This is a genomic window from Carboxylicivirga sp. M1479, from assembly GCF_007097485.1.
In the GTDB taxonomy this organism is placed as follows: Bacteria; Bacteroidota; Bacteroidia; order Bacteroidales; family Marinilabiliaceae; genus Carboxylicivirga.
On record NZ_VKDE01000025.1, the window covers coordinates 1 to 57,671 of the forward strand.

The following is a 57,671-nucleotide window of genomic DNA, read 5'->3' on the forward strand; positions in this document are numbered from 1 at the left end:
CGAATAATAGCCTCCATATCTAGCTTTAAAACAAAATACCAGCTCAACTACAGCCTCTCAGCGGTATAGCATATTAACAAACGCGATTCAATTTTAAAACATAAAAAAAGAGGATGCCGTAATTTTGGACACCCTCTTTTCATTTATATCTGAATATTCTTTAAGCTCTCTTTTTCATTTCACAACAAACCTTGTGATCATTGTAATTAGAGCACAACTCATGCATTGGGCAGTATTGTGGTAAGTAATCACACATTTCCACATCTACAATTTCATTCTCCACTGGATAAACCTGATAGTTAAGAAAGTGACGCAAATGACCATACATTACTCGATCAGTAACACACTTTTCAAAAATCGGATTTAATCCGTACGCGTGGTATACAGCAATAAATCCTTTTATAACTACCTCAGCTTCTAAATCCGTTAAGTAATCAACGTTTGGAAAAACATATTTTTCCATGCCAATCAACTCCGCCACTTTTATACCCGTATGCTCTTCATCATGATATAAATCAAAATCGTGTGGCACAGGCACATTAAAATACATAGCTAAATTTTTTGCTGCTTTTAATCTGGCCTCCTCAATATCCTCAATCAAGTGCTCGATATACCTTTTCATCCATCCAATATTTTCACCCATCTGCTATAACGAAAAAAAAACAATTCAGTTACAAAAAGGTGTGGTTAATATTTGATTAATATTCAGAGGATTAAACGAATACTATGCCAAAGTGTATAATTTACAATTAATTGCCAATTGTTAACATCCGTTAATGTGGTAAACCCTGTCTTTCATTCTATGCTTGTTGAAATATCAAAAATGTTAACTCCATAACTTTTGGGGTTAATTTGTTAATTTTTCAACTACCTTCAAAGAACACTAATACAAATATGCCATGGAAATAAGTATTGGATCGTGAATACGACAATCCAAAACAAATGAGTTGTTAAAACAATTCACTCATTTAGCACGAGAAGAAAAGGCTGATATTAGAAAGCAAGAGCATTAAGCGTTACGCTTTACAATGCATTCGCTTAACATCTGATAGATATCTCGTAACTCCTGCTTAGACTCTAAAGAATTCAGATGTTTTTCAATAATAGTCCTATCATTTCGAGATGCAGGACCTGTTTGAGTCATACCGGGCGATGCATTTAATACTTTATTGGCTGTTTCGGTAATTAAGGGATGTAACAAGTCGAAAGACAAACCACTTTCTTGCAGAGTTTCTTCCGCAACACGGTACATATGATTCACAAAGTTACAAGCAAACACAGCTGCGATGTGCAAATCTCCCCTCTGCTTAGAACTAGCCTCTTGAACATTATTACTTAAAGACTTTGCCAGATTTAAAAGTATTGCAGTGTTTTCATTGGAATTAGCTTCAATCAATAGTGGTACCTTTTTAAACTCAACTGGCGTTTCTTTTGAGAAGGTCTGAAATGGATAAAAAACACCATAGTTTTCAAAACGCTGCAACACATTAATAGAAACACTCCCTGCCGTATGAACCACTACTCCGTTGACATGAGGAAATTGCTCAATTAGACTTACTAAAGCATCATCATTAATCGAAATAACATACAAATCAGCATGCTCATCCACATCCTCAATTTGGTTGATTGGATCTGCATTCACTTTCTGTGCTAAAGCGTTAGCATTGTCAATATTTCGACTAAATACTTGTGCTATATCATGATTAACTTGCTTAAATTGAACAGCAAGGTGCGTTGCCACATTCCCCGAACCAATAATGACGATTTTCATAGCTATAAATTTGTTCTAGTTCTTAAAATCATATTAGTAATGAAAGAAATTACACTCACAACAACTGGAAAAGATAAGGTGAAAGAGCTATACCTAACGAACCATGTAAAAGCTTCATCACTACCTCTAAAACCAATAGCAGAACCATCAAAAGTAAAATTCCAATTTCCAGCAAGTAGGTAGCTTAACACTCCCCAGGCGAAAGCATTGATGATAGCCATTTTTGATAAGTTAGTAAGCCAAGTATACTTGTGCTGTTTTAAAGGATAGCAAGCCATTGCAAGAAACACAAAACCCAACCAAGCAACCATGGTTCCTAACGGAAATGTCTCCAAACCAAGAACAGGTTTTAATAAAAGATCTGCCCCTTTAATCATCATCACTATCGTGATAACAAAGCCAATCCAACAAGCCACATTAAAAAAAATTCTAAACTTTTTACTAAGCATTATGTTTACAGAATTTCAAAATCACAATTAATTGATACAACGAGAAAATGAGCTTTAAACATTTCCGACCAATTTTTCTTAACTTATCAATGCTTAAAATTAACTAAAAACACGAATACTACCAGCCATGCCAAAATATATACTCTTTGCCTTACTTTTTTCGGCTTGCATAATAGTACAAGCTCAAGAAAAAGACAGTTTAGAACAGCTTCGCTATCGTCAAACCAGATCGCTTATTGACTCATTAAAAACAGAACATGCTGTTTATCCTGTAATGATTCAAAACGATACCGTATTTAATATTTATGAAAAGATAGATTCCAAATCAATGCGCGAGAGAGCGAATTTATGCGCCGTACGCATTAAACAACTTCTTAAACGCGATATTTTTTCTCAAGACTCCTTAGTTCATGCAGATAGTCTCGATTTCATTTTGATAAAATACGGTGATCTAACCATTACTGAGTTTGGACAAGTAACTGCCAATAAACTAAATGCAACTAACGCTGAAATAACAAAAGCGTATAAGCGGAAAGTAAGAACATATCTTCGTAAAGTACAACCAAATATATTAAAAGGTAAAATATACAAAGCTGTAATCTATTTAGCTTTGTTTGTCGCATTAATTGCTGTTGTGCGCTTCATATTTTCATTTTTGAAAAAACTAATCATCAGAAACGATCAACTCATTTACCGTTTAACTAAGGTATTTAAAGCATACCGCCTTAAAGAAGAAGACAAACAATTGGCTGTTAATGGGTTTCTTAAAGTAACAAAGTGGATACAAGTTATAACAATCGTAATTGTCGTCTATTTTATGCTGCCAGCAACCCTACGTATTTTTTACTACACAAAAAAAACTGGCGATAAACTGTTTAGTTATTTTCTCGATCCATTTCTTGAGTTTCTACATTCTTTCATTTCTTATTTGCCCTCGCTCATTAAAATCATCATTATTTTACTCATTTTCCGCTTATTCATGAAGCTGGTTAACTTCTTTTTCAATGAGGTAAAACAAGGCAACATAAAGCTATCAGGATTTTATCAAGAATGGGCGACACCAACGGGTAACATCGTTAAATTTTTGCTGTACGCCTTTTTGCTAACAATTCTATTCCCTCTCTTACCAGGTGCCGATTCACAAATATTTAAGGGTGTAACCATGTTTTTAGGTCTTCTTTTATCCTTAGGCTCAACATCGGTAATTGCCAATGGCTTAAGTGGCATAATTATGACATACATGAGACCATTCAAAATTGGTGATCGAATTGAGGTTGATACAATAACAGGTATTGTAGTGCAAAAAAACCTTCTGATAACGCGTGTTAGAACACCAAAAAACGTTGTGGTCACTATCCCTAATTCCAAGATACTTTCAGGTCATAGTCAAAATTATACCACAGCGGCGGAACGCTCCAACCTCATTATTCATTCTACCATTACCATTGGTTATGATGTTGATTGGCGTATTGTGCACAAACTTTTACTGCAAGCCAGCAACAATACGGAAGGCATAATCAAACAAATGGGCAAAGAAGCTTTTGTTCTGCAAAAAAGCCTTGATGATTATTACGTGGCTTACGAAGTGAATGCCTATACGGCGCAAGCGGACAAATACCAGCTGATACAATCAGAATTACACAAAAACATATTGGAAGAGTTCAACAAAGCAGGAGTCGAAATCATGTCTCCCCACTATCGCGCTAATCGCAATGGCGATGCCTTAACAATACCGGAATTGCCAGAGGACAAGTAAAATTAAAACTCAATCATTAAACCCACAGTTGGCAAAATTGTACCTGAGGTAGAATTAAGCTCCTTTAATGCATAGCGCTGTTCTTCAATTGGTGCCTCAGGGTTTATTATTATTGGTTGATTATTGCCATCTAACTCTTGAATTAATTGCGGGGGTTGTTCAGCCTGTTGGTTGTATAAATTTTGAATATCGATATAAAAACCGAGCGTCATCTTTTTAAAATACCAGGTTTTGTCAACACGTAAATCTAACTGATGAAAACTGGCTAAACGTTGTGTATTAAACTGTGAATAATCTAAATATTGTCGATTTTGAGCATCCCAGGCTAACACCAATGATGATTGATCGTAGTCGTAAGGCGTATAAGGCAATCCGCCTACGAATCGCCATTTCACACCCAAATCCCAATTCTTACCCAAGCCTTTATTTCCTGTAAAAGTAAATAAATGACGACTATCCCAGGACGATGGCACCAACTTATCTTCCCAATCGCTAAACTCGCTTCTCACATAGGTATATGCAGCTATCAGATTGAGTCCATTTATTGTTCGTGTACGAATAAGTAGTTCGGCCCCATATGCTTTACCGCGTGATGTCGAAGTAACTTCTTCATCTCCAAAAATACCAAAATCGCCACCTTTACTAGCCATCGAAACGGAATCACTGACTGAAAACGGATAATCATCATACACCTTGTAAAAACCCTCCAATGTTACCTTGGTTCGTTGGTTAGGTCTAAACTCCAAACCTCCCACCAAATGATCGGATTGTAAATACTTTAAGCCATTATTTTTATTAACCAAATCGCCATTATTATTTCGGTATCCCATGGTTGTGTATGCCGGCGTTTGATAATATCGTCCTACGTTCATGTTAAAATAAAAATCAGGAACTATCATATAAGATGCTGCTATGCGAGGACTAAACTGATCCAACAACTTATTCATTTTATCGGAATAACTATTCGCATCCAACCTTAATCCGGCAGAAAGTGTTAGGCGATTATTAATAAAGGGATGTGAAACAGATCCAAACATTGACCATTTGACAAAATCTAAATCCGATGAGTAGTTTATTTCGTTGGGTTCGCCATCTTCAAAAATCTTATTATACGTTTGGTTAAAATATTGCACGTATTGCGCTCCCATACCAACATTAATGGTAAAATCATTAGGCCGTGCAGTATACTCAACCCTTAGTTTATTTTCAATCTCATCAGAGTTGTAATCTGTTAATAGGTTTTCTGGGGTTTCAATGTTATCCTGATACTTAAAAACTTCATTATTCAAATGGTTTCGACTAACAAAAACGGACAAATAACTACGCTCTAAATAATGCTTATAAGCCGCTCCAATTGTATAGTTCCATTGGTTATTAACAGGTAAATAGTTTAATATGTAATTATTCTCTTCTGTAGGCTCTGCATTTTTGTTAAGCTTAAATTTATCGATTGCCCCCACTCCCAAAAAAGTAATTTCGTTTTTCGTATCTATACGAGTCTTGGTTTTAAATTGAAAATCGGTAAAGGTTGGCAAAAATGGTAAACCTAAACCGTCAAATAAAAATTGCAGATACGATTGTCGAACAGATGCTATTAATCCTGTTTTATCACTTAAAGGCGCTGTTGTTGTTAAGGAAACTTCAGATGCCCCCAGTGTACCTTTAAAATGTGGTTTATCATTCTGCACATCAACCTGCTTAAATTCAAACACTGAACTCAAAGCATTACCTTTCGACACTGGAAAAGCACTGGAATAAAAGTCAACTTCACGTATGAAATCAACATTTAAAATACCAACTGGCCCTCCCGATGCTCCTTGTGTTGTAAAATGATTAAGATTGGGTATTTCAATTCCATCAATAAAAAAGCGATTTTCAGAGGGTCCACCTCCCCTAACAAATAGGTCGTTACGAAAGGTACTGGCACTTCCCACTCCTGGGAAAGACTGCAATACTTTTGAAATATCGCGATTGGCCCCTGCACTCTTTTCTATTTGATCAATACCAATACGCCTTAGCGAAACTGGTGCTTCTGGTTTTACCACATAAGGAGAAGCTGTTACCTGCACTTCTTCTAAGGATTCACTTGATGACTCTAGTTTTATTTCAAAATAGTTATTTCGTATTTGAGAGATATTAAGCTCTTCAGTAATTAATGGTTTATAGCCAAGTGATGATAGTTGCAAGCGAATAAAGCCAGCCTTCACACCTTTTAGGTCGAACTGACCAAGTGTATCAGTTATAGTTCCTTGTGTTGATTGATAAACAATGATATTAACAAAAGGGACTGGCTGATTAGTATAAGCATCTGACACCAAACCTTTCACACTGGCTTTTTGAGCAAAAATACCTGAAGTGGCACTAAGTATAATAATAAGAAAAAATAGATGCTTCATTTTGTTTATTATTTTAAACTACAACCTAAACAATGTATGATGTTAAAAGTTTAGTCATCCCGCAAAAACATTCACTCAAAGCTATAAATAAAACATCAACCTATAGCAATAATAAGCACTAGTACGTTACAAAATTTAATAGGCCAAGCTTAACTAAGCAATTTTTATTAACTTGGCTTAACAATTCAATCAAATGAACCGAAAATCGCTCTTCCGACAGTTTCTTGTTTGGCGCCTTAGACATGTCAGCAACCGACAATTTATGATGATACTTAGCATTCTGGTAGGTATAGGTGCGGGTTTGGCAGCGGTTACAATTAAAAACTCTGTTCATTTAATTACCGATTTAGTACATCACTTAACGGAAAGTAGCAAAGGATATTTATACCTGATAACACCATCCGTTGGCATATTACTATCGGTTTTATTTATCAAATATGTTATTAAGCGACCTGTGCGCCATGGTATTCCAAATGTTTTATACAGCATTTCGAAGAACCAAGGACAGATGAATCGCCATAACATGTTTTCATCAATTGTAACCAGTGCATTAACGGTTGGCTTTGGTGGCAGTGTTGGATTAGAGGGGCCTACAGTATCAACCGGAGCAGCAATTGGCAGCAATATAGGTCAGTTATTTCGACTTAATTATCGACAGATTAAGTTGCTATTAGGCTGTGCTTGTGCTGGAGCAATGGCTGCAATTTTTAAAGCTCCCATAGCAGCAATTGTTTTTGCCCTGGAAGTAATTATGCTGGATTTAACCCTGGCCTCTTTAGTTCCCATATTAATGGCTTCCATTTCGGCTGTTGTCACCTCTTATTTATTTATGGGACAAGAGGTTGTTTATCCCTTTGACTTGACGCAAACCTATGAAATGAAAGATTTAGGGTACTATGTAATACTAGGTATTATCGCTGGCTTTGTAGCTACCTACTTTACACGCATTTACATCAAAATCGAACATTGGTTTGAAAGTTTTAAAACAAGTAAAATGCGCTTATTAGTTGGTTCCTTGCTACTCGGAACCATCTTATTTTTCTTTCCGTCACTTTATGGAGAAGGTTACGAATATATTAACATGGCTTTGAATGGAGATGTTAGTCATGTATTTGATGGATCGATACTAGCATTTCTTACTGATAATTTTGCAGCTATGGCATCTTTGCTTAGCATTATTATACTTTTAAAGGTAGTGGCTGCTTCACTCACTTTTGGTAGCGGAGGTGTTGGTGGTATTTTTGCCCCTACTTTATTTATGGGGGCCAACACAGGCTTGTTGTTTGCAACTATTGTTAATAAATTAGGTTTTCATCAACTGCACACTCCTAACTTTGCCTTAATTGGTATGGCTGGATTAATAGCAGGAGTCTTACACGCACCTTTAACAGGCATCTTTCTTATTGCAGATTTATCTGGCGGTTACGAAATGTTTTTACCCTTAATGATTACCGCTACCGCATCATTTGCGACAACCAAAACATTTGAGAAGCATTCGGTTTATACCCACCAACTAGCCAAACGTCGTGAGTTAATTACGCATGATAAAGACCATGCTGTATTGACCATGATGGAAGTGAAAAACCTTATCGAAACAGATTTTGCTAAAGTTAAACCCGATGCCACTTTAGGTAACTTGGTTGATATTATATCAGAAGCTCACCGAAACCTCTTCCCTGTGGTAGATGAAGATGGACAGTTACACGGCATGATTAAGATGGATGATATCCGCAAAATAATCTTTAAACCTGAATTGTACGAGTCTACATTAGTGAAAGATCTCATGTACATGCCTGCTTATTATATAAGTCCAGACGATACAATGGAAGACTTGGTGGAGATGTTCAGGAAATCTAATCGCTTTAACATTGCGGTTATCGATAAGGGCAAATACCTTGGTTTCATATCACGAGCCAATGCATTTACCGCTTATCGTAATCAGTTAAAAATGTTTTCAGAGTAAAAGAATTAAACGTCAGCCTCATCAGCAATTCGACGCTCTTCCTGTTCTTTCAAGAAGTTGTCTAAAATTATTTTCACTTCGTCAAAACCGCTAGTTTCCATTAATTGAGCACGCAGTTGCACTGCTCCTGGAAAACTATTGGTATATATTTTAAAGAAACGTTTAAGTATGGACCAAGGTTTCACATCTTTCCAGCTATCTGCATATAAAGAAGAATGTAAGCGAAGTGCTTCAATTCGTTCTGGCATCGTTGGCTGATACGCTGGATTATAGAACCATGGGTTATGAAAAATACCACGACCAACCATCACTCCATCAACGCCATATTCAATAACTTTATCTAATGATTCCTCTATTGACATCACATCACCATTACCCAACAATTTCATGGCGGGATTAATTTGGTCTCGAAGCTGAACCGACTTAGCAATCTCATTCCAATCCGCTTCTCCTTCCGACATCATCTTTTGAATGCGTCCGTGAACTATTAATGCATCGGCCTCTGATTCTAATAAATTGGAAATCCACTCTTCAGTTACCACCGATTTAAAGCCAACTCTTGTTTTAACGCTTAATGGTAGGTCTGATGCTTCATGCACTGCCGTAATGATCTCACGCGCCAACTGTGGTGTATTAATTAAAGCTGAACAGGCGCCTTTTTTAATAATGTTTTTCATAGGGCAGCCCATGTTAATGTCAATTCCATCAAAATCAGTTTCCTCAGCAATATACTTGGCTGTTTGGTAAAACTTTTCCGGATCTGTCCCCCAAATCTGGGCAACTAACTTAACATTATCCTTACGCACAAGCCTTAACTCACTATCGTTAATATGAAAACGATGAACCACCTTTTCTTTTCCTACTGGATGACAAAAACCATCTGTTGACAAAAACTCACTAAACAATAAATGCAGATTACCTGGTTTCGACAGGCGCATTACCACTTCTCGAAAAACGGTATCCGTGACGTCTTCCATTGGAGCTAAAGCCCATAAAGGCTTGTCAGCTTGTTTCCAGTAATTTGTTTTACCTGTCAATATCTTGTGCATAAAACCACTCCTTCTCTTTATTAAATCAACTTTTCACTACACTATTCACACAACACTTACAAGTTATCTGTAGGCAAATGTTAAGCTTTACTTAATCAACTCGCACGTTAATGTGTATTTTCTGTTCAAAACTGCATGCAAAGATATTACTTTGAAAAAAAAATAAGACAATGTATTACGCACAATCTCGCTCTAGCACTTACTTTTGCAATGCTTAACTTTTTTTAACAGCACTAATACGCACTTAGTTATTGAATTGAAAGAACCTTTTTCATACTTTTGCTGTTACATTTTGACAGTTAGTAGTATTTCCCTACCATACTCTCACAAAAAGAATTTATTATAAGTGTATTGGGTCATTCATCTAATATTGTACAACCTTTAACCTAAAAGAACAATGAAACCAAATATGAATGAACGTAAGCTTCGGAAAATTGACAATGAACAATGGAAAGAACTCACGTTTACAGATAAAAAGTACGAAATCAGCAATTACGGCCGAATCAAAAGCTATTGTTACGACAAAGTGAATGGGAAAATTGTAAAGCTTGGTAATATCAAGGGTTTTTTCAATGTGAGCTTGCGTGTACAAGGACAGAAAAAATCTTTTCTAGTGCATAAGTTAACGGCTGAGTATTTTATTGATAAAACTGCAGAGGATCAGGATGTGGTTATACATCTCGATTGGAACAAGCAAAACAACTTTGTAGATAACCTTCAATGGGTTACTAAAGCCGATAGTTACAAGCGCATGCATAAAGTTCTGCAGGAAGCTCGTAAAAAGGCAGGTAAAGTTGTTACAAGCTCGAAGTTATCGAAAAATGATGTGGCAGTTATTAAAGGTATGCTTGAGAAAGGTGTTAAGCAAAACCTTATTGCAAAACTATTTTGTGTTAGTGAAATGCAAGTTAGCCGCATTGCTCGTAAAGAAAACTGGGCCGAAATAGAACCAAAAATGTAAACGACCATACCGTTTAGAAAATATATTGAGAGGAGGCAATTGCTTCCTCTTTTTTGTGCCATTAAATCAACGTTTATTATGGGCTCCTTACGCAAAAAGCAATCAGACTCTTAAGATTAGTTAAAAATAAATAGTGCTTAAAACATTGTAGTCTTATTTGTATTACTTTTGCGCCACTATGAACAAATTCAATCGGATAATCGGAAAAGTACTTATTTGGCGTGTTAAAAACATTAGTCAGAAGCACTTTATTCTATTATTAAGCCTTCTGGTAGGTATTTTTAGTGGACTTGCTGCCGTTACTCTCAAAAACACCATCCATTTTACTCATCACCTACTGACTGAGAACTTCAACCTGGAGAACCGCAACTACCTATACCTTGCCTACCCAATGATTGGTATATTAATTACGGTGCTCATCATAAAATACTTTGTTAAAGATAGTTTGGGACATGGGGTTAGTAAAATACTCTATGCCATATCAAAAAGGGGTGGTCATATAAAAGGCCACAATAACTACTCGTCTATTATAACCAGTACTTTTACCATTGGATTTGGAGGTTCAGTTGGAGCCGAGGCCCCTATTGTACTAACGGGCGCTTCAATTGGCTCATCGTTGGGCCGATTATTTAGGATGAATACCAAAATAATTATTTTATTAATGGGTTGTGGTGCCGCCGGAGCCATTGCTGGTATCTTTAAAGCACCAATTGCTGGATTAGTTTTCACCTTGGAAGTAATGATGCTTGATTTGACCATGGCATCCATCATCCCTCTGCTCATTTCTGCCATTACAGCATCTACTATTGCCTATTTCTTTTTGGGTAAAGGAGCAGAATTTGCCTTTGTTTTGGAAGCTCCATTTCATTTGAACAACATCCCATACTACGTTTTACTAGGCATCCTGGCAGGTTTTATTTCCCTGTATTTTACACGGGGTATTATGAATACCGAAAAACAATTCGGTAAAATGAAAAGTCCATTCAGTAAGTGGATTGTGGGTGGATTATCACTAAGTTTACTTATTTTCATTTTTCCTCCTCTTTACGGTGAAGGCTATCAAACCATCATATCATTACTTAACGGCAATAGCCAAGAGGTAATGGGAGGCAGCTTCTTTTATGGCTGGCACGATAATGCATGGGCTCTAGTTGGCTTTTTAGTGCTGCTAATTGTTTTTAAAGTATTTGCCACAGCTGCCACAACCGGCAGTGGAGGTATTGGTGGAATTTTCGCCCCTACCCTTTTTATGGGTGGAGTAACGGGATATTTATTTGCCAAAGTAATTAATACACTCGGCTTTTCAGAAGTTCCCTCGTCCCATTTTACGCTTGTTGGAATGGCTGGTATGATGGCTGGTGTAATGCATGCACCATTAACGGCTATCTTTTTAATTGCGGAGATAACCAATGGATATGGTTTATTCATTCCACTGATGATAACAGCCACCATTGCCTACTTAACAATTATGTATTTTGAGCCCCATTCATTATACACAAAACGTTTGGCCGCTAAAGGAGAGCTAATTACCCATCATAAAGACAAAACGGTACTGACACTTATGCGATTGGACAAAGTTTTGGAAACTGACTTCAAATGCATTAAGCCAGATATGACACTTGGCGAACTGGTTAAAGTTATATCAACTTCTAAACGTAACATATTCCCCGTATTAAATCATCATGAAGAATTACAAGGCATTGTTTTACTGGATGATATTCGTGAAATAATGTTTAACCACGAAATGTACAGTGAAACCAAGGTGGAAGAACTCATGTCGCTACCTCCTGCCATGATAGAGTGTGATGAAAACATGGATAAAGTAATGCGTAAATTTGAAGAAACTGGCGCATGGAATCTCCCTGTAGTAAAAGGTGGTAAGTACTTAGGCTTTGTTTCTAAGTCAAAAATATTCTCCGTGTATCGTAGGGTATTAATTCATTACTCCGACGATTAATCGAATAAGAATAAGTCAACAAAATTTTTCTCCCCAATAACTAAAATATGAGCTTTGATAGGCAAAAAGATGAATAATATCAACACTGTCTAAAATCATTTTTGAATCTCATAAAAAGTTATAAACTGCATTGTTTTTTTTATCGACTGGTTAACGTAAATTTGTTGACCAATTATTAAACTAAAACTCTGATGATTAATCAGAAACAGATTAATCATCAATACCCCATTTGCAACGGCAAATGCAGAAATGAGAAATATTTTACTAATAAACAGGTTTCAACCGCAGATTAAAGGCAAACTAAACACATGAGCGTCATCAATCTTTAAGTTAATGCCTGAACAATGAATATTATTTTACGATGAAAAGAGATACTGTAATTTTCGACCTTATTGAAAAGGAGTATGCCCGTCAGAAAGAAGGCATCGAGCTAATCGCATCTGAGAACTTTGTGAGTGAGCAAGTAATGGAAGCTCAAGGTTCATGTTTAACTAATAAATATGCCGAAGGATACCCTGGAAAGCGTTATTATGGTGGTTGTCAGGTAGTAGATCAAACTGAGCAATTGGCCATTGATCGTGCTTGTGAGTTATTTGGTGCAGAGTATGCCAACGTACAGCCTCACTCTGGTGCTCAGGCTAACGCAGCTGTATTTTTCGCAGTATTAAAGCCAGGTGATACCTTTATGGGCTTAGACTTAGCGCATGGTGGTCACCTTACTCATGGTTCTCCAGTTAACTTCTCTGGTGTAACCTACAACGCTATCTCATACCACGTTCAGGAAGAAACTGGTTTGGTTGATTATGATGAGATGGAAGCAATGGCTCGTGAGCACAAGCCAAAAATGCTTATTGCTGGTGCATCGGCTTATTCTCGTGAGTGGGATTACGCGCGCATGCGTCGTTTGGCTGATGAGATTGGCGCATTGTTACTTTGCGACATGGCTCACCCAGCGGGTTGTATTGCAAAAGGTCGTTTGAACAATCCTGTTGAACACTGTCATATTGTAACAACTACTACTCATAAAACATTACGTGGCCCACGTGGTGGCATGATTTTAATGGGTAAAGATTACGAAAACCCATTTGGTTATAAAACACCAAAAGGCGAAACAAAGATGATGAGTGCAGTACTTGACTTTGCTGTATTCCCAGGTCAGCAAGGTGGTCCTTTAGAGCACGTTATTGCAGCAAAAGCAGTAGCTTTTGGCGAGGCATTATCTGATGACTTCGGAACTTATGTTGATCAAGTACGTTCAAACGCTCAGGCTATGGCCGATGAGTTTATTAAACTAGGTTATAAAATTATTTCTGGCGGTACTGACAACCACCTAATGTTAATTGATCTTCGTACTAAATTCCCTGATATCTCAGGTAAAAAAGTTGAGAATACATTAGTAAAAGCAGATATCACCATTAACAAAAACATGGTTCCTTTCGATACACGTTCACCTTTTACAACATCAGGTTTCCGTGTAGGTACTTCAGCTATCACATCTCGTGGTTTAAAAGAAGACGAAATGCGTACCATTGTTGGTTTAATTGATGAAGTAATTTCTAACATCGATAACGAAGAAGCAATTGCTGAAACTCGTAAAAAAGTTAATGCAATGATGGCTAACAAACCAATGTTTGCTTGGTAATATAGCATAGCATCCTGTTAATGGCAGTTAACAAGATGACAAAATAACAAAGCCGCTTTCGAAAGAGAGCGGCTTTTGTATTTTAATACTGACAAAATTATAAGTTATTTATGTACTGGACTATTAGGTTCCTTAGCCATATGATCAAAAGCTAGTTTCTCTAGTAATCTAGGAGCAATCTTCTTAAGAAAAACGGTGAACTTCCCCTCAAGGAAAGTTAGAATAAGTGTTCGCTTACGCTTAAGAATAGCATGGGCTAAATGCACAGCTACCTCCTCGGCACTCATCATTTTTTCTTCTTTTCTTGGGGTTACCCCCTGATTGCTACCGTCGGCTGTTAAGGCTACTTTACGCACATTAGAAGCTGTAAATCCGGGTGCAGCTATCAAAACATGTAAATCTTTCTTAAGGTTTTCAATCCGTATAGTTTCTAAAAACCCTTGCATAGCAAATTTCGAAGCAGAATAGCCCGAACGACCAGGTAAACCTACATAACCTGCAATGGATGAAATACCAACAACAGAACCTTTGTTTTCAAGAATTGATGGTAAGGCATATTTGGTGCAATAAACGGTCCCCCAGAAATTAACATCCATTAATTGCTTTAACACATTCAAATCAGCGTCTTCAAAACGAGCACGCATAGATATACCGGCATTATTAACCAAAATATCGATACGCCCATATGCTTTTAAGGTCTCGCTTACCAAATGCTTACAATCTGCTTCAATGCTCACATCTGTACCAACAGCAATCACTTCATGACCATTGGATTTCAATTCCTGTTCTATTTCAGCTAATTTATCAACACTACGAGCGGCGATGGCCAGTTTAGCTCCTCGCTGCGCAAACTCGCGCGCACAAGCTAACCCAATACCTGATGAGGCGCCAGTAATAATGATGACTTTATCTTGCATATCAAACTGAGTTAATAAATCGTTTTTTTCTTAACTACTAATTAAGCCGTGAAATTAGCGAATTCTAAGCGATATTAAAATACATTATTAAAATACAGGAGACCCGTTACACTTATTCGTTCTTTATCAACAAGTCATCAGACACTAAAAACCGTCAAAGAAGCTACATCTGTACATTTTAGAAAAACAATCTGCCATAAATCTAGTCAACATTGCAATATGCTAAATAGCGCGGCTGCACAATTAGTTTGAATCACAAAAGGCGTAAAAAAAAAGGAAGGGGAACAATTGCTCCCCTTTTAACCCTTAAAAAACTAACCCTAAAAACAAGTATAACTACCTGTTTGCTTTAAATATCTTTGTTTTGATATAATCTTTAATAAAGTACAAATATAATCAATTACACCAACAAACACATACGCACATAACTTTATAATATACTTTGGCGTAACCATTCGAACAAACAAGCTGTTGCTGCTTGTGATACATTCATTGATTTTATTTTTCCAGGCATTGGTATATATACCGATGACTTGCATTGAGTCAATAACTCATTGGAAACACCAAACTTCTCATTCCCTAATACAAGGGCCATTTTAATAGGCATCTTATGATCATAAATACTTTTGGCTCCATTAACAGTTTCCAATGCTACTAACTGAAATTCTTCTGACAGCTTTAAATTGTCATAATTACAATACTCCACTTCAACATGCCCAATTGCTGCACCAGCGGTTTTTTTAATTTTACTCTGGCGACAATCAGCACTACCAACTACAAGCACTTTTGTGGCATTAACATTGGCTGCTAAGCGAATAATACTTCCTATATTTTCGGGTGTTGAAAAGTTATCGGTTACAATTATCACTTCACAGCCTTTTCTTAACTGGCTATGATGAGCATCCTCAAAAAAGTGTTTTGAATGCGTTTCCATTTACTTAACACGCTTTAAACCCATCTCCTCAGCCTTTTTTAACATTAACTCAAAGGCTTCATCGTAATTATTACCAATTTCACCATCGAGTATGGCTTCTTTAATAATTGCCTTTAAATCCCCTATTTCTCTACAAGGCTGAAGGTTGAAAGTCTTCATTATAATTTCACCAGTTACAGGTGGTTGAAAATTACGAACATGATCTTTCTCTTCAATCTCTTTCAACTTTTGACGAACTACCTTAAAATTACGCATGTAGCGTCGCACTTTGGTTTCATTTTTTGATGTAATATCCGCTTCACAAAGTGTCATTAGATCATCTATGTCATCCCCAGCTTCAAACAACAAGCGACGCACTGCTGAATCACTAACAACATCTTCGCTTAAAACAATCGGACGCATGTGCAAACCAACCATTTTTTGCACATATTTCATTTTCTCATTTAGAGGCAACTTCATACGCCCAAAAATCTTCGGTATCATCTTTTGTCCGATGAAATTGTGGTTATGGAATGTCCAGCCCTGTTTTTTGTCGTAGCGTTTAGTGCGTGGTTTGGCAATATCGTGCAATATAGCCGACCAACGAAGCCATAAATTATCGGTATTAGGAACAATACGATCAAGCACTTCCAAGGTGTGATAAAAATTATCTTTATGAGCACGTCCATCAACCTTATCAACACCTTTCATCGCTTGGAACTCAGGAAAAATAATATCCAGTAATCCTGTTAATTCAAGCAATTTAAAGCCAATCGATGGTCGCTCGGCCATTACTATTTTATTTAACTCGTCAGCAATACGCTCGCCTGAAACAATGTCAATTCGATCTTTTTGTGCTTTAATTCCAGTAAAAGTTGTTTCGTCAATCCGAAAATTTAATTGGGTAGCAAAGCGTATAGCCCGCATCATTCGTAAAGGATCATCAGAGAAAGTAATTCCAGGCTCTAATGGTGTACGAATAATTTCGTTCTCCATATCCTCAATGCCATTAAAAGGATCTAGTAACTCTCCATAGTTCTTATTACCTAAACTTAAAGCCAGGGCATTAATGGTAAAATCACGTCTATTTTGATCATCCTCTAAGGTACCATCCTCTACAATCGGTTTACGAGAATTACGCTGATACGACTCCTTACGCGCACCAACAAATTCAACTTCCAAATCGCGATAACGTAACATAGCTGTGCCAAAATTCTTAAACACGGTCAATCTTAATCCACCAAGCTTCTTCGCCACTTTTTCGGCTAACTCAATACCGCTACCTAAAACAACTACATCAATATCTTTTGAAGGACGATTAAGGTATAAGTCACGAACAAAGCCACCAATAACATAGGCTGGCATGCTCATTTCTTCACTTACATCCCTTATAGTATGAAAAACAGGATGGTTTAAACTTTTTTCCACCCTTTTTTGTGCTTCTTCTCTCATAATGCTGACAAAATTACAACATTATTATGGCTTTTTGTCCATTTATGGCAGATATACATATTGGCACAGTTGTTGAAGTATCGATACATATATATTTCTAGATATTTAGAAATATTTGTTAACTTTGTAATATTCATATAAAAATAAGAATCATGGTACAACACTTAACCAACGAAACATTTAAAGAAAAGGTTTTTAACTACACAGATAGCAAAGAATGGAAATTTGAAGGCACAAGACCTGCCGTTATCGATTTTTATGCCGACTGGTGTGGACCATGTAAAATGGTAAGCCCAATATTGGATGAATTATCTGCCGAATATGATGGTAAGATTGATATTTATAAGGTAGATACAGAGGCTGAGCGTGAGTTAGCAGGTGCATTTGGTATTCAAAGCATCCCTTCAATACTGTTCATTCCACAAGATTCACAACCACAAATGGCGCAAGGTGCTTTACCAAAAGATGGATTTATACGTGCCTTTAAAGATGTTTTAAAAGTTGAACTCTAAGCTAAAAAACTAGCACTTTAATGTTAAAACCCTGTTAATTAAGTACAATACGATAACTTATTGCAATAAATGGGGTTTAAACTTTATACAATAGTTTTAATAGATATGAAACGAGTCACGAGAATAGATTCTCACACAAGAGGATGATTAAACTGGCGAGTTACATTTGACAATAAAAATTAAAATACATACAGATGAAAAAGGGTTTTATAATATTAAGTGCTCTTGTTTTATTGGTTGCTAGCGCATTTACACTTCAGCCAACAGCTGATAATGCAAATAAGGAGGAGAATATTGAAAATGCCATTATCTACCTAGATGCTGAGACATTTAAGGAAAAGGTTTTCAATTATGAAGAAAATCAGGAATGGAAATACAATGGCGAAGTGCCAGCAATACTTGACTTCTACGCCGATTGGTGTGGTCCGTGTAAAATGTTATCCCCTGTTTTGAAAAAAATTCAGGATGAATACGATGGTAAGGTTCAAATTTATAAGATTAATACGGATGAACAGCGTGAGTTATCATCTACTTTTGGCATAAGAAGCTTACCAACCATTGTATTTGTACCAATGGAAGGAGAGCCTCAAGCAACTATGGGCTACCGCTCAAAAAACGATTTAGAAACAATGATTAGTGAAATATTGAAAGTTGAGAAGTAACTTTCAGATTTAGGTTAGGATTCAAAAGCCAGAGATATTTTTCTCTGGCTTTTGTTGTTTATACGTTTATTTTTCGTTTACCTTTGGCCATCAAATTTTCGGGGTGCCTTTAATACACGGGCTGAGATTACACCCATTGAACCTGATGCAGGTAATGCTGTCGCAGGGATATGAATAACTCACAAAGGCTTCCCGTATTTAATGACAAACAATGAACATTACAATTAATGGGCAGGCTAATGATATGCCTCAAAACTCAACTATTGCAGAGGTGCTTCAGCACATAAAGCAAATTCAAACAGGCGGTATCGCTGTGGCAATTAACGACACAGTAGTACCGAAGGGTAAGTGGGCAACTTCTCAAGTTGCTGAAGGCGATAAAATTCTGATCATTAAAGCCAGCCAAGGCGGTTAAATACAACTCACACAGCTATGACAAAAAGTAAAATATCTCAAGACGGAATCACGACTGGTCCGTTTCCTAATTCCAAGAAAATTTATGAGAGCGGTACGATTCATAATGTTCAAGTACCACACCGCCTTATTGAATTAAGCGAAACGAAAACTAGTGAAGGTGAATTAATTCATAATCCACCAATAACAGTATACGACACAAGTGGACCTTATACTGATCCAGAATACGTTGTAGACCTGGAAGGTGGCCTACCTAAAATTCGTGAACAATGGATTAAAGAACGTGGCGACGTAGAAGAGTTAACTCAATTGAGCTCAGAATACGGACAAATGCGTTTAAATGATGGTTCACTTGATCAATTACGCTTCGATCATGTAAGTACCAATCCCTTAAAAGCAAAACCAGGTAAGTCTGCTACTCAATATTTCTATGCTTGTCAAGGCATTATCACGCCAGAGATGGAGTATGTTGCCATTCGCGAAAACCAGCAATTACAGCAAGTGCGTGATGAGTACCGACAACACAGGGGCCAGTGTTTTGGCGCACAAATACCTGAGAAGGAAGTTACGCCCGAGTTTGTGCGCGATGAAATTGCTGCCGGAAGAGCTATTATTCCAGCAAACATTAATCACCCAGAGGCAGAGCCGATGATTATTGGACGTAACTTTTTGGTGAAAATAAATGCAAATATTGGTAACTCGCCAACCACATCTTCCATTGAAGAAGAAGTTGAGAAAGCTGTTTGGGCAGTACGCTGGGGTGCCGATACCATTATGGATTTATCAACAGGTAAAAACATACACGAAACTCGCGAATGGATTGTTCGCAACTCACCAGTTCCGGTAGGTACTGTACCTTTATATCAGGCTTTAGAAAAGGTTGATGGCGATGTGGAGAAACTATCATGGGAAATTTATCGCGATACACTAATCGAACAGGCAGAACAAGGCGTTGATTACTTTACAATTCATGCCGGCTTATTGTGGAAACACATTCCATCCACCATTAAGCGCGTAACTGGAATTGTTTCACGCGGAGGTTCTATTATGGCTAAATGGATGTTATATCATCACAAGGAAAACTTCCTATACACTCATTTTGCAGAAATTTGCGACATTTTGTCAGCCTACGACGTGGGTATTTCTTTGGGTGATGGTTTGCGACCTGGTTCAATAGCTGATGCCAATGACCGTGCACAATTTGGCGAATTAGAAGCCTTAGGTGAATTGACTCAAATAGCTCGTGACAAATATACCCAAGTAATAATTGAAGGACCAGGGCATGTGCCGATGCAAGGCATTAAAGAAAATATGGAATTACAATTAGAACATTGTAAAGAAGCTCCTTTTTACACACTCGGTCCTTTAACTACTGACATTGCTCCAGGTTATGACCATATAACATCGGCAATTGGTGGTGCGATGATTGCCTGGCAAGGAACAGCCATGCTGTGCTATGTAACTCCGAAAGAACACTTGGGTTTACCAGATAAACACGATGTAAAAACAGGCGTTATCACCTATAAATTAGCAGCTCATGCGGCTGATATTGCTAAAGGATTTCCGGGTGCGCAATTTCGTGATTATGCCATGAGTAAAGCCAGATTTGAATTCCGTTGGAAAGATCAATTTTCTTTAGCGCTTGACCCTGAAACGGCAATGCAGTACCACGATAAAACATTACCCGACGAAGGATATAAGTCATCTCACTTTTGCTCAATGTGTGGCGAAAAATTTTGTTCGATGAAAAGCACCATGGAAGTGAGAGACTTAGCAAAAAAACTAGAGGATAAGAAAGAATTATTCAAAGAATCGGGCGGAGAGTTATATATGTAACGAATAAGGACTATTTTTGTGTAAGATTAAAACTAGACTTTATGAAGCCAATTGTAATTTGTTATCCTACACAACTAAAAAATGAGATTGAAGCCATTAATGCCTTGTTTGCTGCCGGTTTGGAAGTAATGCATGTGCGTAAGCCAAGCTACAGCGAAGCAGAAATGGTTTCTTTTATTGATTCGATAGATTCTCAGTATCACAATAGAATTGTTGTACACAGCCATTTGGCCATTGTAGAACCAAAGAGTTTACGAGGAGTTCATTTCACTTCATACAACCGTCATTTAATTGATGATTACAGTGAAAAAGCATTACCAAAAAGTATCTCTGTGCATTCTATGAGTGAGTTGATCAATTTAAGCGAATCATTTAACTATGCCTTATTGAGCCCGGTTTTCGAAAGTATTTCGAAGGAAGGCTACGGCCCGGCGATTGATCAGTCGGTATTAAAAAATTATTTGAATAAAAACCATGGTGTACCGGTATTAGCGCTTGGCGGCATTGATCACAAAAATGTGGATGTTGCTCAAGAGTTAGGTTTCGACGGTGTTGTATTACACGGACACTTATGGGCGCAATTTGAAAAAGACAGTGATGTTGATGGCGTTGTTGAACGTTTCAAAGAGGTCACTGAAAAATGGACTTAATAGAATGAAAACAAGACCTTATGTACTGAGCATTGCCGGATTTGACCCTAGCAGTGGTGCAGGAGTTACAAGTGATATAAAAACGTTTGAACAGCATGAGGTCTATGGCTTGGGTGTTATTACTGCAACAACTTATCAAAACGAAGATAGTTTTAAAGGTGTTAACTGGTTGCCATTTTCTGAATTAGAACAGCAGCTAAATGTACTCGCAGAAAAGTATACCCCCAATGCCATCAAAATTGGTTTAATTGAATCAGCTTCAATTTTAACTAAACTTACTGATTGGATACAAAGAAACTGGCCTGAGGCTTTTATTGTATGGGACCCCGTACTAAAAGCTTCTGCTGGATTTTCTTTCCACGAGGATCTACACCTCTCCATTCAATCTCTATTAACTGGAAAGGTTAATTTACTGACTCCTAATTTACCAGAATACCAATTACTCTTTGGAGAAACATCAGGTCAGGAAATATCTTCTCAAACAGGTACATCCATTCTTATTAAAGGCGGACATCAAAAAGGCGACGATGTGTGTGATGAATTATATATACCAGATGCAGAACCCTTTAAAATCAAATCAAAAAAAATAAAGGGCGATCTTCAAAAGCATGGCACAGGTTGTATTCTTTCATCAGCAATTGTAGCCGAAGTAGCGAAAGGACAATCCATTCAGACGGCGTGTTCAAAAGCTCACTTCTACGTTAAAAAGGTAATTGGTAGTAATCACACATTATTAGCTTATCACAATGAGCTAGTTGACTAAAACATCTTCTATGAAAAAGAAATCCATAGCACGATTGCACTTTATTACATCACCATCTCCTCAGGGGTATTTGGATCAGATTCAATCGGTGGTGTTTGGTGGAGCCAATTGGGTACAGCTCCGAATGAAAGATGAAGCCATTGAAGAAATTGAGAAAACGGCTGTGCAAGCCTTAAGTTTCTGTATGGATAATGGCACTACTTTTATCATGAACGACCATGTTGAAATAGCAGCTAAAATTGGTGCCGATGGTGTTCACCTGGGAAAAAACGATATTTCGCCCGATCAAGCGCGCGAAATATTGGGGCCTCAGGCGATTATTGGTGGTACAGCTAATACTTTCGATGACATTGAGCGTTTGGTATCAATGGGAGTAGACTACATAGGACTTGGGCCTTTTCGTTTTACCGAAACAAAGAAAAATCTAAGTCCTGTTTTAGGTATTGAAAGCTACAATTCAATAGTAAGCAAGTGCAAAGAAAAAGGCATCACCATCCCAATTATTGCAATAGGCGGTTTAATTGCTGATGATTTACAAGATTTATTTTCGAGCGGAGTTCATGGTGTAGCTGTTTCATCATTTATTACCAAACAAGAACAGCCTGGAGCAGCCACACTTGAATTGCTACAAAAAATTGGCAAATACAGTTCGGCAAACTGGACAAAGTTTCATTAAATATTAAAGCCCCTTTGGCTTAATCTATTATCAAATCAAGCTAGAAGCATAGCGCAAATAGCTACAAGTAAAAAAATATGACCCCACTTCAACTAGGCGATAAGACTTTTCAATCAAGATTATTTACAGGAACTGGTAAATTTCCCTCTAATCAAGTAATGCAAGAAGCTATTGAAGAAAGTGAATCTGAATTAGTAACGGTAGCATTACGTCGTGTTGAAATGAACAATCAGTCAGATGATATTCTACAACACCTCAAGCACCAACGCATAAGTTTATTACCCAACACATCGGGTGTACGAAGCGCCAAAGAAGCTATTTTTGCCGCTCAATTAGCTCGCGAGGCACTGAATACGAATTGGTTAAAACTGGAGATTCATCCAGACCCTAAATACTTGTTGCCCGACCCTATTGAAACACTAAAAGCGGCAGAAGAGTTAGTGAAGCTTGGCTTTATTGTATTACCATACGTGCAAGCCGACCCGGTACTGTGCAAGCGATTAGAAGAAGTTGGAACGGCTGCTGTTATGCCTTTAGGTGCACCAATAGGTTCAAACCAAGGACTTCAAACCAAAGAAATGTTACGCATTATCATTGAGCAAAGCCAGGTACCAGTAGTCGTCGATGCAGGTATTGGAGCACCATCGCACGCCACCGATGCCATGGAAATGGGTGCTGATGCTGTTTTGGTTAACACGGCAATCGCCGTTTCGCCCAACCCAGTGCAGATGGGTAAAGCATTTAAGATGGCAGTAGAAGCCGGACGCATGGCATATGAAGCAAAATTAGCCACCCAGTCCACTGGTGCTGAGGCATCAAGTCCTTTAACAGCCTTTTTGGATGAGTTGTAAGCTTTAGTTAAAAAAAGTAATCAGCCGTAAGTACTAGGATAATTCCTTTCACGAAGGAAGAAGCGCAGACATTTTACAAAACTAAGACCATAAACTTTGGTCTCTGACCTTGAATATGATGAAAACATTTGAAGAGTTGCATGCATTACATAGCTGGGAAGAAACCACAGCATCAATTTATAATAAAACAGCTGCTGATGTTGAACAAGCCCTAATTGCAAGCAATCCTGGATTAGAAGATTTTAAAGCACTAATTTCGCCAGCAGCCGAAGCCTACCTGGAACAAATGGCTGTTAAAAGTAGAGCGATAACGCAGCGTCGGTTTGGTAAAACCATACAGATGTATATTCCGTTGTATTTATCTAATGCCTGCGCCAATGCCTGCGCATACTGCGGTTTCAGTCATGATAACGACATTAAACGCATCACTTTGAGTAAAGAACAGGTACTTGAAGAAATAGCTGTGATAAAAGATATGGGTTTTCAGCATTTACTATTGGTAACTGGAGAGCACCCAAAAGATTGTGGATATGATTACCTAAAAGAAATGGTGGAGTTGGTAAAGCCACATTTCCCATCGCTTTCAATTGAAGTACAGCCTATGAAGCAAGAGGAATATGAAGGCTTGATTGACACAGGGCTTCATACTGTTTATGTCTACCAGGAAACCTATCATAAAGACAATTACACAAGCTATCATCCTAGAGGTAAAAAGTCTGACTTTTCATACCGACTTGCCACACCCGAAAGGTTAGGGAAAGCACATATTCACAAAATTGGTATTGGCTGTTTACTAGGTTTAGAAGATTGGCGAACGGATTCATTTTTTACAGCTCTGCACCTCAACTATCTCGAGAAGAATTTCTGGAGAACAAAGTACAGTATTTCCTTTCCGCGTTTACGCCCTCATGTTGGCTCATTTCAACCAAATGTTGATGTGAACGATAAGCAATTGGCCCAATTAATAATGGCCTACCGAATTTTCAATCCAGATGTGGACCTATCACTTTCTACACGTGAAAGTAAGAAGTTTAGAAATAACATGTTACAACTAGGCGTAACAGCTATGAGTGCAGGTTCTAAAACTGAGCCAGGTGGATACGCTGTTTATAACAAAGCTCTGGAACAATTCTCAGTCAACGATGATCGCAGTCCCGCAGATATGTGTCAAATGATTAAAGAGGGCGGTTACGAGCCCGTTTGGAAAGATTGGGACGCTTGCATGCAATAATAAGTTCATTAATTTTGGGTAAACATCAAGCAGCATGGGCATAAAAAACGAAGACATAAAAGTATCGTTGATAATTTCGACTTATAACCGACCACAAGCTTTATATCATGTGCTTGAATCGGTTAAAAAGCAAATTGTACTTCCCCATGAAGTTATTGTAGCAGACGACGGTTCATCAGAAGAAACCAGCCTAATTATCAAGGATGCTTCTAAAGCTTTTCCTGTACCCCTTAAACATTCGTGGCAAGAAGACTTAGGCTTTCGTCAGGCATCTAGCAAAAACAAAGCAGCGGCAAAAGCAACAGGCAACTACTTGTTGTTCTTGGACGGTGATCTGGTGCTACACCCTTTCTATATTGCTGATAACATCAACTCTGCCAAACCCAGATATTTTGTTGTAAACTCACGAGTAATGCTTGACGAAACCATTACTAAGCAGATATTTAAACAAAATGAATTTAGGGTATCTATCACAGAACTTCTCAAGCAAAAGAATTTTAAAAATGGCTTACACTTACCATTCTTAGGAAGCTTAATACCCACTAAACAAACCATAAAACCATGCCGAGGAGGTTTAATGGCCATCTGGAAAGATGATTATTATGCCGTTAATGGTATGAATGAAGAATTTGTAGGTTGGGGACATGAGGACACTGATCTGTTTATTCGCCTCTTCCATTATGGTTTAAAACGATTAAACAATAAATTTAGAGCACTCTCCTATCACCTTTATCACCCGACTGAAAACACCGACAATTCAGAAAACAATAAACAAATAGCGGAACAGGCTAAAAGAACAACAGATTATTTCTGTAAAAATGGGATCGACAAATACTTGAACAAGTAACAAGCAAAGCATAACTTGCAGAAGTATTTCATTTGCAAATCATTAATTCATGACTTGCATCAATTAAGATAAAAAGGTCTTGTTTTTCTTTGATAATTGTATTGGGGCAACTACATTTGCGCCCGATTCCAATGGGGTGCCCAAACAGGGCTGAGATTATACCCTTTGAACCTGGTCGGGTAATGCCGACAAGGGAACAGAGCTATCTCCTATATTTTCCTCATTGCGGTATTTGTAATAACTTAAACTGCATAATAAAAATGAAGAAGTTTTATTCTTTAGTGCTCACTGCCATGATAGCAGTAGGAGCTTTCGCACAAACAACGATTAATGGTGTTGTTACTGATGACAGTGGTGAAGCACTGGTTGGTGTAAATGTGATCATAAAAAACACATACAACGGTACGATTACCAATGCTGATGGTTCATACAGCATTACCAGTAAAGAAGAAACACCAACATTGGTATTTTCGTATGTTGGCTACAAAACCAACGAAGCCAAAGCGGAAAACTCATCCTTAGACATGAAGCTGCAAACAGTAGCTGTTCTTACCGATGAAGTAATCGTATCAGCCATTAAAGCTGGTAATAAAGCTCCAATAGCTTATACCAACATTACCAAAGCTGAATTACAGGAAAGACCTGCGGCTGATGACATTCCATACATGCTAAGTCTAACGCCATCGGCTGTTGCCACCTCTGAAACTGGTATTGGAGTTGGATACACCGCCTTACGAATTAGAGGTACAGACCCAACACGAATTAATGTTACTGTGAATGGTATTCCACTTAATGATCCTGAAAGCCAAGGTGTATTTTGGGTAAACATGCCCGACTTTACCTCATCGGTTGATGAAGTGCAACTACAACGCGGTGTAGGAACCAGCACAAATGGTGCAGCGGCCTTTGGTGCCAGCATCAATTTCCAAACTACATCAATCAACGATCAAGCCTCAGCGCGAGTTGAAAGCACTGTTGGTTCGTTTAACACATTTGTGAATTCAGTCAATGCCAGCACTGGTCTTTTGAATGATAAGTTTGCATTTGATGTGCGCTACTCAAAGCTTAATTCCGACGGTTATATCGATTATGCTTTTTCTGATCATCAATCTTTATACGTGAGTGGAAGTATGCTGACTAAAAACGGTTTACTAAAGGCCAACATTATCCATGGCGATCAACGTACGGGCATAAGTTGGTGGGGAGTTCCTCAGGAAAAATTGTTTAAACCAGAATGGGAGGGTGATGATTGGAAGCCTGAACGTACCTACAACCCTGCTGGTGAATACACTGATGAATTTGGTGAAACACAGTATTACGAAGGTCAGACAGACAACTACAAGCAAACCCATTATCAGTTGTTTTATTCCCATGCCGTTAACAAACAATTAAATGTAAATGGAGCAGTTCATTACACCAAAGGTGAAGGATATTACGAACAGTACAAAGAAGATGAAGAATTTGTTGAATATGGATTCGATCCTATTATGATTGGTGATGAGACGATAAATGAAACAGACCTCATCCGTCAAAAGTGGTTAGACAATGATTTCTATGGTTTCACTGCATCAGCCAACTACAACGGCGGCAACGTATCAAGCTCGTTTGGCATTGGTTGGAATCGTTACGAAGGCGATCACTTTGGTGAGATTATCTGGTCGCGCTATGCAGGTACAAGCGAGAAAGGCTACCAGTGGTATGACAACGTGGGTGAGAAAAGTGATTACAACGCTTTTGCTAAGCTAAATTATCGACCTAGCACTTCTTTTAACACTTTTATCGACCTACAGCTTCGACAAATTAAATACACAATGAGCGGAACTGATGATGACTTAGCTCCTCTTGTTCAGTCGCATAATTTCTCTTTCTTCAATCCTAAATTGGGTGTATCGTACGATATTGATAAAAAACAGCAAGCTTACCTTTCGGTAGGTGTATCAAACCGCGAGCCCACCCGTACCAATTTTAAAGATGCAAAAGGTGATGCCGCCAATTACCCGAAAGCAGAGCAATTGATTGACTTTGAGGCTGGCTATAACTACCGCTCTAGTAACTTATCGGCAAGCGTTAATTTCTTCTACATGTTGTACAACGATCAACTGGTGCCTACTGGTGAGAAAAACAATGTTGGTGCTGATATCATGACCAATGTAGAAGACAGTTACCGATCAGGTGTTGAGTTAGTATGGGGTGCCAGGTTAACAAAAGGATTTAATTGGGATGGTAACCTATCCTTAAGTGCCAATAAAATTAATAACTATACCGAATATGCTGACTTATATGGAGCCGACTGGAGTTACATCGGCCAGAAAGAAACTTATTTAGGAACATCTGATATTGCCTACTCGCCAAACGTAATCGGTAGCAGTATCCTGAGCTATGCTTTTAACTCTAACTTTAAATTGAGTGTCATCTCTAAATATGTGGGTGAGCAATTTTTCGATAACACATCGAGCCAAGATCGTATGATGGATGCTTACTTTGTTAATAACGTAAAAGTGGACATCAACCTGTTCCCTCAGTTTGCCAAACGCATTGGTTTACAGCTAATGGTTAACAATGTGTTTGATGTTGAATATGAAAACAATGCCTATGGCGGCAACTATTACCAACGCGATGCCGACGGTATTGATACAGAATACACATGGGCTTATTATTATCCACAGGCAGGTACACACTTTATGACTAAGCTAGTGATGGAGTTTTAAAACCAGTAGACGATTAGATATAACTGGCCCGCATCCTATTTTTGGTGCGGGCTTTTTTATGGCAGCTTTTAACGGCGTCATCTTTATGTACAAGTGGCCAATAAAGATGACATACTTAGATAAATCCTTAACTTCTACTCCACATCTATAAGAGAAATAACATTAGAGTATTCGCTGTTACAATATAGTAAGTAACTCGCCTTTAGGTTAGCAATAACATCCGTTAAGCGTTGTTTTGTTAATGTTGGAAACTCTCTTTTACCCGCTTCCAGTAATGCATCAAAAGTGATTACTTGTTGGCCAGCCGTTTTTAATACAAATGCATATTCAGGCTCTCCAAATACTACATTCTCAATTTCGGTATCATTACAGTATTCGGTGTAGTAAAAAATGCCTCCATGTTGCTGCACTCGGTAACTGAACCGATTATTCTTATAATAGTCTTCCACCTGTATTAATTTATCCCACTCGCGAGTATTGGCCGCCACATCACGCTGATATCGGAATAAATGGAAGCGTTTATCTCCATTGGGGAAACTATCGGGTAAAAGGTATGATAGTTCATCAGTATTATAATGAGCTAACTCGGTTTCGGGCATTAGCTTGTAGTATTTCGACATGGATGATAACACCAGAGTGACATAGTTATGCGAGAAATCAACCACCTTGTCGTTATAAAAGAAACGCAGGTAATGCAAATTATCGATACACTCCTGCACATCTTCTTCCGTTTCTCCGGGCACATGTTTAATCACATTCACAAACGGATAAATACCATGCTTAAGTGAGTACTTAATAAATAGCACATTATCAGAAAAGGTATTGCTCTTGTTCATCTTCTTTAATAGGCCATCGGATAATCCATCGTAACCAATAAACAGATTTTTAAAACCAGCAATGGCCATTTTCTCCATCAGACGATGACTGTAATGTGCATTGGGAATAATCTCGGCCCAAAAGGAGAAGTCCTCCTCCGTGCGATACTTCAGATCGATGAGTAGATCCAGCAAGCGCTCGAAATGTTTCAGACTTCCAAAGGTATCACTATCAACAAAAGTAAATGTAGTAAGCTGGTACTGTTTGTTGATGGCCGCTATCTCGTCCACAACACACTCGGGTGTTCGTGCACGTAACTTATAACCCTTATTAAAGTCGCAAAAATTGCAACGATGCCAATGGCAAGAACGTATGGAGTTAATTGGTATGCTTATCTGATCACGATCCTCATGCTCGGGAAAGGTATTAAGGTAATCAGTAAAATCGGGGTAGATGTAAATATCAAAATCTAGGTATTCACTTTGCTGACTAGCTGACTGCACCAAGTGATCATCCTCACGATAAATTAAACGAGGCACCTGTGAGTAATCAGGATTGGTCTGTATCTGTTTCGATAATTCTAAAAGAGGATACTCCCCCTCTCCCCAGGTAACAAAATCAAAATCGGCACAAAGATTCATGGCTTCACGAGCAACATCATCGCTACCAAAACCACCCACAATAATTTTCACATGCGGAGCTCGTTTCTTTACCTCACTAGCCAATAACATGCCTGGCAACCATTGGTTGAACTTTGCTGTAATACCAAATAAACCAATCTCGTTCCAATCAATCAAATCCAGTTCTTGCTGCATTACATCCGTAATTTTCGCTTTTGTTTCATCTAGAAAATCGTGGTAATAATGTGGATCTGTACTTTTATAATTGGGATGGATGGATTGCAATAAAGACAGGATCCGTTGATTACCTTTCTCATTACCGTGCCTATCATTCAACATTGATAAAAAGGGCAACAAGCGTTTCTCTGTATCTTCGCTATCGGTGTAATCCGCCATTAACGATAGCTTGAAATTCCAATACTTCACACTTGTTTCAACTCCATTATCGCGCATAAACCTACTAAGAATAGAAAGCGAAATGGAGGGACTGTATATATCAGCTGGTGGTAAACAGTTAAGAAGTATCTTCATATGTCTAAAAATTGTATTCATTGGCCATATGGAACTCTAAAGTAAAATTGAAATTTCAATTTGTATGGCCTCATTATAACAACAAGACAACAAAGGTAGATAAATAAGAGTCAAAGGCCGAAGATGAAAACCTTTTTAGAGTATTAAATGTGATAGGCAGTGCGCTTTGACAACTCCCAAGCTAGCTAGCAGTATTTGCAGATCAAAGCTCTTTCTTCTTTGCATGGCGGATGGAGATAAGCATACTCACGATTAATAAAATCATCGATAGAATTCCCCAATAACTTCCTGCATTTTTTGACCAGCTTAAATCTGTATAATCAATAAAAACAAAATGCCCAGCTATGATAACAAAAGCACTAATGATAAGACCAATTCTAAATTTATTCATATTATATCAGGTTTTTAATATATAACATGTCAATTCGGTACAATTAAACATCTCTAAATATAGACTGTAGTTAAATCACCATCCACAAGTTACACTAACTTTTCCTTTTTTTATTTCATAAAAACAAAAAAAGCCAAACTTGCTATAAAAACAATTGACACCTCTTTCACCACAAAGCAATGACAAACTACACACAAGCAAGTTAAGAGACTTTCAAAACAAGGCTATCAACAACAAAGATTATTTTTGATGACGCTTCAAGTATTGTGAAGTATGGAGGTGCTTAATCCAAAATTTTCTCCATTATAACATATTCTATTACTCCTTTAACAAATTTCTTATCGGTCAATTGCATACCAAACCTAGCATAGTATTCACATTTTTCAATTCGGGCATTACACCATAGCCTATCAAGTTGATGTTGCTTAACAATTGTCAAAACCTCTTGTAATAAACGCGTACCATAGCCCTTTCCCTGGTATTCTTTCAGTGTTGCGAACTTTCTAAATTGGGCTTCCTTTCCTACTATAAATAAGGAAATAACCGACACCATTGTATTGTTAAGAAACAATCCAAAATGCTTTCCCGTTTGATCGTTAGCCACCCTAACATAATCAATTGTTTGATGGGGCCACATAACCTGATGACGTATACTTAAGGTCTCTTCTGATGTAATTTCAATAACTTGAGGCTCCATTGGTAGATACTTTTGTAATTTATTTTTAGCTTTGCCATAGATGTTTGCCCTATTTTCGCTCAAGAATTTTAACAATACGACCATACACCACCTCTGACAGGTTCCAATTATACCCTTCAAAATTAGTCACATTCGTAAATTGTACAAGCACCGCATCCATCTCTTTGTGGTATTTGGCGATACTCTGATAACCTGGCACTAAGCCAGTATGCTCGTAAACATAAATAGACGAATAAATAGCCTGCTCACCAGCTTTAAATACAGTACCATCGTTTAAGGCCCGTAGAAAAACACCAACATCTTGAGCAGTGGCCAACATGCCCTGTTCTGTAGTTTTTAAATCGTCATCGTAGCCAACGTAATAGCCACTCATCACCTTGTTAGTATCTACCTCACTTAGTGATCCAAAAGTATTGTTCAGTCCAAGGGGCATTAAAATTTCCTCTTTTATATATTGATGACTGCTATACCCCACCGTTTTCTTAATAAGCTCGCGTAACAAAAGGTAATTGGTGTTGGAGTAGGCATACCCCTTACCGGGTTTAAAGGTAGCAGGCAAATCAAAAATTAACTCGAGTGTTTCTTGTGCTGTTGTGGGTGGTGCAATCCAAAAATTTTCCTGGTCGGTATAATTAGGTATGCCACTGCGGTGTTGCACCATCATCCTTAAGGTAATTTCATTCGCATAAGCAATTCGTCCATCCAGCTCAGGAAAATAATCAAGCAATGTCTGGTCAAGATCCAATTGTTGATTATGAACGAGCTTGGTAATGGCAACAGCCACATATAGTTTACTAATACTGGCTATTTTGAATAATGCATCGGGATTGGCAGGAATCTTCTCTTCACTATTGTGGTAACCTGCAGTATAAAATGCAGGCGTTTCATCCGCCTTATCAACGTAAACAATTACCCCCTCAAAACCATAGTTTAATGCCTCTTCAACCTGCTCTTGAATTGTATCGGGTACAGGAAGTATCCATGCCCACACAATTATCCATGGAACAGTAAATAAGGAGCCAATGGTTCCAATAAGCAATGCTAAACGGATGATATTGCGTGTGCGATTATTTGTCATAAATTTATTCTAAGTTGTTTTTATTCATAGTAATAAACTGCTAATTAAGCTTATTGTTTATAAGGAGTTAACCGTTTACTCATCAAGATGCGCCTTTAGTGCATTCAATTTCAAAGCCACATTGATGCTTTTACAGCATTATACGAGCGCATTATGAGACACAAATGGTATCACAACTACTAATCTGACCCAGTTGGGTCAGACACCTTAACCCAATTGGGTTGCACTGCACGACCCAATTGGGTCGCGACCTACCTATCGGTAACAATAAAGCCTGTCGACAGATAGGTTTGTAATACCCTTACTCATCAAGGTGCGACTTTAGCACATTCCATTTCTAACGCCACATTGATGCTTTTACGACATTATATCAGCGCATTATGAAATACAAATGGTATTATTGTCGCTAAAGATAGAATTACCAAGTCTGCTGAACAGCTGTTGAGTCATTAATTAGGTATCCGTTATAGTTCCTTTACCATCTCAAACTGCTTACCAGACATAGTAATACCTTGCGCTTTTAAAAACTGAGTGATGGCCTCGCATTCCAAGTTTGTGTTTATAATCTTAATGGACGGATGCTTACCTTGGCTTATTGCATGCTTTAACAAACAAGTTGCCACGCCTTTGCGACGATGAGCTTTATCAACAGCCAGCTGCGTTACATCTCCACTCGTTGGTTCAAACACCATCAATCCCACAAGCTGCTTGTTTTCAAATGCACCCCATAATTGAAACGAGTTTATGCTCCGCCCAATGGATTCGAAACCATTTTGCCATGATGGCTCAAAGTCGAAAAAGTGTTTAGCTGACTGACATTCAGATAACGAAATCACCTTGATGTCACAAACGGCAGATGATCCTTCTTCATTAGCTTTGATATGCTCCAAATCTTGAACAAAATATGCAAACTCACGAACCACCTCAAAGCCAAGTTTACTATATACCGAAATAGCTTTTGTGTTATGCTGTAGTGCCTCTAGCAAATAACATTTAACCCCTGCCCTTTTTAAATAGGGTAAGGAATACTCAAAAACCTGAGAAGCCAAACCTCTGCCCCTGAATGCTTCAATGGTTCCTGTACCTGTATCATAGGCCGTTTTTACATTTTTGTGGCAACCAATACCATTTAAGGTAAAAGCCACCAACTGATTGTTATCAAAAGCTCCAAAGGACAATTCTGCCACAAAGCCCCGACGTTGCAACATATTTTGAAGTTCATACTTTTCTAACTGAATCTCGTAATCGGAAAAAGCCAGCTTAAAGGCCTCGTAGATAGTGTCGAAATCAACATCTAATAGCGATTTAATAGTAATCATTGTGAGGTATTATTTGACTCTTTAAGTTCTTCTATTATATTGTTGAGTTGTAATTTCTCCAGACCATCTATACTCAAAAATAAAATGGCTGCCTCAAAGGTTGAAACAGTTTGTGGGCGCATTCGATATTCTTCCACTTCCTTTGAAAAAAGTATGGTATTTACCACCTCACCAGGTTTACTGGTCAGGTAAACGACTTTTCGCTCATCTTGAAATACTTTTTGACTTTTATAGAAAGCAACAATCTTCTGCAGACCATTTTTATCCATCTGCACATTGGCATGCCGAAGATCCAGTATCATGTTATCAGTACTTCTAAAATCAGCTTCTTTTGATAATTTAGTTTTATTGGCAATAATATCGTGAATGCCAATATCACCTTCGTAATATTCTACTACAAGGTTGTGTTCACGAACAATTTTATACGTCATGTACATAAGGGAACAGTCAAAAAATAATTAAAGTACTTTGGAAGATAGATATAATGTGTAAATACATGAGTCGCTCCAGCACCGGGAACCACTACAATTACGTAATAACATTACCAGCCTCCCATTTAAGGCTTTAATTGTTAAGCCTTAGCACTATTATTAAATTCCTTTACCCACTCAAGTGCCTTATCTTTATCGGATTCTTTCACAAACACATCAGCTCCTGCAATGGCATGATGTGGCGCTATTGTACCAATCAACTGGTTACTCATACTGGCCTCTATACCGTTATCGTTCAAAATCTGGCATACCATTTCAACCTCCATGGGTGAGCCATTAAATACGCTTACTAGTTTAGTATTATCGTCTGTCATAGTCTCTTGTTTTTGAGTTGTATAAGATAGGAAAAATTTAGAACTCAGCCCGTACGAAAAATGAGCGATGTCAATAAGGGTTAATTAGCCTTAAATAGTATTTAGTGCCACATATTTGGCATGAATATTTCATTGTTCTTGCGCATAGTACATAAGTCGCAGCTTAGTGCTTCAATTAATTTTTAGAAACCATAAAAAAAACGATATGAAAAACTTAGCTATCATTACCATTGCGCTGCTAGCCACTGTTTACACTAATGCCACAGAAAAAATTAAGGTGTATTCCAACCCGTACGGTGAGGCTCCCGTGGTATCCATACTAGATGGTCGCAACTCCTACGATCAGTTAATTGTAAAAGATGTGGCATCAAATAAAGTAATTAGTGAAACCGATATCTCAGGGATATCAAGTTATCAAGAACGTTTAGACCTTCCAAGCATGGGTATTAACACCTATACTGTTGAGTTACGTGGAGAGGATAAGGTACTATCTGAAACGATAACAGTTATGAATAATAAAGTGATACACGATGAAATAATGATAGATGAAAATGGTTTTGACAATATGAAATTCTTTGTTGTTGAAAACGGATCATCGTTAATTATGAGCCATCATACTGATGGAGCCAAGGAAATGAATTTGGTAATTGTTGATCGAGAGAAGCAAAAAAAAGTAGAGTCTACTTATTTGGGCAACACGACCGTTACATCCTATAAAACGGATATCTCTAACTTAAAAAAAGAAACTAGCTACCGTGCAACTTTATACTCGGGATCAACAGCCTACCATTTTGATTTTGTGAGATAACTACACGGAACAATCAATAAAAACATGCAAGACTCGATTACTAATCGGGTCTTTTTTTTGTCACCCACATTAAAATTAAACTTTTTTGCAAGGGCATAAAAAAGCCACCCTAATTAATGAGAGTGGCTCTTTCCATTTTTTATATGGTAATTAATTACCTTTGGCTGTTAGCTGTTTGGCCATAGCTGCACCAATTAAGCTTTCCAGAGGTGTTCCTCCTTTTGAGTCTCCACCCATAATCATGGTTTCTGGAAATTTAATTTTCGCAATTTCAGCTGCAACTTTTACATCACGGTCAAGCTCCATTGCTAGCTTTACCTCAGGCGTGATACCAGCGGTCACTTTTTTAGCAATTTCATAAGCTTCAGCATCGGCTGTCACCTTCACTTTCATTGCAATCAATCGCTCGGTTTCTAAGGCAATCGCAGCCAGTTTTTTATTGGTCTCTTCTTGCTTAAGCTTTGTCTCAATCGCAATCAGTGCTTTTACCTGCTCCTTTTCCTGGTTCACACGCTCTTCCGCCTTGTCACGCTCTCCTTGAGCCACAATACGCTGCTGCTCAGCTTTGGCTGTTTCAATCATTTGCTGCTCCAACTGTCGTTTGGCCGATTCATCGCGCTGCGCCTCCAGACGCTGCTTAAAAGTAGCTTCCAAATCAATCTTATCCACAATTACCTGAGATACAATAATATTGTTTTCAGATAACTCATGCGGTATACGCTTAGGAAGACCATTATACATTATTTTCTCGACGATATAACTTGTTTGAATTTCCTTAATAGAACGTCGAGCCGTAGTCATATCAATGGCATCATAAATGGTGTCTTTTACCTCAATTTTATTTACAGCGTAAGTCCCTTCTTTCAATTGCTCTTCAAAAGTTTGACGGAATGACTGTGCTTCTCCTGAAATATAGTTTTGTGCAGCAAACATATATCCAGTATTTATCAGCTGCTCACGAACAGTAGGAATAATGGTATTGTTTACCAGGTTACTCATCGTACGGTATTTAACTGCCAACTTTATAAACGAAGGGCTATCCTCAGGCAACTGAAAACGCAAAGACACATGACCTTTAGCGGTTACCTGATCAATGAAACGTACGGGTACAGGCTGCATTACTCCCTCCAGTTCGTCAATGTCAGATTCTGTCTCATTACTTACAACTTTTACGTCGATGTATTTTTGCCATTTATCAATTTTAGCAAAACCACGCCATTTAATCCCCTGCTCCATAACGGCACTCATATTACCAGTTGGCGATACAAGCAAATAATTAAAACCTCTATCGGCAAAGAAGAATAATGAATTGATAAGCATAAGAATAACACCGACCACTATAAGTATATTACCATGTAAACCTTTAATACCTTTTAAAAGTGCAGGTAGTTTTGATGCTTGTTTTTCTAGTCGTGATATTATAATGGCGGTTACACCAGCAAGCAATACTAGAAATCCTAAAAATGTTGTCATGTAAGAAATAATTAAGTTTGAAATGTTAAGTTATTTTGTCTCCTTAAACATATCATTATCTCCTCATAATACAATAAGCACAACAAAACTATTTTACAAAAGGTATGATTAATTACACTAACAGCCTTTTAACACTCCTCCTATCGTATTTCCATTTTACCATGCAGCTATCTTTATAAAAAAAGCTTATGTTTTCTTATTCACCTCCAATTACTTTGATCTTCTCATTTAGCCTATTTTAAATACTAAAATATAAAAATGTCACTCTTCTAATTACACTATAAAATGTTGAACTATTCGCCAAATGCGGAAGTGCCACCAAATGGGTTATCTTCAAATGACCCAGCAGACACCTGTTCGCCAAAAACATTATCATCGAACGGACGGTTACCTCCAGCGTGAGGTGGCTTCCCCCCTCCACCACTCCATGGAGGTTTACCATTACCTGGTTCCCATACCGAGTTCATGCAGATGGCAATCGTTTTATCAAGATTATAAGTACTTATTTCTGGTTTATTATATTTCTTTTTCATACCCACATTCTTTTAGGCACACACAAGCGTTCGTTCGCTGGTCGTCTTTTATTGCTGTATTGCTACATCAATAATTTCATTTCAGAATTGGGTACTACTCCTTCATAGTTACTATAGGAAGAACTAAGGCTTCCAATATTTGTGCCAAAGACAAAAATAGCGCTTCAGCATAGACGCTAAGCGGCCTCATCATCTTCTTCTTTGATTTTGAGATTGCTGGAAACAAAAAACTCCCGCTAAAAATCAACGGGAGTCTGCATTTATTTGAAACCTATATTACTTAAGGCGTTTGATGCCTTTTATCGTTTTATTATCGGTCACTTCCGTTAGACTAATGGCATAACCACCACCCTCGGCACAACGTTGTGTAAGTTTAGATTTATTACTTACTACATATTGCTTAATTTCATATGCCTTGGGATTAGTTTCCCAATGAGCGTCTTTCGCATCGCTATAAACAGTCGCTAAATACTTTTTGCCTGGTGTTAAAAAATCAAATCGTATGTTTGAATCTCTCACTTGATCATCATTAGTGCGACCTACAAACCAATTTTCAGTTCCCTTTTCTTTACGTGCATAGGTAATATAATCGCCAGGTTCTGCCTCCAATACAATTGTTTCGTCCCAATCAATTGCCACATCTTTAATAAACTGAAAGGCATCCAGGTGTTTGGCATAGGTCTCTGGTAAATCAGCAGCCATTTGCAGTGGGCTGTACATGGTTACATACAAAGCCAACTGACGAGCAATGGTTGTTCTCACACGTGATCCGTTATTGGGATTATACTGGCTAACATCCGTTTCAAAAATACCAGGTGTATAATCCATTGGCCCACCAATTTGACGGGTAAAAGGCAAAATAGTAGTATGATTAACATTGTTACCTCCAAAGGCTTCATACTCGGTACCACGCGCACTTTCGTTACCAATTAAATTAGGGTATGTTCGGCAAAGACCTGTTGGGCGCACTGCCTCATGGGCATTTACCATAACCTTGTATTCGGCAGCTTTCTCAATGGCATATTGATAGTGGTTTACCATCCACTGACCATAATGCGTTTCTCCTCGCGGAATAATATCACCCACATAACCACTTTTTACCGAATTGTAGTTGTTATCAGCCATAAACTGGTAAGCCTGATCCATATGGCGCTCATAGTTACGAACCGAACCCGATGTTTCATGATGCATCATAATACGAACGCCTTTACTCTTGGCATAATCACGTAACATCTCCACATCAAAATCAGGATAAGGTGTTACAAAATCAAAAACATAATCTTTCGATTTTCCAAACCAGTCTTCCCAACCTTCGTTCCATCCCTCAACCAATACGGCATCAAAACCATGCTCAGCAGCGAAATCGATATAACGCTTTACTTTAGTATTATTCGCTGAGTGTGTATCATTAGGCACTGTTTTGGAATAATCAGTTTCGCCTAGCTTCACACTTGCAACATCAGTGTAGCTCCACGACCCTTTCCCTGTAATCATTTCCCACCACACACCAATGTATTTCACTGGTTCAATCCACGATACATCATCATATGCACAAGGTTCATTTAGGTTAAGTGTGATGTTCGACATTAGAATATCTGCTGCATCATCGCTCACTATAACTGTACGCCAGGGCGAAGTACAAGGTGCTTGTAAATATCCCTTATCTCCCCGCGCGTCTGGTGTTAAATGTGACTCAAAAACAAGCTCATCATCATCTAACTCAAGATGCATACATGCATAATCAAGAAGAGCTGCTTCGTGCAGGTTAATGTAAAGCCCATCGGCGCTCTTCATCATTAATGCCGTTTGAACCCCAGTAGCTGAAAATGGCGTTTGCGATGCGTTAGGTGTAATGGCCTTATCCATCAATCCGCGAATTTCACTTAACTTTGATTCCATATAATCATATTCCTGGGTATCATAGTCGCCCGGAATCCAAAAGGTTTTATGATCACCTGCCATAGCAAACTGAGTACGCTCCTCTTTAATCACAAAATAACTCATATGCTCTTGTTCAGGAAACTCGTATCTAAAACCTAAACCATCGTCAAATAGGCGAAACCGAACGAGTATAATTCGCTCTGACGTCTTTTGTTGCAGAGTCACAGCCATTTCATTATAATGATTTCGTATAACTTTTGTTTCTCCCCACACAGGCTCCCAAGTATCATCAAACGAAGATTGATCAACAGAGCTGATTTTAAAGTCGGTCAATAAATGCTCGGCATCCTTTAATTCCAGGCCAAGACGGCTCTCTTTAATAACCGCCTTACCTTTATAACTTAATTGGTATGTTGGTGCTCCATCTACCAATTCAAAAACCATTGATAGCTGCCCATTGGGCGACTTTAATTCTTCTGCCTGTACTCCAAGCACTAATACCAAGAACAATTGTGCGATTAGAAACTTCCTCATATTTTTCTATTTACATTGATAATACACCTATAAAACTATCCTCTAGATACTTACAATTCGATTAAGTAATAGTCACTTAGCCAATGTCAAAGTTATAGTGTTTTCAACTCTTTTGCCTGATTCACTGCTATAACTCTTATTCTCCAATTACAAAAACCAAGGTTACTGAACACACCCTAACTGCTCATTATGTGACGATTAAACAAATATCAACTACAAATATCTAAGAATTAAAATTAATGCATTTTATTTTTAGGAATTGGTCACAAACGTTTGCAAAATTGAACTCCCAAGACGGCATGACGTGAGCAACTATCAATAAATTTTTATCTTTAAGCATAAAAACAAACAAGCATGAAATACACACTTTTATTCTTAGCTCTTTTATCCAGCTATACTACAACAATAGCTCAAACGGTTAAAGCCATCACTCAACACGGAGAGACTGTTGTTTTGTATGAAAATGGCACCTGGAAATATGAAAAAGATGTGCAGCTTAATAATACGCCAGCTACAACTCCAGCAGTGGTGGCAGAAGCGGCTGTCCTGACTGATATCACTATTGACAATACCAAAGAAGTAACGTCAGAGAAGCAAGAAGTATTTAATGCTGTCAGCAAAAAGCTATCCCGTTTTTTTGGTGACGAAAAAGGAAAAATTCACTGCTCTGCAACCGCTACTAATACAAAAGGTAAAATCACTTTAAATTTTGAATTTATGGTGCCAGTGGGTGATGCTAACCGATATTTTGGTTATTCAGCTCAAGACAGAATAATGTCATTTAAACTATCGGATGGCACCATTTTACACAATGCTTTTACAGACAATGTGGAGCAAAACTTTATTGAAAAATGGAATATTTCGTACTACAAAGCTTCGATAGTACTCAGTAAAGACGATGTGAACAAACTAATGCAACAATCTGCTATTTCTATGTCTATTGATTGGAAAAAGACAGAAGAAGAATATTCAATTGATAAAGTTAAATGCATTCAGCATCTTCTTAAAGAAGTAATATAATACTGATGGAACAATTAGGTAAGGTTGGCTTGGCCCTTGGAGGCGGTGGTGCCAAAGGCTTTGCGCACATTGGCGTAATAAAAGCCTTGGAAGAATATAAAATTCCCATACACCAAGTAGCGGGCACCAGCATGGGATCCATAGTTGGCGTTTTACATTGCGCGGGTTTCTCTGCCAATCAAATTCTTGCGTTCCTAAAAGAAGAAAAAGTTTGGAATTGGTTTAAAATTGATATTCTGAAAGGTGGCTTAGTGAACCTAAGCGGTGTAAAAGAAGCACTATTCAAATACTTAAAACACGAAAGCTTTGAACAGCTTCAACTACCATTTTATGTTACGGCCAGTAACCTTAATACGGGTAAAGCAAAAGTGGTAAGCGAAGGCGAGCAATTGTTAGAGTGGGTGACAGCCAGCTGCAGTGTACCAGTGGCATTTAGTCCGGTTATTATGGATGGGTACACCTATGTAGATGGTGGTATATTTCTGAATTTACCAGCGGAACCCTTGATGTATGTATGTGATACCGTAATAGGATCAAGCGTTATACCTGATAAGAAAATTAACAACATTAAAAACGCCAAAGATGTAGCCGAACGTGTTTTTAATCTATCTATTATTCAAAATCAGCGTAGTAGTAAACTCCATTGCGATTATTTTATTGAAGCCAAAAAACTGAATAATTATTCGATGTGGGACTTTCATAAATTTGAAGAAATAGTGGAAATTGGCTACCGCAATGCTATTAAAAAATTAGAAAAAGATATACTGCCAAATATGAAAGGCAATACAAGTATTAAACAATAATTTTTAATCCAACATACGATGAATTCACACGAGATAGATTATGAAATTAAAGGCCATGATGTTCAGTTTGTTGAAATAGAATTAGACCCACGAGAAACGGTAATTGCCGAGGCTGGAGCCATGTTGTTTATGGAGGACGGGATTCAGTTTGAAACCAAAATGGGAGATGGCTCCAACCCCTCGCAAGGTTTTCTTGGAAAATTGGCCGCTGGCGCATCACGCTTAATTACTGGTGAATCGTTATTCATTACCCATTTTACCCATCATGGATTTGGAAAGAAAAGAGTGGCCTTTTCAGCTCCTTACCCTGGCACCATAGTGCCATTGGATTTAGGTCAAATAGGGGGACGTGTAATAGTGCAAAAGGATGCTTTTTTATGTGCCGCTTTGGGTACTAAACTATCCATGCATTTTAACAAACGCATTGGAGCTGGCTTTTTTGGAGGTGAAGGATTTATCTTACAAAAATTAGAAGGTGACGGCAAAGCATTTATTCATGCTGGCGGCACATTGGTTGAAAGAGAGCTCAAGGGGGAAACTTTAAGAGTTGATACCGGCTGTGTGGTTGGTTTTACTGAAGGTATAGATTTTAGTATTGAAAAGGCAGGTGGTTTAAAATCAATGGTATTTGGTGGCGAAGGCATGTTCTTAGCTACTTTGCGAGGCACAGGTAAAGTATGGCTTCAATCCATGCCTATCAATAAACTGATAAGAGCTATAGCCCCAATGGGTAAAAATTCGGGCAAAGAAAGTAGCGGTTTACTTAATGAACTTTTTGAATAAAAAATAGTTATTTCGAGTTGTTTGGGACAGCACTTTCCCAAGCAACTCACTCAAAGTTCAATAAGTCTTAGAGAACTTTAAACGCACCCTCAACCTTCAATAGACATAAATCTCATTCTCATTCATTAATTAAGGTTAACACAACATCATTTGCCTGCAGTATAACAGTTGTTGAAGTAAAGCTTTTCACCTTCCATCGCTTATTTAAAATTAACAACTCATTGGTAGCAAAAACTAGTGAAATAAACAGTTTCTTTTGCTTGTCCTCATCGTAATAGTATTCCAGTTCTTCATCTGGATGAGGTCTATTCTCATCTTTATAAAACAAAGCATACGATCCCTGACTTGAGTTGGTAATACCTGGACAACAACTTTGAGCCACTGCACTCACATTATTGAAATCCGAAAATGTCAATTGGATGCCAGCTTGATCAAGCACCCCCTCCCCTAAGGAGTGTTTAAAACTAGTTTGCCAAACCCCTTTTGTTAAGGCATTTGATAAAATTTCTTTGGATGATAGCAGTTCGTTATCACTTGAGCAACTAAGGCAGAAACCTAAATACCAAACTGCTAAAAGAGCAATAATTCCTTTCCGTTTCATAGCATATAGTTTTATAGAAAGTTACTACTCTAATTTTGCCTTAACGTTAGGCAAATATTAGCTAATTATTAAAAGTGATGGTTGTCAAAAACTAAAGCAGTAAGCGGCTCCTAAACAAAAACACCTTTTAATCTCCAACTGCATATCTACCAAAAAGAAAAAGGCAGCGATAAATACCGCTGCCTAATATTCTGCATTCAAGTTTCTTTTGCTATCGGTTGAAATACGTTGCTACAAATTGCAGAGCTGCATTGGTATAAATGGTATTTTCATTGGATGAGTAACTTTCCTCATTATCGACAAATACGCGCGCGGGTGGTGTATCTTCAGAAAATATTTTTTGCAAAGCTTCATCGTTACGAAACTTATTTGGCCCTCCACTTAGTATACCAGGTATTGGTTCTGCATTTAAATCAGCAACAGTTGGTGCATGATGCAAGTGCAAAATACGATTGGTACCAACACCAGTTACATAGCTAATTTTGTTGGGATTCAAACCAAATATATAATCCAAATGATGCGCAGCCAAGTGAGCACTTTCTTTACTTTCTAAAACATGAGCAGCCATTACAAGGTTCATGGCCTTGAACAAAACTGTACCATTTGAGCCCCAAGTGAAATCATCAGGCTTCATCCCTATTCCAAAACCATCGCCTTCTGCTATTTCAATATGTTTTTGAGAATACGCTTGTAATCCTTCCCTCAACTCACTCTGAAGGTTAGTCAAGTGCTTATCATCAGCCATTAAGATGGAGTAAAAACCTAAAGCTGTTGGGTTTATCCACCCAGCTTCGCTAAACTGACTTTTAAATATCGTATTCAATTCATTAAAATCCTTGAGGTACTTTTTCTTGCCTGTTAAAAGGTACATTTCGGCGGCTGCCCAAATACGCTCATCTTTGTCATAAGCATCTGAGTATCCACCTGCTTTTGTATCTGCAGGGTTCTTAAATCCTCCAAGCGGAAAAATATCCCTATTATCTTCAAGGTATGAATAGGAAAGCAAAGCCGCTTTCTGACACTTCTCAGCCAAGTGAGGATCAAGTGATTTAAAAATACGAGCTGACTTGGCCATTATGGCAGCAAAATCGGCGGTGGCAGTTGATGACACCTCATAAATATACTGTGGTACATTACCTTCCGATGGCATAATAAATTGCACATAATCCTTAGTATGTACCTTTTCATGCACAGCCCCATCTGCTCGTTGCATTTTAAACAACCAATTCAATTCATAAATAACCTCATCCAACAAATCAGGCAAGCCATTGCCACTTTCAGGAATATTCCAGTTATCAGAATCCCATTTAGCCTTGTTTAACTCGTATGATGCATATAAAATTCCAATGGTTACCGAACCTGGTGCTACATATTTTCCATAATCACCAGCATCGTGCCATCCGCCTGTCATATTTTTTGCTCCATTTTGCGTACAATTTGGATGATAAAAACAATCATCGGTATGACAAAGTTCGCGAGCGTAAACACCTGCATATTGTTCTTCTATCGGCATGCCACAACGCTGTAAAAACAAGGCTTTGTTGGCCAGGTTTAACACATTAGTATAAACATCCTCGCCAATAGGAAACACAAAGGAAGTAATGCCCGAATTAAGAGATGAATGAACACGAACCAAATATTTACCTGGTTCAGAAAGGGCTGTAAAATCACCTTCAAACAAGGTCATACCACTACAGGGATCATCTGTTTTTCTCAGTTTAAACTCCCCTTGAAATGCAATTTGGCCAGTTTGAGTATTGATCACATCGAAACGCTCTGCTCGATAATCGGTTAAAACTCTTTTGCTTTGATGCGTGGTGTAGCCAACTTGATTGACATAAATGTTTTGTTGAGCATAAACAGACGCGTAGCTCAATAGAATAGCCATCACAAAGATGACTGTTTTAATTGTTCTCATTGTTTAATTATTTAAGGTTTCTCAATCCAAAAATAATCAATAGTATTACTTTTAAAGCAAAATGAATGAACTATAATTTAGGATTTTATGCAAAAATGGTTGACTGCACTATTTATCAGATGCTGATAATTCGTATAAATCATTTAAGAGATTACGCTGCTCTTTCAATAAACGATGAGCTTCTTCCAATTTCACCTCAACAAAGCGCATGGTATCTCCTGGTTTCATCTGGGCCAATTTATGTAAGTCAGCTGATATTACATGAGCTATACGGGCATAGCCACCAACTGTCTGCCTATCAGCCATCATAATAATGGGCTGCCCTTCGCCTGGCACTTGTATGGTACCAAAGGCAATGGCCGAAGAGATTATATCAGCTTGCTGATTTTTATGGCTTATTACTGGACCTGTAAGCCTATAACCCATCCTATCACTTTGTGGACTAAGCGTGTAAATTTCGTTTAAAAAGTTATAAATACCATCCTTGGTAAAGCGCTCCCTATCTGGTCCCGCTACAAAACGCAGTTTTACATGCTTCGGATAATGTGGAATATTTTGCTCTCTCACTTTTCGCAGCGAAACAGGTGGCACATTACTTTTTAAGGGAATGGAATCATCTGGCTTTAAAGCTCTCCCATTAAAACCACCCAGGCCTCCGCGCAGATAGGTTGAGTGACTCCCCATGACTTTTGGCAAGTTAAATCCACCTGAAATAGCCAAGTAAATCCTTAATCCTTCAGTTACTAAACCTATTTTAAGAACATCACCTGATACCACTTTATAGGATTGATGACATGAAATATCTGTTTCATTTAGTTTCAGCTCACAAGCTCCTCCTGCAGCAGCCAAGGTATATGAACCATTAAACTTTAATACAGGCCCTCGCATTGTAATTTCCAAACAGGCTTCACTTGCTTCATTGCCCACTAAAATATTGGCCATCTGGAGCGCGAAGGTATCCATCGCTCCTCCCACGGGCATACCTATATGTTGGTAATTTGGTCTCCCCAGGTCCTGGATGCTCGTAAACAAGCCAGCCTGGATAACATCAATACTACTCATATGTCAGTTCTTTGGTTTGAATGACTGGATTATAATTACCTTCTTCTATCTCCTGCTCAATCAGCTTATATTCTTGCTCACTAATTGCTTCAAACTGGATATAGTCGCCACTTTGAACCAACACAGGTGGTTCACGATCAGGAGCAAACATTTGCAAGGGGGTTTGACCTATAATTTGCCAACCTCCAGGACTTACAATGGGATATATTCCCGTTTGATTTCCTGCAATTCCAACCGCCCCTGCATTTATTGCTTGACGGGGCACTTCTTTACGGGGCGTCTCTAATCGGGGATTTAAACCTCCCAAATAAACAAAGCCAGGCGAAAAACCCAACATATAAATTAGATAGGGTGCCTCACAATGTAGGTGCACAAGCTCCGCCGTAGACATTTGGTTATAGTTTGCAACGTATTCTATATCAGGAGCGATAGCACCTTGGTAACAAACTGGTATTGATAAAACATTGACTCGTTCACTTTTCAGATCATCCTCTTCTAAATCAATTGATTTAAGTGCATCAATCAGCTTTGCATAGGCTAATGATAAAGGATTGTAATACACACAAACATCGGTATAGGTACAAATTACTTGTGTAATGCCTTCCAAATCCAACTTATGTACCTGCTGTGCGTATTGTTTAACCCTACGGTGCAATTGAGGAGAAATAACATCTCCCAACTTAATTATAAACGATTGATCGCCGTTAACCTGAATAATTGGTTTCATGAAATCATTAATTAATGGATGAAACAATAATATCTTCGTCCGCCAAACTTGCATTCAGCTTTTTAGCAAATTGTAGTGCTTCAGCATTATCACCATGAATACATATTGTGTCGGCTTTTATGGCAACTTGCTTACCATTTATGGATGTTACCTCATTATTAAAAAGCATATCCCTTACTTGCTGCACACACACAGCCTCATCGTGAATTACAGCTCCATCATGCGAACGCGGAACTAAAAAACCATTATCGGTATACCTTCTATCGGCAAACACCTCGTTACAGACCGGTAAATCAATCATTTGGGCAGCTTTTATCATTTCCGAATTAGCTAGACCCACCAACATTAGCTGGTCGTCAACTTGTTGAATTGCTCTGGCAATTACTAAAGCCATTTTAACATCAATTGCTGCCATATTATACATAGCACCATGTGGCTTAACATGTTTCAAAGTACCTCCCAAGGCCTCAGCCATACTTTTTAAAACACTTACCTGATAGAGCACACAACTATACAGCTCATCATCAGTTAGTTTCATCACACGTCTACCAAAACCATTTAAATCTGGGAATCCAGGATGTGCACCAAGCGATACTCCTTCACTCAATGCGGCCTCAATCGTATTTTTAATAACAAGCGGATCGCCAGCATGAAAACCACACGCAATGTTAGCAGAACTGATGTGCTTTAAAATCTCCTTATCGTTACCCAAATGGTAGTGGCCAAAGCTCTCTCCTAAATCACAATTGATATCAATACTTTTCATATGATTATAATTTGCTTTCATTTGCCATATGGAACTCACCAAAATTAACCATGATTCTGTGTGGAAAACTGTTCTCATGGCTCGTTTCATCAGCTCTTAATTTAAATAATCTGTAAAACACTCAGTATACTTTTTAAGCCCAAGGTTAATGTTACGGCAATAACAATAATACCGGCCACATTACTGTAAATAGAATTGGCATACTGTCCAAGCAACTTTTTGCTATTCATTATTACCAATAGAAATATAGCAATAATAGGAAGCAATAGACCATTGGTTACCTGTGCAAACAAGATGGCTTGAATAGGTTTATAACCCAAACTTGCAGCAAAAACGCCTATCACTAATATAACAATCCATATTAACCTGAAATGGGTACTTTTTAAATCTTGCTTCCAACCTAAGATACCAGTAGTAGCATAAGCTGCAGCCAATGGCGCTGTAATGGATGATGACACCCCAGCTGCAAACAAACCAATGCCCAGGAAATATTTAGCCCAACTACCCAAAATTGGTTCAAGTTGAATGGCCATTTCGCCAATACCATTTAAACCTATACCCTGACCGAAAAAAGCAACAGCCGAAGTAATCACTACCGACATGGATATAATACCTCCAAGAGCAATTGAAAAGATTAGATCGAAGCGAGCTTCCTTAATATCCTCTTTATTTTTCCAGCGTTCTTTAACAGCCGAAGCATGTAAAAATAAGTTATATGGCACAACGGTGGTTCCAATTAAACCAACTATGGAAAGAATAGAGTTTTTTGGTACGCTAGGTACAAACATACCCTTTAGTATATCGTAAAAATCAGGACCAATAATTATGGCAGTACTCAAAAAAACAATACTCATTAAAATTACCAGCACAACCAGTGCTTTTTCAATCAGCTTATAACTACCTTGCATTAATAGAATAAACGCCAATACGCCTATTACCACACTTAATACAATTGGATTTACTCCCTCAAAAATAGACGTCAAGCCCAATGAAGCTCCTACAATATTGCCGGCCTCATAAGCCGCATTTCCAATTGCAATTGCAGAAACGATTAAAACGATAGCTAGTACTCTCAGAGCAGGAGATGTTAAACTTGTACGAATGGATTGTCCCAATCCTTTTTGGGTAATGATACCTAAACGTAAAGTCATTTCTTGCAAAAAGATGGTTGCTAAAACCGAGAATAAAAGACTCCAAAGCAAGGCCATACCGAATCCGGCACCAGCCATTGAGCAGGCGGTAATTGTTCCTGGCCCAATAAAAGCCGCTGTTACCAGTCCAGCCGGACCAATTGATTTTAGTTTTGATAATAAGTTTGCCATTCGAATAGATTAATTCATAAATAAGCGCTTCGCTAGTACACTTTAACTGTGGGCTTTGTTGATAAATATAAAGAAAATGAAAAAGAACCCACTGATATACGACCATGAAATGCATCTCGCCCAAACTCTTATTCAAACACAGCAATTATCAATGTGAAATATAAATGCTCATAAAGACACTTTATAGTTAAGCAAAACATTCCACTCTTATTTAAGCCTAATAAATACGCAAATCCCACATCTGTCAGTTTATTACTTAAACATTGACACTTACAAGCACACATATAATCAACTAAAAAATTAGTGAATCAATTTTACGAATATTAAAATATTAAATAATAATCGCTATCTTCAACTGTTCAAAAAACAAAACTAAACTTATGAAACGACTATTCAGCCTGTCCCTAGCAGGCATTTTGGTGCTATTCTCGTGCCAACAATCTACGTATCAAACCAAGCAAAAAACTGACTCCAACGGCTACCCATATGAGTCAGTTAGTAATGACCCTTACAAAGCTCGTATTTACACCCTTGAAAACGGACTTAAAGTTTATCTTACTCGAAACCTTGATGAACCAAGAGTAGCAGCACTAATTGGTGTTAAAGCTGGCTCAACCTTTGAAGATCCTAACGCTACAGGATTAGCCCATTACATGGAACACATGATGTTTAAAGGAACATCAAAGGTGGGCACCACTGATTGGGAAGCAGAAAGTGCTTTACTTGAGCAAATATCTGATTTATTTGAAAAGCATCGCGTAACAGATAATATTGATGCTAAAAAAACAATCTATGCTCAAATTGATAGCTTGTCGCAAATTGCAGCTACCTACGTAGCAACCAACGAGTTTGACAAGTTAAACACAAGTATGGGGGCATCTCGTGTGAATGCAGGTACTTCTTACGAATCAACCGTATACATGTGCGAAGTACCTAAAAATGAATTAGAAAGATGGGCTAAACTGGAGCACGAACGTTTCACTGGCTTGGTATTGCGCTTATTCCACACAGAACTTGAAACTGTTTACGAAGAATTTAATATGTATCAGGATATGGATGGTCAAAGAGCTTTTCAATCGCTAATGGAAGGCTTATTTACCAACCACCCATACGGCCGCGACGTTATTGGATTTCCTGAGCATTTGAAAAATCCTTCAATGGAAGAGATTTATAAGTTTAAAGAAAAGTTCTATATCCCTAATAACATGGCCATCACACTAGCGGGTGACCTGGAGTTTGAACCTACCATTCAGTTGGTTGATCAGTACTTTGGTCAGATGGAAAAGAAACCATATACAGAACCTCAGCTTGCTAAAGAAGAACCAATTACTGCACCTATCATTAAAGAGGTTGTTGGTCCCGATGCTGAAAGTATGGAAATGGCTTTTCGCTTTGATGGTATAGGAAGTGAAGATGAACTAATGGTTGATTTAATCAGCTCTATTCTCTCAAATGGGCAAGCAGGCCTAATTGACCTAAACCTGGTACAAAAACAAAAGGTTCTAAGCGCTTCATCTGGCTCTTGGTTCATGCGCGATCATGGCATCCATATCTTTAGCGGCAAGCCTCGTGAAGGGCAAACATTGGAAGAAGTTAAAGATTTATTATTAGCAGAATTGGATAAAGTAAAACAAGGTGAATTTGAAGAATGGATTATTGAGGCCATTGTGAACAAGTCGCGCCTTAGTTTTATGCAGGCTTTAGAATACCCTTTTTACTCGGCTTATTCCTTAATGAATGAATTTATATCAGGCCAATCGCATGCCGATGTATTGGCCACTCTAGATAAGATGAAATCGATTACCAAGGAACAAGTTGTGGCCTTTGCCAACGCTAAATATGCCGACAACTATGCACTTGTTTACAAACGTACAGGTGATAACAGCGCTTTGGTAAAAGTAGATAAACCAGAAATTACGGCTGTTCCAGTCAATCGTGAGTTACAGTCTGATTTTGCCAAATCATTCTTGGCAGAAGAAATTAGTGATATAAACCCTGTTTTTGTTGATTTTAACACCAAGCTACATAAGCAAGAGTTAAAACCAGGCTTAGAGTTTTTCCACTCAACGAATGAAAACAACGGTTTATTCCGATTAAATTACATCATCGACCTTGGTAAAAACAACAGTTTACAATTTCCTTTGGCAGTGGATTATCTTCCTTTATTAGGAACCAACAAATATTCGCCAGAGGATTTACGTAAAGAACTATTCAGATATGGGCTTAGCCTGTCGGTTAATGCTGGTAACGATCGTTGCTACGTAACTATCTCGGGTCTTGATGAGCAATTGGAGCAAGGAATTTCGATGATGGAACACATACTGCACAATGCGAAGGCTGATCAAGCATCGTATGATGAATTTGTGAAAGGGATAGTGAAAAAGCGTGACGATGCTAAGAAAAGCCAGGGCCGCATATTTAATGCCATGGTGGATTTTGGTATTTATGGTAAAAAATCGCCAGGTAAATACCTGATCAGTAACGATGAATTGCAAGCCATTGATCCAAGTGATTTAACCAAGCAGTTGAATGAAATGACCTATTACGAGCACAAGGTATATTATTATGGGCCATCAAGTACAGAAACGGTAACTGGTTTATTGGCGCAACACCATACCACGCCAGATCAGTTAGCTGAACTACCAGAATCATTAGAATTTAAAATGCGCGACAACAGCTCCCAGTCTCAGGTATATGTGGTTGATTATGACATTAACCAAGCGAATATACTATTGTTGGTAAAAGACACCCCTTACGAAACAGAGTTAATTCCGTATGCAGAGGTGTTTAATAATTACTTCGGTTCGGGCTTATCATCGGTTGTTTTTCAGGAAATAAGAGAATCGAAAGCGCTAGCCTATTCGGCAGGTGCAGGATATGTTACCGCCAGTAAAAAGAATAAAGACAACTTTATCTATGGTAATTTGGGTACGCAAGCTGACAAATTAAGCATTGCGACCTCTACTCTTACCGAATTAATGAACGAAATGCCTCGTGCCGAAATGCAATTTAGCCAAGCTTGCGAAGGCATTGTAAAGCAAATAAATACTGAGCGTATTACCAACAAAGACTTATTTTGGGAATACATGAGTAATAACGATCGTGGCATTGATTACGACATTAGAAAAGATGTTTATAATAAAGCACAATCGATTACCCTTGATGATTTTGAGTCGTTCTTTAATGAGCATATTAAAGGTAAGAACTTCACATATATGGTACTTGGGCGTAAAGGCGATTTAGACAAGAAAGCTTTATCTAAACTGGGTAAAGTAAACGAGCTAGCCTTGGAAGATATCTTCGGATATTAAGCTATTTGATTTGAATCCATTAAAAATCCCGGTAAAGTCCGGGATTTTTTTTTATGCCTGTTTCTTAATTTCTTCTCGTATTTGATTGATGACTAAACCGGCAAGCGTAAAGCCAAATATTCCGGTCACGTGAGATAAGCTACCGTTAACCGATGCTTTTTTATTATCCCACTTGTGGTTGACTAACTCTGGCTTACCAGGACCATTGCCATCCATATTCTCTGGCTTGTTTGATGTTTCATCAATTAAATAGGCTCCCTCATTTGCCTGCACTTCATCACTAAAAACACAAGGGAAGTCGCGTTCTGGCATGCCGCGTCGTCTAACCACCTTACGCACCTTACGTGCCAAAGGACAACCTGTCACATTCCAAAATGATTCTACTTTTATGCGGGTTGGATCAACTTTAAGCGCAGCCCCCATTGAAGATACAAAAATAGCTTTAGTGGCTGCTGCCATTTCTATTAAATAAGCTTTACTACTAAGGCTATCAATGGCGTCAATTATAATATCATAGTCATCTAAATTAAACAGATGCCCTGTTTTGTAACTATATATTTCTTGTATATCGTTGATGTTCGCCTCTGGATTAATTTCCAAAAGGCGATTTTTAAGAGCTACCGTTTTTACCTGACCAACAGTTTTGGTGGTGGCCATCATTTGCCTGTTCACATTGGTTATGCATACCCGATCGCTATCAACAATGGTTAAGTTCAATAAACCGGTACGAATTAAACTCTCTGCACACCAACTGCCAACTCCACCTATTCCGAACAAAATTACTTTTTTACCTGCTAAGGCAGACATCATCTCCTTACCAAGCAATAATTCTGATCGATGATAAATATTTTTACTCATACTATGCTCTAATCTTTGGGCGGCAAAAATAATAATTTTCTACATTTTCACACACCATCAAAACAAAGATCGCAACAGCACAATGGCATCTATTTATCAGACAGTTAAATATTAATCTCTCGATCTCTAAAACCTAGTAAATACAAAAGGGCATCTAATCCAATGGTAGAAATATGATGTTTTGCTGATTCTTGCACTTTAGGTTTTGCATGAAATGCAATACCCAATCCAGCCAATTTCAGCATGGGCAAATCGTTGGAACCATCTCCAACTGCAATTACTTGCTCAAGGTGGATATCCTCTTTAAAAGCCAATAGTTTTAGTAGCTCGGCCTTTTTGTCGCCATTCACAATTTCTCCTTTGTGCTTGCCTGTCAATTTCCCATTTTCAATTTCTAACTCATTGGCAAACACGTAATCAATATTTAATTTATTTTTTAAGTAATTGCCGAAATAGTTGAAGCCACCTGATAAAATAGCCGTTTTATAGCCATATTTCTTTAAGGTTTTAAACAAACGCTCGGCTCCTTCCGTAATAGGTAAGTTCTCAGCAATCTCTTTCATTACGGACTCATCCAGACCTTTAAGCAGTGCTACCCGCTGTATAAAGCTCTCGTCAAAATCAATCTCGCCACGCATGGCTGCTTCGGTTATTTCTTTTACCTGATCCCCAATCCCTGCCTTTATTGCTAACTCGTCTATTACTTCCGTTTGAATCAGCGTCGAATCCATATCAAAACAAACCAAACGACGATTACGACGAAAAATATTATCGGCCTGGAACGCAATATCAACACCTGCTTCTTTCGAAATATCGATAAACTGCTGCTTCATATCTTCCTCACTAATTGGCGTACCTCTCACCGAGAATTCAACCACTGACTTATCATTCCCCTCATGATCGTCGAGCAAAACACGACCGCTCAAACGAGAGATATAATCGATATTCAAACCTTGATTAGAAATAATCGTAGTCACTTGCGATAATTGATCGGCCGTTAATTTGCGTGATAATAAAGTAATAATGAAGCGGTCTTTTCCCTGATGACCAACCCAATCTTTATATTTTTCTTCGGTTACTGGCGTAAACTTAAGGTTAAGTCCCAATTCATATGACTTAAATAATAACTCCTTTAGTACAGGAGCCGACTCTGATGACTCTGGCACCTCAAACAAAATACCAAGCCCGAGATCCTCGTGTATAACCGCCTGCCCAATATCCAGTATATTAACACCATATTGCGATAAAATACCAGTTAGAACAGCCGTTAATCCTGGTTTATCTTCCCCTGATATATTTAATAAAATGATTTCTTTGCTTCGGTGCATGAGTATAAATTTGATATTAAATGATAGACAAAAATAATAATCTAATACCAAACACACTTAATCTACTGTTAATTTTATCTTACCTATTTTATAATGAGGCTAAAATTATAGGTCGACGCACTGAATTGAAATTAAGAGCATAATACTGACACTAAAAGCGGCAGAGAAATACCCCAATTTTACATCAACAAGATACACCTTAGAATAGTCGAAATGTAGTACCGACAATGAAAAAAAACACTTTGATAATGCATAAAAAACACATTGAAATTTGTCTGAATTAGAAAATGTTTTACTTTTGCACCGCTGTTAACGAAAAACAGCCATCTGTTATACGAACAGACAATGCGAAAATAGCTCAGTTGGTAGAGCACGACCTTGCCAAGGTCGGGGTCGCGGGTTCGAGTCCCGTTTTTCGCTCGGTTTAATAGTAGTTAAGATTGGAATAAACGTATTCAATTTTAATTTGCCGATGTAGCTCAGGGGTAGAGCGTTTCCTTGGTAAGGAAGAGGTCACGAGTTCAAATCTCGTCATTGGCTCACATAAGGATTCTCATTTTGAGAATCCTTTTTTTGTACATTTTTTTTAGTGAAACCCTAAAAATAAAAGTCCACAATATTTTCGAACTCTGTAGCGCATGAGTTATGCAAGTGTTTTCATTTTACCTCAGCTCACACCAAATGAACACTTAGTTTTGTGCTTCTGCTATTTTTGAGCGGAGTAAGTCCTTTGATTGCTTCGAAAGCTGAATACCATCTTCCTGATCCTCTACCTTTTGTTTCATTTTAAGTATTGCATCATTCAAAAAGTGTACTTGCTCGGCAAAGCGTCTACAATATTTACACATCATCAAATGAAACTTCAATTGTAATCGTTCAGCAAAGCTCAGGACATCTTGCTCTCGTTTTGAGATTAAATAAGTCGCTTCTTTACAAGTAATCATCATTTTACCTTTTGTATCCATCTATCCCCCTCTATTTAAACCAACTTTTTTCAACACAATCGCGCAATTGAAGTCGGGCTCTATGCAACATTACCCACATATTAGACGAAGTAATGTTTAATTCCTTACAAACCTCTTCCCCTTTCATTTCATCCATCACGCGCAGAATAAAACACGATGCCCATTTTTCGGGCAAATGCCTAATACAAGCTTGCAAAATGGCCTTAAACTCATCGTTTTCGATTTGATCCTGAGCATTTAACTGCCAATCCTTAGGGGCTTTATTATCTAACCAATGATCATTCATCATACCTTGTTTTCCAAAGCGCTCATCAGTTTGATCCAGTGAAAACTCTTTCACAGATGATTTTTTACGGTAATAATCGATGATTTTTCTTTTGAGAATAGCCGTCAACCAGGTTCGCTCATTGCTGTTTCCTTGAAAATTAGAGCTTCCCTTTATTCCTGACAGAAATGTTTCTTGCACCAAATCCTCAGCCAATTCATCACTGTTCACGCGCGATAATGCATATCTGTAAAGATAATCAGCATAAGAATCGACCCATTTATTCGGATTCAAATAATGTTTCATACACAAAAAGGTATCTTTTAATCTGCTTCTAAAACATACTTACCCAGCAATAAGTTTTAAGTTTGATAACAATCGAATAAATTTAAAAATTTGATCATCATTAAATCTAAGCCACCGATTGTAATGGATTAAAAACACAACACACTTTACAAAGCATTTTTATAATATTGTAGTGCAAAACAAAACCACAAACATGAAAGACCTCAAGATTAAAGCACTCATTCCCATTGGCGTATTTTTAATCATCTACCTCATCCCGGGATGGCTGAGTGGCGATTTTTATAGAATGCCAATCATTATTTCATTTCTAGTGGCTGCTTTTGTAGCTCTTTTTATGGCTCCTGGCAAAAAGCTAACTAATAAAATGGAAGTATTTACCAAGGGAATGGGACATCCGGGTATAATGATGATGTGCTTAATTTTTATTTTAGCAGGTGCTTTTGCAAATGTGGCTCGCGAAATGGGAGCTGTTGATGCAACGGTTAATATTGGTTTGCATTATTTACCTCAGCAAGTATTAATAGCGGGTTTGTTTATTATCGGATGTTTTATTTCTTTGGCTGTGGGCACCTCAGTAGGCACTGTTGTGGCACTGACGCCAGTAGCCATAGGGCTTGGTGAAGCGATTGACATTAACGCAGCGGTGGCAGTTGGAGCAACAATTGGCGGCGCAATGTTTGGCGATAATCTTTCCATGATTTCGGACACGACAATTGCCGCTACACGCACACAAAACTGTCAAATGAAAGACAAGTTTAGAGCCAATATTAAACTGGTACTTCCTGCGGCCATCATTTCATTAATCATATATTTACTAATGCCTTCAACGGCAGGCGAGCATACTATAACAATTAACTGGATCGACTACATAAAGTTAATACCCTACCTCACTGTTTTAATAGCTGCAGTTTTGGGAATGAATGTTTTTCTAGTTCTTAGCATGGGTATTATTTTGGCCGGTGGCATTGGCTTAATAACGGAAGACTTTCATTTCTGGTCGTTTCTTTCGTCGATTAACAATGGCATGCAAGGCATGGCCGAAATTGTTGTGGTATCAATGTTAGTAGGTGCGATTGTAGAGGTGGTACGTGTAAATGGAGGCATTGACTACCTGATTACACACATTGGCAAACGAACCAAAGGACAAAAGGGTGCCGAATTTAGTATTGCCGCGCTTACAGGCATCGTAAATGTATTTACAGCCAACAACACCATTGCTATTTTAATGTCGGGCCCAATCGTCAAAAATATTGCGGACAAATTTAAGATTGCTCCCCAACGATCGGCCAGCTTAATGGATACGGCCTCATGCTTTGTGCAAGGCACCTTGCCATATGGAGCTCAAATATTAGCAGCTATTGGTTTAGCAGCAGGCGCCCTTTCTCCATTTGAAATAATGAGCTACTTGTTCTACCCTTATTTGATGGGAATAACAGTAATTTTATCCATCGCATTAAAAAAAACCTGCTAGAGCATAGCAACTAGCAGGTTTTAACCATAAAACAACTCAAAATTAACACAACTTCTTTCTATATATCTACTTATCTCCTATACTCGCACCTTCATCTGGTTTATCAAACGTAGGTAATTCAAATTCAATACCTGAATCAACCGTTTGATCGTGAACCAAGTGATAAAAAGCCTGGCCAGCAGATCCACTATTCCTTACCATAATATCTTCGTAGGAATGTCTAAACCAAACTGATACCACGTATTCCATATCCTTAGGCACGTATACAACCTGATTAAAATCGTCCACAATTACGCCATCAAT

51 protein-coding genes, 2 tRNA genes and 2 riboswitches (1 of these 55 running past the window's edge) are annotated in these 57,671 nt (G+C 38.1%); of the genes, 24 read left to right on the plus strand and 29 right to left on the minus strand.

Annotation, left to right across the window (positions count from 1 at the left end):
• Positions 1-160: 160 nt before the first annotated feature.
• The 3 genes from FNN09_RS14955 to FNN09_RS14965 form a co-directional block, all read right to left on the minus strand.
• Complete coding sequence (locus tag FNN09_RS14955; RefSeq protein WP_143303179.1) at positions 161-622, minus strand: hypothetical protein; 462 nt, start codon at positions 620-622, stop codon at positions 161-163.
• A gap of 387 nt (positions 623-1,009) precedes the next feature.
• On the minus strand, positions 1,010-1,771 hold the full coding sequence (locus FNN09_RS14960; RefSeq protein WP_143303180.1) for a Rossmann-like and DUF2520 domain-containing protein: 762 nt from the start codon (positions 1,769-1,771) through the stop codon (positions 1,010-1,012).
• A 2-nt stretch (positions 1,772-1,773) separates the two neighbouring features.
• Positions 1,774-2,220, minus strand: coding sequence for a hypothetical protein (locus FNN09_RS14965; protein ID WP_143303181.1), 447 nt, complete (start codon positions 2,218-2,220; stop codon positions 1,774-1,776).
• A gap of 127 nt (positions 2,221-2,347) precedes the next feature.
• On the opposite strand from FNN09_RS14965, the gene FNN09_RS14970 reads away from it, so the two are divergent.
• The gene (locus FNN09_RS14970) at positions 2,348-3,976 is read left to right on the plus strand and encodes a mechanosensitive ion channel family protein (protein ID WP_143303182.1); all 1,629 of its coding nucleotides are present in this window, start codon (positions 2,348-2,350) and stop codon (positions 3,974-3,976) included.
• A gap of 2 nt (positions 3,977-3,978) precedes the next feature.
• Here the strand turns inward: FNN09_RS14970 and FNN09_RS14975 are convergent, their stop codons facing one another.
• Complete coding sequence (locus FNN09_RS14975) at positions 3,979-6,372, minus strand: TonB-dependent receptor (RefSeq protein WP_143303183.1); 2,394 nt, start codon at positions 6,370-6,372, stop codon at positions 3,979-3,981.
• 262 nt (positions 6,373-6,634) lie between these two features.
• Here FNN09_RS14975 and FNN09_RS14980 point away from each other — a divergent pair, with 262 nt between their 5' ends.
• Positions 6,635-8,335: a chloride channel protein gene (locus tag FNN09_RS14980; RefSeq protein ID WP_255434138.1), complete on the plus strand. Its 1,701-nt coding sequence runs from the start codon at positions 6,635-6,637 to the stop codon at positions 8,333-8,335.
• A gap of 5 nt (positions 8,336-8,340) precedes the next feature.
• On the opposite strand, the gene FNN09_RS14985 is transcribed toward FNN09_RS14980, so the two are convergent.
• On the minus strand, positions 8,341-9,384 hold the full coding sequence (locus tag FNN09_RS14985; protein WP_143303185.1) for a tRNA-dihydrouridine synthase: 1,044 nt from the start codon (positions 9,382-9,384) through the stop codon (positions 8,341-8,343).
• Positions 9,385-9,781: 397 nt separating this feature from the next.
• Between FNN09_RS14985 and FNN09_RS14990 the strand changes: the two genes are divergently transcribed.
• The 3 genes from FNN09_RS14990 to glyA all read left to right on the plus strand — a co-directional run bounded on the left by FNN09_RS14990 (position 9,782) and on the right by glyA (position 13,944).
• Complete coding sequence (locus FNN09_RS14990) at positions 9,782-10,345, plus strand: NUMOD4 domain-containing protein (RefSeq protein WP_143303186.1); 564 nt, start codon at positions 9,782-9,784, stop codon at positions 10,343-10,345.
• Between the two features lie 178 nt (positions 10,346-10,523).
• Positions 10,524-12,302, plus strand: a complete 1,779-nt coding sequence (locus FNN09_RS14995; protein WP_143303187.1) for a chloride channel protein — start codon at positions 10,524-10,526, stop codon at positions 12,300-12,302.
• 361 nt (positions 12,303-12,663) lie between these two features.
• A complete protein-coding gene (gene glyA / locus FNN09_RS15000) occupies positions 12,664-13,944 on the plus strand; it encodes a serine hydroxymethyltransferase (RefSeq protein ID WP_143303188.1) in 1,281 nt (426 codons plus the stop codon).
• Between the two features lie 104 nt (positions 13,945-14,048).
• Here glyA and FNN09_RS15005 read toward each other — a convergent pair whose 3' ends face one another.
• From FNN09_RS15005 to FNN09_RS15015, 3 genes are all read right to left on the minus strand, one after another.
• The gene (locus FNN09_RS15005) at positions 14,049-14,861 is read right to left on the minus strand and encodes an SDR family oxidoreductase (RefSeq protein WP_143303189.1); all 813 of its coding nucleotides are present in this window, start codon (positions 14,859-14,861) and stop codon (positions 14,049-14,051) included.
• 430 nt (positions 14,862-15,291) lie between these two features.
• Positions 15,292-15,795, minus strand: a complete 504-nt coding sequence (locus FNN09_RS15010) for a TrmH family RNA methyltransferase (RefSeq protein WP_143303190.1) — start codon at positions 15,793-15,795, stop codon at positions 15,292-15,294.
• A complete protein-coding gene (locus FNN09_RS15015) occupies positions 15,796-17,226 on the minus strand; it encodes a CCA tRNA nucleotidyltransferase (protein ID WP_143303191.1) in 1,431 nt (476 codons plus the stop codon).
• 152 nt (positions 17,227-17,378) lie between these two features.
• Between FNN09_RS15015 and trxA (FNN09_RS15020) the strand changes: the two genes are divergently transcribed.
• From trxA (FNN09_RS15020) to FNN09_RS15070, 11 genes are all read left to right on the plus strand, one after another.
• Positions 17,379-17,738 carry a thioredoxin gene (trxA, locus tag FNN09_RS15020; RefSeq protein ID WP_143303192.1) on the plus strand — a complete coding sequence of 120 codons (360 nt, stop codon included), beginning with the start codon at positions 17,379-17,381 and terminating at the stop codon, positions 17,736-17,738.
• Between the two features lie 194 nt (positions 17,739-17,932).
• Positions 17,933-18,400, plus strand: a complete 468-nt coding sequence (gene trxA / locus FNN09_RS15025; protein WP_143303193.1) for a thioredoxin — start codon at positions 17,933-17,935, stop codon at positions 18,398-18,400.
• Positions 18,401-18,489: 89 nt separating this feature from the next.
• Positions 18,490-18,586, plus strand: a riboswitch (TPP riboswitch).
• Positions 18,587-18,611: 25 nt separating this feature from the next.
• Positions 18,612-18,815 (plus strand): sulfur carrier protein ThiS, encoded by a 204-nt coding sequence (gene thiS / locus FNN09_RS15030; protein WP_143303194.1) that lies wholly within the window; start codon positions 18,612-18,614, stop codon positions 18,813-18,815.
• A gap of 17 nt (positions 18,816-18,832) precedes the next feature.
• Complete coding sequence (gene thiC / locus FNN09_RS15035; RefSeq protein WP_143303195.1) at positions 18,833-20,650, plus strand: phosphomethylpyrimidine synthase ThiC; 1,818 nt, start codon at positions 18,833-18,835, stop codon at positions 20,648-20,650.
• Positions 20,651-20,691: 41 nt separating this feature from the next.
• Entirely contained in the window at positions 20,692-21,300 is a 609-nt protein-coding gene (locus tag FNN09_RS15040) for a thiamine phosphate synthase (protein ID WP_143303196.1), read from the plus strand.
• 4 nt (positions 21,301-21,304) lie between these two features.
• On the plus strand, positions 21,305-22,063 hold the full coding sequence (locus FNN09_RS15045; protein WP_185969029.1) for a hydroxymethylpyrimidine/phosphomethylpyrimidine kinase: 759 nt from the start codon (positions 21,305-21,307) through the stop codon (positions 22,061-22,063).
• Between the two features lie 10 nt (positions 22,064-22,073).
• Positions 22,074-22,739 (plus strand): thiamine phosphate synthase, encoded by a 666-nt coding sequence (locus FNN09_RS15050; protein WP_143303198.1) that lies wholly within the window; start codon positions 22,074-22,076, stop codon positions 22,737-22,739.
• A gap of 77 nt (positions 22,740-22,816) precedes the next feature.
• Positions 22,817-23,590, plus strand: a complete 774-nt coding sequence (locus FNN09_RS15055) for a thiazole synthase (protein ID WP_143303199.1) — start codon at positions 22,817-22,819, stop codon at positions 23,588-23,590.
• Positions 23,591-23,708: 118 nt separating this feature from the next.
• Positions 23,709-24,821, plus strand: a complete 1,113-nt coding sequence (gene thiH, locus FNN09_RS15060) for a 2-iminoacetate synthase ThiH (RefSeq protein WP_143303237.1) — start codon at positions 23,709-23,711, stop codon at positions 24,819-24,821.
• 34 nt (positions 24,822-24,855) lie between these two features.
• The gene (locus FNN09_RS15065; protein ID WP_143303200.1) at positions 24,856-25,668 is read left to right on the plus strand and encodes a glycosyltransferase family 2 protein; all 813 of its coding nucleotides are present in this window, start codon (positions 24,856-24,858) and stop codon (positions 25,666-25,668) included.
• A 122-nt stretch (positions 25,669-25,790) separates the two neighbouring features.
• Positions 25,791-25,881: riboswitch (TPP riboswitch) on the plus strand.
• Positions 25,882-25,928: 47 nt separating this feature from the next.
• Positions 25,929-28,376: a TonB-dependent receptor gene (locus tag FNN09_RS15070; RefSeq protein ID WP_143303201.1), complete on the plus strand. Its 2,448-nt coding sequence runs from the start codon at positions 25,929-25,931 to the stop codon at positions 28,374-28,376.
• Positions 28,377-28,510: 134 nt separating this feature from the next.
• Here the strand turns inward: FNN09_RS15070 and FNN09_RS15075 are convergent, their stop codons facing one another.
• The 7 genes from FNN09_RS15075 to FNN09_RS15105 all read right to left on the minus strand — a co-directional run bounded on the left by FNN09_RS15075 (position 28,511) and on the right by FNN09_RS15105 (position 34,633).
• Positions 28,511-30,343: a radical SAM protein gene (locus FNN09_RS15075; RefSeq protein WP_185969030.1), complete on the minus strand. Its 1,833-nt coding sequence runs from the start codon at positions 30,341-30,343 to the stop codon at positions 28,511-28,513.
• A gap of 202 nt (positions 30,344-30,545) precedes the next feature.
• On the minus strand, positions 30,546-30,734 hold the full coding sequence (locus FNN09_RS15080) for a hypothetical protein (RefSeq protein WP_143303203.1): 189 nt from the start codon (positions 30,732-30,734) through the stop codon (positions 30,546-30,548).
• A 283-nt stretch (positions 30,735-31,017) separates the two neighbouring features.
• Positions 31,018-31,431 (minus strand): GNAT family N-acetyltransferase, encoded by a 414-nt coding sequence (locus FNN09_RS15085; RefSeq protein ID WP_221932513.1) that lies wholly within the window; start codon positions 31,429-31,431, stop codon positions 31,018-31,020.
• Positions 31,432-31,480: 49 nt separating this feature from the next.
• A complete protein-coding gene (locus tag FNN09_RS15090) occupies positions 31,481-32,509 on the minus strand; it encodes a serine hydrolase (RefSeq protein ID WP_143303204.1) in 1,029 nt (342 codons plus the stop codon).
• A 464-nt stretch (positions 32,510-32,973) separates the two neighbouring features.
• Positions 32,974-33,828: a GNAT family N-acetyltransferase gene (locus FNN09_RS15095; RefSeq protein ID WP_255434139.1), complete on the minus strand. Its 855-nt coding sequence runs from the start codon at positions 33,826-33,828 to the stop codon at positions 32,974-32,976.
• On the minus strand, positions 33,825-34,265 hold the full coding sequence (locus tag FNN09_RS15100) for a hypothetical protein (protein WP_143303205.1): 441 nt from the start codon (positions 34,263-34,265) through the stop codon (positions 33,825-33,827). Before FNN09_RS15100 ends, FNN09_RS15095 begins: the two co-directional genes overlap by 4 nt.
• 134 nt (positions 34,266-34,399) lie before the next feature.
• Positions 34,400-34,633 (minus strand): putative signal transducing protein, encoded by a 234-nt coding sequence (locus tag FNN09_RS15105; protein WP_143303206.1) that lies wholly within the window; start codon positions 34,631-34,633, stop codon positions 34,400-34,402.
• Between the two features lie 205 nt (positions 34,634-34,838).
• Between FNN09_RS15105 and FNN09_RS15110 the strand changes: the two genes are divergently transcribed.
• A complete protein-coding gene (locus FNN09_RS15110; protein WP_143303207.1) occupies positions 34,839-35,441 on the plus strand; it encodes a hypothetical protein in 603 nt (200 codons plus the stop codon).
• 150 nt (positions 35,442-35,591) lie between these two features.
• On the opposite strand, the gene FNN09_RS15115 is transcribed toward FNN09_RS15110, so the two are convergent.
• The 3 genes from FNN09_RS15115 to FNN09_RS15125 all read right to left on the minus strand — a co-directional run bounded on the left by FNN09_RS15115 (position 35,592) and on the right by FNN09_RS15125 (position 39,862).
• Positions 35,592-36,914, minus strand: coding sequence for an SPFH domain-containing protein (locus FNN09_RS15115; RefSeq protein ID WP_143303208.1), 1,323 nt, complete (start codon positions 36,912-36,914; stop codon positions 35,592-35,594).
• A gap of 293 nt (positions 36,915-37,207) precedes the next feature.
• Positions 37,208-37,447 (minus strand): hypothetical protein, encoded by a 240-nt coding sequence (locus tag FNN09_RS15120; RefSeq protein WP_143303209.1) that lies wholly within the window; start codon positions 37,445-37,447, stop codon positions 37,208-37,210.
• Between the two features lie 276 nt (positions 37,448-37,723).
• A complete protein-coding gene (locus FNN09_RS15125; protein WP_143303210.1) occupies positions 37,724-39,862 on the minus strand; it encodes a glycoside hydrolase family 97 protein in 2,139 nt (712 codons plus the stop codon).
• Positions 39,863-40,216: 354 nt separating this feature from the next.
• Here FNN09_RS15125 and FNN09_RS15130 point away from each other — a divergent pair, with 354 nt between their 5' ends.
• The 3 genes from FNN09_RS15130 to FNN09_RS15140 are packed head-to-tail and all read left to right on the plus strand — an operon-like array spanning position 40,217 to position 42,468.
• Positions 40,217-40,882, plus strand: coding sequence for a hypothetical protein (locus tag FNN09_RS15130; RefSeq protein ID WP_143303211.1), 666 nt, complete (start codon positions 40,217-40,219; stop codon positions 40,880-40,882).
• Positions 40,883-40,887: 5 nt separating this feature from the next.
• Positions 40,888-41,685, plus strand: a complete 798-nt coding sequence (locus tag FNN09_RS15135) for a patatin-like phospholipase family protein (RefSeq protein WP_143303212.1) — start codon at positions 40,888-40,890, stop codon at positions 41,683-41,685.
• 18 nt (positions 41,686-41,703) lie between these two features.
• Positions 41,704-42,468 (plus strand): TIGR00266 family protein, encoded by a 765-nt coding sequence (locus FNN09_RS15140; protein ID WP_143303213.1) that lies wholly within the window; start codon positions 41,704-41,706, stop codon positions 42,466-42,468.
• Positions 42,469-42,586: 118 nt separating this feature from the next.
• On the opposite strand, the gene FNN09_RS15145 is transcribed toward FNN09_RS15140, so the two are convergent.
• From FNN09_RS15145 to FNN09_RS15170, 6 genes are all read right to left on the minus strand, one after another.
• A complete protein-coding gene (locus tag FNN09_RS15145) occupies positions 42,587-43,069 on the minus strand; it encodes a hypothetical protein (RefSeq protein ID WP_143303214.1) in 483 nt (160 codons plus the stop codon).
• Positions 43,070-43,280: 211 nt separating this feature from the next.
• Positions 43,281-44,987 carry a glycoside hydrolase family 9 protein gene (locus tag FNN09_RS15150; RefSeq protein ID WP_143303215.1) on the minus strand — a complete coding sequence of 569 codons (1,707 nt, stop codon included), beginning with the start codon at positions 44,985-44,987 and terminating at the stop codon, positions 43,281-43,283.
• Between the two features lie 108 nt (positions 44,988-45,095).
• Positions 45,096-46,049, minus strand: coding sequence for a biotin-dependent carboxyltransferase family protein (locus tag FNN09_RS15155; RefSeq protein WP_143303216.1), 954 nt, complete (start codon positions 46,047-46,049; stop codon positions 45,096-45,098).
• Positions 46,042-46,776 carry a 5-oxoprolinase subunit PxpB gene (gene pxpB, locus FNN09_RS15160; protein WP_185969031.1) on the minus strand — a complete coding sequence of 245 codons (735 nt, stop codon included), beginning with the start codon at positions 46,774-46,776 and terminating at the stop codon, positions 46,042-46,044. The genes FNN09_RS15155 and pxpB overlap by 8 nt, the downstream gene beginning before the upstream one ends.
• Positions 46,777-46,783: 7 nt before the next feature.
• Complete coding sequence (locus FNN09_RS15165; protein ID WP_143303218.1) at positions 46,784-47,542, minus strand: LamB/YcsF family protein; 759 nt, start codon at positions 47,540-47,542, stop codon at positions 46,784-46,786.
• Between the two features lie 101 nt (positions 47,543-47,643).
• On the minus strand, positions 47,644-48,864 hold the full coding sequence (locus FNN09_RS15170) for an Nramp family divalent metal transporter (RefSeq protein WP_143303219.1): 1,221 nt from the start codon (positions 48,862-48,864) through the stop codon (positions 47,644-47,646).
• A 380-nt stretch (positions 48,865-49,244) separates the two neighbouring features.
• Here FNN09_RS15170 and FNN09_RS15175 point away from each other — a divergent pair, with 380 nt between their 5' ends.
• Complete coding sequence (locus FNN09_RS15175; RefSeq protein ID WP_143303220.1) at positions 49,245-52,175, plus strand: pitrilysin family protein; 2,931 nt, start codon at positions 49,245-49,247, stop codon at positions 52,173-52,175.
• Positions 52,176-52,226: 51 nt separating this feature from the next.
• Here FNN09_RS15175 and FNN09_RS15180 read toward each other — a convergent pair whose 3' ends face one another.
• Both FNN09_RS15180 and serB read right to left on the minus strand, forming a co-directional pair.
• The gene (locus FNN09_RS15180; protein ID WP_143303221.1) at positions 52,227-53,033 is read right to left on the minus strand and encodes a ThiF family adenylyltransferase; all 807 of its coding nucleotides are present in this window, start codon (positions 53,031-53,033) and stop codon (positions 52,227-52,229) included.
• Positions 53,034-53,137: 104 nt separating this feature from the next.
• Complete coding sequence (gene serB, locus FNN09_RS15185) at positions 53,138-54,361, minus strand: phosphoserine phosphatase SerB (RefSeq protein WP_143303222.1); 1,224 nt, start codon at positions 54,359-54,361, stop codon at positions 53,138-53,140.
• A 347-nt stretch (positions 54,362-54,708) separates the two neighbouring features.
• Here serB and FNN09_RS15190 point away from each other — a divergent pair.
• Together FNN09_RS15190 and FNN09_RS15195 are read left to right on the plus strand one after the other, a co-directional pair.
• A tRNA-Gly gene (locus FNN09_RS15190) sits at positions 54,709-54,781 on the plus strand.
• Between the two features lie 48 nt (positions 54,782-54,829).
• Positions 54,830-54,901 (plus strand) — tRNA-Thr (locus FNN09_RS15195).
• A gap of 149 nt (positions 54,902-55,050) precedes the next feature.
• On the opposite strand, the gene FNN09_RS15200 is transcribed toward FNN09_RS15195, so the two are convergent.
• Together FNN09_RS15200 and FNN09_RS15205 are read right to left on the minus strand one after the other, a co-directional pair.
• Positions 55,051-55,326, minus strand: coding sequence for a zf-HC2 domain-containing protein (locus FNN09_RS15200; RefSeq protein ID WP_185969032.1), 276 nt, complete (start codon positions 55,324-55,326; stop codon positions 55,051-55,053).
• A 10-nt stretch (positions 55,327-55,336) separates the two neighbouring features.
• Positions 55,337-55,897, minus strand: coding sequence for a sigma-70 family RNA polymerase sigma factor (locus FNN09_RS15205; RefSeq protein ID WP_143303223.1), 561 nt, complete (start codon positions 55,895-55,897; stop codon positions 55,337-55,339).
• 172 nt (positions 55,898-56,069) lie between these two features.
• Here FNN09_RS15205 and FNN09_RS15210 point away from each other — a divergent pair, with 172 nt between their 5' ends.
• Positions 56,070-57,368, plus strand: coding sequence for a Na+/H+ antiporter NhaC family protein (locus FNN09_RS15210; RefSeq protein ID WP_255434140.1), 1,299 nt, complete (start codon positions 56,070-56,072; stop codon positions 57,366-57,368).
• A 66-nt stretch (positions 57,369-57,434) separates the two neighbouring features.
• On the opposite strand, the gene FNN09_RS15215 is transcribed toward FNN09_RS15210, so the two are convergent.
• Positions 57,435-57,671, minus strand: the end of a protein-coding gene (locus tag FNN09_RS15215) for a hypothetical protein (RefSeq protein ID WP_143303225.1). Its footprint extends 528 nt past the window's final position; 237 of the gene's 765 nt are visible here — the last part of the coding sequence; its start codon lies beyond the right edge, outside the window; it ends in the stop codon at positions 57,435-57,437.

What these genes read in the sequence shown, in the direction of transcription:
- FNN09_RS14955 (WP_143303179.1), bottom strand. Translation starts at nt 622, where the DNA reads ATGAAAAGGTATATCGAGCACTTGATTGAGGATATTGAGGAGGCCAGA.
- FNN09_RS14960 (WP_143303180.1), bottom strand. Translation starts at nt 1,771, where the DNA reads ATGAAAATCGTCATTATTGGTTCGGGGAATGTGGCAACGCACCTTGCT.
- FNN09_RS14965 (WP_143303181.1), bottom strand. Translation starts at nt 2,220, where the DNA reads ATGCTTAGTAAAAAGTTTAGAATTTTTTTTAATGTGGCTTGTTGGATT.
- FNN09_RS14970 (WP_143303182.1), top strand. Translation starts at nt 2,348, where the DNA reads ATGCCAAAATATATACTCTTTGCCTTACTTTTTTCGGCTTGCATAATA.
- FNN09_RS14975 (WP_143303183.1), bottom strand. Translation starts at nt 6,372, where the DNA reads ATGAAGCATCTATTTTTTCTTATTATTATACTTAGTGCCACTTCAGGT.
- FNN09_RS14980 (WP_255434138.1), top strand. Translation starts at nt 6,635, where the DNA reads ATGATGATACTTAGCATTCTGGTAGGTATAGGTGCGGGTTTGGCAGCG.
- FNN09_RS14985 (WP_143303185.1), bottom strand. Translation starts at nt 9,384, where the DNA reads ATGCACAAGATATTGACAGGTAAAACAAATTACTGGAAACAAGCTGAC.
- FNN09_RS14990 (WP_143303186.1), top strand. Translation starts at nt 9,782, where the DNA reads ATGAAACCAAATATGAATGAACGTAAGCTTCGGAAAATTGACAATGAA.
- FNN09_RS14995 (WP_143303187.1), top strand. Translation starts at nt 10,524, where the DNA reads ATGAACAAATTCAATCGGATAATCGGAAAAGTACTTATTTGGCGTGTT.
- glyA (WP_143303188.1), top strand. Translation starts at nt 12,664, where the DNA reads ATGAAAAGAGATACTGTAATTTTCGACCTTATTGAAAAGGAGTATGCC.
- FNN09_RS15005 (WP_143303189.1), bottom strand. Translation starts at nt 14,861, where the DNA reads ATGCAAGATAAAGTCATCATTATTACTGGCGCCTCATCAGGTATTGGG.
- FNN09_RS15010 (WP_143303190.1), bottom strand. Translation starts at nt 15,795, where the DNA reads ATGGAAACGCATTCAAAACACTTTTTTGAGGATGCTCATCATAGCCAG.
- FNN09_RS15015 (WP_143303191.1), bottom strand. Translation starts at nt 17,226, where the DNA reads ATGAGAGAAGAAGCACAAAAAAGGGTGGAAAAAAGTTTAAACCATCCT.
- trxA (WP_143303192.1), top strand. Translation starts at nt 17,379, where the DNA reads ATGGTACAACACTTAACCAACGAAACATTTAAAGAAAAGGTTTTTAAC.
- trxA (WP_143303193.1), top strand. Translation starts at nt 17,933, where the DNA reads ATGAAAAAGGGTTTTATAATATTAAGTGCTCTTGTTTTATTGGTTGCT.
- thiS (WP_143303194.1), top strand. Translation starts at nt 18,612, where the DNA reads ATGAACATTACAATTAATGGGCAGGCTAATGATATGCCTCAAAACTCA.
- thiC (WP_143303195.1), top strand. Translation starts at nt 18,833, where the DNA reads ATGACAAAAAGTAAAATATCTCAAGACGGAATCACGACTGGTCCGTTT.
- FNN09_RS15040 (WP_143303196.1), top strand. Translation starts at nt 20,692, where the DNA reads ATGAAGCCAATTGTAATTTGTTATCCTACACAACTAAAAAATGAGATT.
- FNN09_RS15045 (WP_185969029.1), top strand. Translation starts at nt 21,305, where the DNA reads ATGAAAACAAGACCTTATGTACTGAGCATTGCCGGATTTGACCCTAGC.
- FNN09_RS15050 (WP_143303198.1), top strand. Translation starts at nt 22,074, where the DNA reads ATGAAAAAGAAATCCATAGCACGATTGCACTTTATTACATCACCATCT.
- FNN09_RS15055 (WP_143303199.1), top strand. Translation starts at nt 22,817, where the DNA reads ATGACCCCACTTCAACTAGGCGATAAGACTTTTCAATCAAGATTATTT.
- thiH (WP_143303237.1), top strand. Translation starts at nt 23,709, where the DNA reads ATGAAAACATTTGAAGAGTTGCATGCATTACATAGCTGGGAAGAAACC.
- FNN09_RS15065 (WP_143303200.1), top strand. Translation starts at nt 24,856, where the DNA reads ATGGGCATAAAAAACGAAGACATAAAAGTATCGTTGATAATTTCGACT.
- FNN09_RS15070 (WP_143303201.1), top strand. Translation starts at nt 25,929, where the DNA reads ATGAAGAAGTTTTATTCTTTAGTGCTCACTGCCATGATAGCAGTAGGA.
- FNN09_RS15075 (WP_185969030.1), bottom strand. Translation starts at nt 30,343, where the DNA reads ATGAAGATACTTCTTAACTGTTTACCACCAGCTGATATATACAGTCCC.
- FNN09_RS15080 (WP_143303203.1), bottom strand. Translation starts at nt 30,734, where the DNA reads ATGAATAAATTTAGAATTGGTCTTATCATTAGTGCTTTTGTTATCATA.
- FNN09_RS15085 (WP_221932513.1), bottom strand. Translation starts at nt 31,431, where the DNA reads ATGGAGCCTCAAGTTATTGAAATTACATCAGAAGAGACCTTAAGTATA.
- FNN09_RS15090 (WP_143303204.1), bottom strand. Translation starts at nt 32,509, where the DNA reads ATGACAAATAATCGCACACGCAATATCATCCGTTTAGCATTGCTTATT.
- FNN09_RS15095 (WP_255434139.1), bottom strand. Translation starts at nt 33,828, where the DNA reads ATGATTACTATTAAATCGCTATTAGATGTTGATTTCGACACTATCTAC.
- FNN09_RS15100 (WP_143303205.1), bottom strand. Translation starts at nt 34,265, where the DNA reads ATGTACATGACGTATAAAATTGTTCGTGAACACAACCTTGTAGTAGAA.
- FNN09_RS15105 (WP_143303206.1), bottom strand. Translation starts at nt 34,633, where the DNA reads ATGACAGACGATAATACTAAACTAGTAAGCGTATTTAATGGCTCACCC.
- FNN09_RS15110 (WP_143303207.1), top strand. Translation starts at nt 34,839, where the DNA reads ATGAAAAACTTAGCTATCATTACCATTGCGCTGCTAGCCACTGTTTAC.
- FNN09_RS15115 (WP_143303208.1), bottom strand. Translation starts at nt 36,914, where the DNA reads ATGACAACATTTTTAGGATTTCTAGTATTGCTTGCTGGTGTAACCGCC.
- FNN09_RS15120 (WP_143303209.1), bottom strand. Translation starts at nt 37,447, where the DNA reads ATGAAAAAGAAATATAATAAACCAGAAATAAGTACTTATAATCTTGAT.
- FNN09_RS15125 (WP_143303210.1), bottom strand. Translation starts at nt 39,862, where the DNA reads ATGAGGAAGTTTCTAATCGCACAATTGTTCTTGGTATTAGTGCTTGGA.
- FNN09_RS15130 (WP_143303211.1), top strand. Translation starts at nt 40,217, where the DNA reads ATGAAATACACACTTTTATTCTTAGCTCTTTTATCCAGCTATACTACA.
- FNN09_RS15135 (WP_143303212.1), top strand. Translation starts at nt 40,888, where the DNA reads ATGGAACAATTAGGTAAGGTTGGCTTGGCCCTTGGAGGCGGTGGTGCC.
- FNN09_RS15140 (WP_143303213.1), top strand. Translation starts at nt 41,704, where the DNA reads ATGAATTCACACGAGATAGATTATGAAATTAAAGGCCATGATGTTCAG.
- FNN09_RS15145 (WP_143303214.1), bottom strand. Translation starts at nt 43,069, where the DNA reads ATGAAACGGAAAGGAATTATTGCTCTTTTAGCAGTTTGGTATTTAGGT.
- FNN09_RS15150 (WP_143303215.1), bottom strand. Translation starts at nt 44,987, where the DNA reads ATGAGAACAATTAAAACAGTCATCTTTGTGATGGCTATTCTATTGAGC.
- FNN09_RS15155 (WP_143303216.1), bottom strand. Translation starts at nt 46,049, where the DNA reads ATGAGTAGTATTGATGTTATCCAGGCTGGCTTGTTTACGAGCATCCAG.
- pxpB (WP_185969031.1), bottom strand. Translation starts at nt 46,776, where the DNA reads ATGAAACCAATTATTCAGGTTAACGGCGATCAATCGTTTATAATTAAG.
- FNN09_RS15165 (WP_143303218.1), bottom strand. Translation starts at nt 47,542, where the DNA reads ATGAAAAGTATTGATATCAATTGTGATTTAGGAGAGAGCTTTGGCCAC.
- FNN09_RS15170 (WP_143303219.1), bottom strand. Translation starts at nt 48,864, where the DNA reads ATGGCAAACTTATTATCAAAACTAAAATCAATTGGTCCGGCTGGACTG.
- FNN09_RS15175 (WP_143303220.1), top strand. Translation starts at nt 49,245, where the DNA reads ATGAAACGACTATTCAGCCTGTCCCTAGCAGGCATTTTGGTGCTATTC.
- FNN09_RS15180 (WP_143303221.1), bottom strand. Translation starts at nt 53,033, where the DNA reads ATGAGTAAAAATATTTATCATCGATCAGAATTATTGCTTGGTAAGGAG.
- serB (WP_143303222.1), bottom strand. Translation starts at nt 54,361, where the DNA reads ATGCACCGAAGCAAAGAAATCATTTTATTAAATATATCAGGGGAAGAT.
- FNN09_RS15200 (WP_185969032.1), bottom strand. Translation starts at nt 55,326, where the DNA reads ATGGATACAAAAGGTAAAATGATGATTACTTGTAAAGAAGCGACTTAT.
- FNN09_RS15205 (WP_143303223.1), bottom strand. Translation starts at nt 55,897, where the DNA reads ATGAAACATTATTTGAATCCGAATAAATGGGTCGATTCTTATGCTGAT.